This window comes from Cupriavidus sp. 22TCCZM01-5 (assembly GCF_057798915.1).
Map to the genome: position 1 here is coordinate 1 of NZ_JBYOJR010000034.1, position 56,994 is coordinate 56,994.

Consider the following 56,994-nt stretch of genomic DNA (forward strand, 5'->3'; position numbering starts at 1 on the left):
ACCGTACGTTTCTTCTTCATCGGCATATCCATGGTCATTACCTCTCATGATATGCCTCGTACAAAAATTTCCGGATAGGTCCCCCGAAACTGTCCGTGGTCCCTGCTGCGACCGACATCGTGTAATCGCCTTCGGCTGCGCTACGCGCAGAGCCCTGGTCTGGGCACCCAGGCCGCAGGCAAACCGCGCCGCAGCGAAGCGGAGAAACCGAACCGTTGGCACGGGCGACGATGATGCCCCGTGCATACCGACGAGGACGTGCGCGCAGCGCAGCCGAAGGCGTCCCACCGGTGACGCTGTTGGAACGCTGTACCCGAGCCCTGCATGGGGGTCGTACAAGAGCCGGTTATCGCAGGCACTGTTTCGGAATCACTATGCATAGCAGGCTCGAACGGCGATCACGTATCGCGAGACCAAAGCCGCTTGAAAACAAGAAGCGTATCGTTGATGGCCAGCCGCCAGGCGACGCGTTTTTTGGTTACTTCTTGTCGCTCGGACAAGAAGTAGGTCGCCGGCTACGCCGGCGAAACAGCGGCGCCTGCCAAGCACCAACCCTTCCCCATTAATCCCAAAAAAACAATGCCCCCGAAAGGGGGCTCAAGGAGGTGGGAGCTAGTCGCTTTGGCTATCCCAGGCCAGTTGGCATCTCGCCTCGCTATAGATAGCGTGTGTGTCGTCGCGAAATTTATGAACCATCCGTGAACGTATCCCGCTTGTCGATGACTCGGCCACCCTCGGTGAATACATCCCTCTTGTCAGTGATGGCCCTGCCCCCGTCCGTATACGGGTCGCGCGGGCCCATCACGCTGGAGCCATCGGTGTAAACGTCCGGTTTCGCGGTGCCTGCCGCATAAGCCGCACCAGCGGCGAGCGCAGAACTTGTCAAAGCAAGCAATAAAGCGGTTCTTAGCATTCTTCCACCTCCTAGTAGGCGATTAGAACGTCCCTCCTCTCGCGCAAAAACTTGTTTCAATATAGTTTGTGCGTCGCAACTATGGACGGCGCCTTTATACAGTTTTCTTGAGTCAGATATGACGTTGAATAATATCCCCGTGTAATGGGTACGATGCGTGAACTATGGAATGGCAGCCGGGACTTGCACCCCGGCATTCTCATCCACGGTGCATTCGTAGACATTGGGGTTGCCGCTTTCGCCATTCCACCAGTAATGCTCTGCGCATTGGCGACGCAGGCAAGGCGCGCCTGATCGCCGGAATGCGGCGCTGGTGTCATCGTCGACGTCAGGGCCGCTTCAGCGTATCGCCAATGGCGAAGCTCGACAGTTGCTCGATCGCCTTGACCAGCGCTGAATGATCCCAGCCCGCGCCGCCCTGTGCCACGCACACGTTGAACAGTTGTTGGGTCGATGCCGTATTGGGCAGGCCCAGCCCAAGCTGCTTCGCCGTGGACAGCGCCAGGTTCAGGTCCTTCTGGTGCAGTTCGATGCGGAAGCCCGGATCGAACGTGCGCTGGATCATCCGTTCGCCATGGACTTCCAGGATCTTCGAGCTGGCAAAGCCGCCCATCAGTGCCTGGCGCACGCGCGCCGGATCGGCGCCGGCCTTGGCGGCCAGCACCAGTGCCTCGCTGACGGCCTCGATCGTCAGGGCCACGATGACCTGGTTGGCCACCTTGGCCACCTGGCCATCGCCCGCCTTGCCCACCAGCGTGATGTTCTTGCCCATCAGCTGCAGCAAAGGCAGCACCTTGTCGAAGGCGTCCTTGTTGCCGCCGGCCATGATCGAGAGCGTGGCTGCCTTGGCGCCGACTTCTCCGCCTGACACCGGCGCATCGACATAGTCGCACCCCAGCTTCCCGATCTTCGCGGCGAACTCGCGGGTCTCGATCGGCGAGATCGAGCTCATGTCCACCACGATCTTGCCCTGGCTCAGACCCTCCGCGACGCCGTCGTTGTCGAACAGCACGCGCGCCACGTCGGGCGTGTCGGGCAGCATCAGGAAAATGACTTCGGCCTGCCGGGCCACCTCGGCGGCACTGGCACATGGCTGCATGCCCTGGTCGAGCAGCGCCTGCGGCACGCCGCTGCGCGTGTGCGCGTAGACGGTATGGCCGCCCGCCTGCAGATGTTCCGCCATGGGCTTGCCCATGACGCCCAGTCCGATAAATCCGAGCTTGCTCATGTTTTCATCCGGTTGAGTTGGCTTCAGGACGCAAAGCGCGCGCGCAGCGCGCGTGCCGCATCGCGCGACCGGCCGCGAGCGCGGAAAGCGGAGCGGCTGCGCCTTTCAGGCAGAATTGCGGGTGCTGAATCAGAAATGCACGATAAGCTGCGCAGCCTTACGCGTCAAACCGAACTATTGCAGACATTGTCTGCCGGACTCCCCCAGACATTCGCCCGACCGGACCTTGCCATGACTTCCACACCTGCCCAGGCCGCCCGCACCGGCGGCCGCGTTCTTGTCGACCAGCTCCGCATCCACGGCACGGAGCGCATCTTCTGCGTGCCGGGCGAGAGCTTTCTCGACGTCCTGGATGCGCTGCACGACCAGCCCGCCATTGACCTCGTCGTTTGCAAGCACGAGGGCGCTGCCGCGAACATGGCCGAGGCCGATGGCAAGCTCACGGGCCGCCCCGGCATCTGCTTCGTGACACGCGGGCCGGGCGCGACGCATGGCAGCATCGGCGTGCATATCGCCCAGCAGGACTCCACGCCGATGATCCTGTTCGTGGGCCAGATCGCACGCGAGCACAAGGGCAGGGAGGCGTTTCAGGAAGTGGACTATGCCGCCGTGTTCGGCTCGATGGCCAAGTGGGCGGCAGAGATCGACGATCCCGCGCGGATTCCGGAGATGGTGGCGCGTGCGTTCCAGGTCGCCACGTCGGGCCGGCCCGGCCCCGTGGTGCTGGCACTGCCCGAAGACGTGCTCGATGGCCTGGTGGAGTGCGCCGATGCCGCGCCCTACCGGCCGGTTGCTGCCGCACCGCGCGCCGAGGATGTGCAGGCACTTGCCGCGGCCTTGCGCGCCGCGCAGCGTCCGCTGGTCATCGCGGGCGGGGCCAACTGGACCGGGCAGGCCGCGCGCGATTTCGCCGCGTTCGTCAAGGCGTGGGATCTGCCCGTGGCCTGCGCGTTCCGTCGCCAGGACGTGATCGACAACCGCGATCGGCACTACGTGGGCCACCTGAGCCTGGGCGTCAATCCGAAGCTGGCGGAGCGCGTGAAGACGGCGGACCTGATCGTGGCGTTCGGCACGCGGCTCGGCGATATCGCGACCGACGGCTACACGCTGCTGCAGGCCCCGCTGCCCGCGCAGAAGCTGGTGCATATCCATGCGGACAGTGCGGAACTGGGGCGCGTGTATCAGGCCGCGCTGCCGATCCACGCGGGCGTGGCGGCCGGTGCCGCGATGCTCGCGTCGCTGCCCGCGCCGCCCGCCGCGCCGTGGACGGAGTGGACCGCCGGCGCGCGTGCCGACCATGAGGCCTTTGTCATGCCACCGAAGCCCCATGCCGAACTGGCGGGCGTGGACATGGCGGCAGCCATGTCGCACCTGAGCCAGGTCTTGCCCGAGGATGCCGTCGTGACCAACGGCGCCGGCAATTATGCGGTCTGGCTGCACCGCTTCTTTGCCTACAAGCGGCCACGCACGCAACTGGCGCCGACCTGTGGCGCGATGGGCTATGGCCTGCCAGCGGCCATCGCGGCCAAGCTGCGCCATCCCGGACAGACCGTGGTCTGTCTTGCCGGGGATGGCTGCTTCCTGATGTACCCGCAGGAAATCGCCACGGCCGCCGCGCATGGCGTGAACCTGATCGTGATCGTGGTGAACAACGGCATGTACGGCACGATCCGGATGCACCAGGAGCGTCGCTATCCGGGCCGCCAGAGCGGCACGACCCTGCTCAACCCGGATTTCGTAGCGATGGCAAAGTCTTGCGGTGCCTGGGCCGAGCGGGTGGAGCGGACCGGGGACTTTGCCGCGGCGTTCGAGCGTGCGCGGCAGGCGGGCAAGCCGGCCGTGCTGGAATTGCTGACGGACCCGCTGCAGATCACGCCGGCGATGCGGGTCAGCGATTTGCCGAAGTAATCAGGCAGACGGAGTCGGGCGGGCCTTGTATAGGCCTCGACGTACGCATGGATGGAGTTGCGTGGTACACCCGCGGCCGCACAGTCCGACCGCACCTGAGTCTTCTGCAGGCGACAGCGCCACGTCTGTCGCACTGCACTGATTTTGCAAAGAACGCCGGCGAAATTTGTCGGACGGCATCCGATACCGGGCAGAAAGCGGAGCGCAGAGACTGGCAGTATCAACATCAAGGAGACTGCCATGCCGAACATTCATGTTGTCCCCGCATCGGATGGATGGACCGTCGAGCACGCCGGCGGCAGGGACCGCAAGTTCTATCCAACCCAGGAAGAAGCGATCGCTGCCGGCACCCAAAAGGCCAGGCAGGAGAAGGTTGAACTGTTGATCCACGGCCGCGACGGGCAGATCCGCGAGCGGAACTCCTTCGGTCACGACCCGCGCGACGTCAAGGGGTGATGCCGCGCCAGGCGCCCTTGCCTGCGCCGCCACGGCTCGCGTCTATGCTGTCCACATGGCGCGCAACTCTCTTGAACGATACCGCGAGAAACGTGATTTTGGCATCACGGCCGAACCACCGGCGCGCGCGCGCGCCCGTCGCGGCAAGGCGCCGCTGCGCTTTGTCGTACAAAAGCACTGGGCCAGGCGCCTGCACTACGATTTCCGCCTGGAACTCGACGGCGTTCTGCTGAGCTGGGCTGTTCCCAAGGGACCGAGCTTCGACCCGTCCGAGAAGCGCATCGCCATCCACGTCGAAGATCATCCCGTCGATTACGCCGGCTTCGAGGGCGTCATCCCGCCGAAACAGTACGGAGCCGGTTCCGTCATTGTCTGGGACAACGGCACGTGGGAGCCCGTGGGCGATGCGCATGCCGGCATGGCGCAGGGCAAGCTCGAATTCGCTTTGCACGGGCAGAAGCTGGCGGGCCGCTGGGAACTGGTGCGAATCGCGAAGCCCGGAGAGTCCGACGACCAGTGGATGCTTTTCAAGAAGCGCGACCGGTGGGCGAGGCCACATGCTGAATACGATGTCATCACGGCCTTGCCGGACAGCGTCGTCGCCCATCCGCTTGGCCCGCTCGAAGCCCGCGAGGACAGCAGCGGTACGGTGCCCCGTCAGGACGCCGACCTGTCGGCCGCCGTGCCAGGCACGGCGCCGGCGCGCCTGGTTCCGCAACTTGCCACGCCGACGGCGAAGCTGCCGGCCGGCAACGGCTGGATCATCGAGACGAAGTTCGACGGCTACCGGCTGCTGGCCCGGATATCGGATGCCAGGGTTCGCCTGATCACCCGCAACGGCCATGACTGGACGCGCAAGCTGGCCAGCCTCGCCAGGGAAGTCGAGAAGCTCGATATCTCGGAGGGCTGGCTCGACGGCGAGATTGTCGTCCTGCGCGATGGCTTGCCTGACTTCAATGCCCTGCAGAATGCGATCGACGGTGGCCACAACGAGCGGATCCTCTACTTTGTCTTTGATATCCCGTACTGGGAGGGGAGGGATCTCCGGCGCGTGCCGTTGCAGGAACGGCGTGCTCATCTTGCGCGGCTGGTCGACGATCGATCCGAGCGCGTGCGTTTCAGCGAGAGCTTCGACGCGCCCGCGGCGCAGGTCTTCCAGGCTGCTGCCGAACTGGGCCTGGAAGGCCTGATGCTCAAGCGGGCCGACTCCCCTTATACCTCCTCACGGAATACCGACTGGCTCAAGGCCAAATGCAGGTTGCGCCAGGAGTTCGTCATCTGCGGCTTTGCCGACCGGGAAGGCGCGCCCGGCGAGATCGGCAGCCTGCTGCTCGCGGTGAACGAAGACGGGAAGCTGCGTGACGTGGGCAGCGTCGGCACGGGCTGGGACAGCAAGACCGCCGCCGCGCTGCGGACCAGGCTGGCGAAGCTGACGGTCGATGCCGCGCCGTTCCCGGTTTCGCCCACGGGCCGCAGCAGGTGGGGGCCGACGCGGACCAGCGCGCCGCACTGGGTCAAACCGTCTCTCGTGGCCGAAGTCGAGTTCGCCGACTGGACGCCCGCTGGCCAGATACGCCAGGCATCGTTCAAGTCCTTGCGCAGCGAAACGCCCGCGAGCGACGTTCGCCGCGAGGCGGTGCGGGTCGATCCGGGCGCAGTTGGCGTTACCGTGAAGGTCACCAACCCGGAGCGGGTGATCGACGCGACCACCGGCATCACCAAGCTCGACCTCGTGCGCTACTACGAAAGTGTGGCGGACTGGATGCTGCCGCATCTTGCCGCACGGCCGGTGGCGCTGCTGCGCGCACCGGATGGCATCGCGGGCGAGGTCTTTTTCCAGAAGCACGCCGAGACCACGAAGCTGCCCGGGTTGCGCGAGCATCCGGCAGCGCTGTGGCCAGGGCATGGCCGATTGCTGACGGTGGATTCGGCCGAGGCGCTGCTCGCGGCCGCTCAGTTGAACGTGGTCGAGTTCCACACATGGAATTCAACGGTGGCCGATATCGGCCACCCGGATCGCGTGATCTTTGACCTCGACCCCGGCGAGGGCGTGTCGTGGCAGCACGTGCAGGAGGCGGCATTGCTGATGCAGACGCTGCTGGGTGAACTCGGCCTGGCGGCCTGGCTCAAGACGAGCGGCGGGAAAGGACTGCACGTTGTCGTACCGCTCGTGCCGGAGCTCGATTACGACACGGTGAAGGACTTCTCGCGCGCGGCAGTCCTGCACCTGGCCAGGACCATCCCCCAACGCTTCGTGTCCAGGGCGGGCGCGGGCAACCGCAAGGGGAAGGTGTTTGTCGACTACCTGCGCAATGGCGTGGGCCAAACCACCGCGGCCGCTTTCTCCGCGCGGGCACGACCGGGCATGGGCGTATCGATGCCGCTATCATGGGACCAGCTGCCTCAACTCAGGAGCGCGGACCAATGGAGTGTACGAAACGCCCGGGAATACCTGAGTTTCCGGACGCATGACCCGTGGAGTGACTTCTGGTCTACGGCACAAAGCCTCAAGAGCGCCATCGAGCATCTGGGCTGATGGAGCCGGTTCTTCTTACCATCGTGACGTGGAGATAGCATTATGGCTGCGCGATCACTTGCTTCGCTTTCCCTTTCATTCGGCCTCGTGTCGATACCGGTCAAGCTGTACACGGCGACCGATTCGGAGTCCGCGGTGCGGTTCAATCTGCTCAGCAAGGATGGCTCCCGGCTCAAGCAGCAGTACGTGTCCGAGCAGACGCGCGAGGTGGTGCCGCGGGAAGAAATGGTGAAGGGCTACGAATTCGAGAAGGACCAGTTCGTGATCTTCAGCCCGGACGAACTCAAGGCGCTCGAGGAAGGTGCGAGCCACATCGTGGAGATCGTCGCATTCGTGCCCGAGAAGGGGGTTGACCCGATCTACTACGACAAGACCTATTACATCGCCCCGGACAAGCGCGGCGGCAAGCCCTACAGCCTGCTGCGTGCCGCGATGGAAAAGACCGGGCGGTGCGCGATCGCGAAATGGGCCTCCAAGGGCAAGTCCCACATGGTCCAGATCCGTCCGATCGAGGGCGGGCTCGTCTTTCAGCAACTGCTGTTCGCGGACGAGGTTCGATCCATCGCCGACCTGCATGTCGAGGACGCGGCCGTGTCCGACGCCGAGCTGAAGCTTGCCATCCAGCTGATCGAACAGGCATCCGAGGATCATTACGATGCCAGCCAGTATCGCGACGAAGAGAAGCAGCGGGTGCTGGCGGCGATCGATGCGAAGATCGCCGGCAAGCAGATCGTCTCGCCGGAGCCGGTCGAGGTCTCGCCGTCCGGCCAGGTCATCGATCTGGTGGAGGCTTTGAAGAAGAGCCTGTCGGCAGGCAAGCGCACAGGTGCGGCCACGACCAAAGCCGCCGCCGCGAAATCCGCAGCCGCGGAGTCGCCCGCACCACGCAAGAGTGCAAAGCGCACTGCGGCCACTGTGGCGGCGATGCCAAAGCGCGCGGCGAAGAAGGCATGAGCGCGCAGTCGTACACGCTGCAAGCCGTGCTGGCGCTGGTGGGAATCTCGCGTTCCGTGGTGAACGCCATGCTGGCGGCCCGCATCGTGATTCCCGCCCGCGGGGCGGGCAACCGGTACCTCTTTTCCTTCCAGGACCTCCTGCTGTTTCGTACCGCGCATTCCTTGCGCGCCGCGAACGTTCCGACCGCCCACGTGATTCGATCCCTGAAGCGGCTCGAAGCGCTCGGCAAGGGGAGGCCGCTGACCGGCATTCGGGTGACTGCGCTGGGCGGCGCAGTGGCCGTCAAGGACGAGCACGGTCACTGGCACGTCGAGACAGGCCAACGGATCATGGATTTCGACGCGCCGGGGAGTCCGGCGCCCGTGGTAACACTGAACCCTGCTTTCGCATCGGCCACGACGCTTGATGGCCATGCGCTGCTCGAGATCGCCCGGGAGCTTGAGCACGATGATCCCGACGAAGCCGAGCGGGCCTACAGGAAGGCGATCGCCGCCGATCCGGCGCTGGTCGATGCCTATGTCAACCTGGGATGCATGCTGTGTGACCGGTCATGCCTTGCGGACGCGATCGGACTGTATCGGGATGCGTTGGCGAACGGCGTCGACTCTCCGCTGGTCCACTTCAATCTCGCGGTGGCACTGGAAGACAGTGGCGCCATCGAAGCGGCGCTGGCCGAATACCATGCGTGTATCCAGCTGGCTCCCGATTTTGCGGATGCGCATTACAACGCTGCCCGGCTGCACGAGACGATGGGGGACGACCGGCGGGCCATCCGGCACTATCAACAGTATCGAAGGCTTGAGGGCGGCTAGAACGTTGAATCCATCCGCGACGGCAAGGCCGTTCCTCGAAGCCCTTTCTGGGAATGCGTCCTGCGGCGCCCCGCTGGGAGATCAATCCAGCCAAGGATTCGCTAGAAGGATGCCCACACCTTCGAAGTCTTTGCTGTTGCGTGTGGCCAGCGTGGCGGCGTGGTGTCGGCAGATGGCTGCAATTTGTGCGGCGGCCATGCTGATCGGGCGGCCCGCGCGGTCGCGCTGGGAGACGAGCGCGGCATAGTGCACGGCAGAGTCCTCGTCGAACGGCAAGACCCGGTCGGCGAATTCCTCATCGAGCATCTGCGAGGCGGCTTCCTGCAGCCTCGACCTCCGGGAGCAGAAGCGCCAGCGCGCCTGTGGCCGAGAGGATGCTTTTATACGAGACGGTTCTGAGTTTGGAGTGGCATCCCGGCCCTCGTACGTCACCAGAAAAAAAACCTTGCAGATAAGAGCATATGCACCTATCTTCCATATAAGAGCATATGCTCTTATCTCACCGAGGATTACAGCCATGAAAGACACATCCATTCTCATCAGCGGCGCAACCGGCCGTACCGGCGGAGCCGCCATCGATGAACTGTTGCAGATGGGCCAGAGCGTCCGCGCATATGTGCGCTCGGATGACGAACGCGCAGCGGCGCTGCGGGCACGCGGTGTCGACATCGCCATCGGCGATTTCACCGATATCGACCAGATTCGTGCCGCTATGGAAGGCGTCAGCGCCGCATACTTCCTGCACCCTATCGCGCCGGGAATTCTCGGGGCCGCGGCCTATTTCGCGCAGGCCGCGAAGGAGGCCGGCGTTGGTGCAATCGTCAACATGTCGCAGATATCTGCGCGGCGAGAATCGACCAGCCATGCGGCACAGGACCACTGGGTGTCCGAGCGGGTGTTCGACTGGTCCGGTGTGCCGACGACGCATCTGCGCCCGACCTTCTTCGCGGATTGGCTCGTCTACCCGCATTTCGCGAAGGAGATCTGGGCCAAAAAGAAGATCGAGTTTCCTTTCGAGGACGGACGCCACGCCCCGATCAGCACGGACGACCAGGGCAGGGTCATTGCTCACCTGCTGGCAAAGCCCGAAGGCCATGGGGGCAAGATATACACGCTGCACGGCCCAGTGGAAATGAACCACACGGAGATCGCTGCAGCGATGAGCGAGGTGCTCGGCGCCAAGATCGAATATGCTCCGACTTCGATCGAGGCGTTCAAGCAGAAGATGGAGCAGCTATACAAGTTCCCTCCCTTCCTGGTGCAGCACCTCGTCGAAGTCGCCCAGCACTATCGGGAGGGCGTTTTCCAGGGGACTAACGATGTTATCGAGAAGATCACGGGCACACCGGCGCTGTCAGTGCCTGCCTTCATCGAGAAGTACCGAAGCGCATTTGCCTGAAATGCGACGAACTGAGCCAGTTGACAACGTTAAGGAGAAGTGGAGATGCGGGCGGAAAGCCAACCCATCGGTGTGGATCAATGCAACTGCTTCACGGTGAGGAAGGCTGCCCGCCAGATCTCGCGTCTTTATGACGCGTATCTCCAACCTTCCGGCCTTCGCATCACGCAATTCCTGATCCTGGCAACGTTGAACGAGGGCGAATCCGCCTCGGTCAATGCCCTGGCTGAGCGACTCGACATCGAGCGCACCGCCATGGGAAAGATGATTGGATTTTTGGAGCGCGATGGCTACGTAAAGGTACGCCCCTCTCCTGAGGACGGTCGTATTCGCATCGTCGAGCTTACCCCGGACGGAAGGAAGCTATTCGAACGGGCAGCGCCGCTCTGGCAAGAAGCGCAGCGTCAGTTCAGCGTCATGAACGGAGCGACAAATGTGGAGGTGTTGCGTCGCAGTCTTTCGGAGATGAAGGTCAGCGTTGGGCCCTCATCTCCCGTGGAATAGTCACTGTTCTGGTGGGGCACCCTGAGTCGCTGAACATTTTTCGAGGTAAGAAAAAGTCGAACCATTTTGTGATTAAGCCAAGTCCTGGCGGATAAGGGTACACGTGCGTTGAAGCAAACGCTCTTGTCCGATGTTCCAGCGTACATCGCTCCCGAGGGCTCGAGACGAAGAACTCATAAACTGAATTCGACGGGATTGGCGCGATGTGCCGGTCGCCCGGCCCGGGGTCTCCGAAGTTGAGTCCGGTCCGCGCGGCCGGCATTGATGCGGGCACAGGCGCCGCCATTGTCGCTCAGTCAGTTCCGCTTTGACGCGGTCTCCGATTCGAATGCCTTCAGCCCGTGTGATACGCCAGGGCGCCGTGCGACTGCCTCATACCACTGCATAAGTGCCGGGTGATCTGCCCACTGAATATTGCTGCTGAAAGCCTTGGTGATCGTGAATGCAGCGATGTCGGCAAGCGAAAACATATCGCCAGCCATGAACGCTGTCGACTCCAGGAATCGCTCCGCCTCGATGAGGGAGGCTCTTGCCAGATCATTGATGAGCGAGGCCTGTGCATTCGCGCCGAGTTGTTCGAGCCGGAACGCGCCGTGGCTGACCGCGATAACGTCAGTCACAAAATAGAAAAAACGCTCATAGACTCTTGCGCGTGCCACGGATCGGCGGGCATGAGCGTGTTCTTGGAACGCTCCGCCGCAAACAGCATGATGGCGTTTGACTGCGTCAGCACGAAGGTTCCGCCGCTCCGGTACTCGATAAGCACCGGAACCTTGCCGAAGGCATTCAGGACACGATGTTGCTCGCTGTGCTGTTCGCCTGCAGCCAGATTGACCCGCTTGACTGCATACGGAATGCCCGCCTCGTCAAGAGCAATCGCGGCACGGATGCAGTTGCCTGTCAACGCTCCATACAGTTCGATTGAACCTTGCATGCGCTCTGCCTCATTGTTATCCATACAGTCTTACTGCGCTGGCGCACAGGTAGAAAGGGGTGTACAGCATCGGTCCGACATCTTCCTGAGGCGCTAAGTAACCCTCGATCCGCCTCAACTCTCAAAAGGAGCGAAGAGGAGCAGGTCGCAGACGTTCGGAATTTCCAAGTCCGGAACGAGGCGCCGCCCAATGTCGGCCAGCCCCGTGCCAATTGCCGTGTGCGGCTTCTTCCTCGCCACTTCAGCCAGCGCTTGGGTGAAAGCTTGCTTGAACCCGACGCGCGGGTACAGGGCAAGCGTATCCTCAATGAGTTGGGGAGAAATTTCCTCGATCCTGAGGCCCATCACGTCGACGTGCGCACCGAAATGAACGAGGGCAACCTCGGGCTCTCTGCGATCGGCGATATCGGCCGCGGAGTGAAGCGCAATGGCATCCCAGGCGATGCCGGTCTTCGCGGGCGGGTAGTCGTTCGCCAGTAGGAACCGACTCGCCGCATCGGCCCCGTCTACTTCGAAGCGCTTGTCAGCCGCGTGCTCGTGCGAAAGGCCAAGGTCGTGAAGCAGGGATGCCACGTACACGAGTTCCCGGTCAAACTTCATCTCGCGCTTCCTGGCGAGAAACTCGGCAAACCAGTAAGTTCGATGAACGTGATTCAGGATAGCCGGTGCGTGGGCTTGCGCGGCGAGCGCCGCAGCCTTGCGCGACAGCTCCGAATCGGGCGCGGTAATTCCGCCGATAGTGACAGGTTTGCTCATATGTCCTCGCCAGTCTCTGGGCCACGCAAACACTTGCCTGGCAGGTTTGGTGCGATCAGGCAGTGGCCAGCCAAAGCTTTTCCGTCCCGATCTTCTCCGCATATTGGATGGCCGCTTTGGGAGTAAGCCATGTCGGTCTTCCTTGATGTTGAGCCGGCCCAGCTGGGCCGCTTCGCAGTCCAAGGTACGGCAGGTCGAAGTTGGCAGCAATGCCGTTGACACCTCGTTTTCTGCCATCATGAACGGAGACGCGTTGGTCTGTGGCCATGGTCGCGGATGGGGCTCGCGCGGAAGGCAAATGCCCGCTCAGGGATGGTCGATCGCCGCGAAGCACGGCGGACGTAGCAAAGTGTGTCGCTCGATCCGGTAACTTCATCTACCTTGAGTCTCCGGGGTTTCGGTCTGTCTGCAGATCGCCGCTTCGCTGTTACCCACCGAGAACAGTTAACCGCACCGTAACAATCGTACGACGCCGGTTGATTGATGCATGTGGGCGCGACTCCTAGAGTTGTCTGCAAATGGCCGGCCCGCCTTGAGGTACGGCGCCTAAAGCACCACATGGAGACAACATGATCATCTACGGAACCGCGCTACTGGCCATCTGCCATCTGGTGGGCCTGTACCTTGGCGACCTGCTGGGCGCCGCCATCGGCGTCAAATCCAACGTCGGCGGGGTGGGCATCGCCATGCTGCTGCTGATCTTCCTGCGGCTCTACCTGCATGACCGGGGCCTGATGCCGAAGGAGACCGAGGCCGGTGTGGGCTTCTGGGGCGCGATGTATATCCCCGTGGTGGTGGCGATGGCGGCCCAGCAGAATGTGGTGGCAGCGCTGCGCGGCGGTCCGGTGGCATTGCTGGCGGCCGTCCTGGCGGTGGCGGCCAGCGCCTGCCTGATTGCGCTGCTCAGCCGTACCGGCGACCACGAGCCCCTGCCGCCGCTGCAGGCCAATGCCGTGTCGGAATAAGACGGAGACCGCCATGACTATCGCTGCTCCGGCCACGATGTTCGACAATGTCCTGCTCCACAACGGCCTGGTGACGGCGTTCGCTGCCGTCGGCATTGTGATGTGGGTGTCCTCCCAGATCTCGAAACGGCTCACGAAGGGGCGCCTGCACGCCTCGGCCATCGCCATCATGATCGGCCTGGCGCTGGCGTATTACGGCGGCGTGGTGACCGGCAAGGAAAAAGGGCTCGCCGATTTCGCGCTGTTCTCGGGCATCGGCCTGATGGGCGGTGCCATGCTGCGCGACTTTGCCATTGTGGCCACGGCCTTCGAGGTGCAGGTGCGCGAGGCACGCAAGGCAGGCATGGTGGGTGCCGTGTCGCTGCTCCTGGGCACCCTGGTGCCGTTTATCGTCGGCGCGCTGGTGGCGCGGGCGTTCGGCTACAGCGACGCCATCAGCATGACGACCATCGGTGCCGGCGCGGTGACCTATATCGTTGGCCCCGTAACCGGCGCGGCGCTGGGCGCCAGCTCCGACGTGATTGCGCTGTCGATAGCCACGGGCCTGATCAAGGCCATCATCGTGATGGTCGGCACGCCGTTCGCCGCCGGCTTCCTGGGCCTGAACAACCCGCGCGCCGCGATGGTGTTCGGCGGGCTTGCCGGTACGGTCAGCGGTGTGTCGGCAGGTCTGGCCGCCACCGACCGCCGGCTGGTGCCTTATGGCGCGCTGGTGGCCACGTTCCACACGGGGCTGGGTTGCCTGCTCGGGCCGTCGGTGCTGTACCTGGCCACCAAGGCGCTGGTGGGCGGCTGATCAGCCGGGTGCGCGGCGGCCGGTCAGCGTCCGCATGCATCCATTGCGCGACGAATCATGAGCCTTTCACATACCCAGATCCGCCTGGCGTCCCTGCTGGGCAGCGGTTATCAATTGACGATAAGACGGTCGCCTGTCGACGCGCAGCCAGTGTCCGTTGAGGTGGTTCAACCGGCATCACAGGAGGTGGCAGGGCAGGTACCGTGGCGGTACATCCAGGAGCTGCTTCGCGCGAGAAAGGTTGTATTGGATACGGGCGATGCGATGACAGCGACAGCAGTTGTGGCGCCCTGAGGGGCATATCGCTCGGCGCGATGTGCCCCAGGATCACCGGGCAACATCTGAGGGCATAAACGATGAGGTGACGCGTAAGGCAACACATGGTTTATGCCCTCGCAATCACCCGTTGCTTTTCCCACATACGTACATTTACGTAATGCTGCAACGCGACAAATCCTTTGCTACAATCAGGGAAAACCCCATAAGGGTAATCCCTGTAAGGAAGGACGTCATGAACACCCAATCCGATATCAAGCTGACCGACCAACTGGAACGCGACCTGATCGAGCGCGAACTGGGCTACCGTGGCCTGGGCATTTCGAACGACGTGAAGCGCGCTATTGCCTTCGTGCAATCCGTGCTGACCCGTCTGCAGTCGCAAGCCCGCAAGGCCAAGGTTAGCTACGCCAACGGTTGAGCTGACACGCTCCCTGAACGTGCAGGTCTCCTGAGGGGACCAAAAGAAGCCGGCGAACGCTGCCCTTGCGGGTGCACAAAGCCGGCTTTTCCATTGCTGGGTCTGCCGAGCGCGCGTAGCGCTGCCGTCACTTGTGAGCGCAATTCACAAGTCTTGCCAGACCTTTTCGTTTTGAGCCGGCATGGCGCAGGGCTATCTTTGAAGCCTTTCGCAGTCCTCTGCTTGCCATGCCGCCGCTCGTCCCATTCTGCCTGCTGATCACCTATGTGGTCTGGGGCACGACCTACCTGGCTATCCGCTTCACGCTGGAGAGCTTCCCGCCGTTGCTGATGACGGCCTCGCGCTTCCTGTGCGCGGGCCTGTTGCTGACCGCCTGGCTGGCCTGGCGGCGCACGCCCATGCCCACGCGGCGCCAACTGCGCAACTGTGCCGTGCCGGCGGTGTTCCTGCTGGTGGGCGGCATGGGATTGACCGCCATCGCCGAGCAAACCATCTCTTCCGGCGCGACCACGGTCATGATTGGATCGATGCCGATCTTCGGCCTGTTCTGGAGCGCCTGCTTCGGCACGCGGCCGCGCTGGTATGAGGGGCTGGCGATTGCCATTGGCAGCGTCGGCATCCTGGTCCTGACCGGAGGGGCCGAGTTTCGCGTGAGTACCACGGGCGTGGTCGCACTGCTGCTCGCGGTGGCCAGCTGGTCGTTCGGCTCTCAGCTGACCCGCCGGCTGGAGCTGCCGGACGGCGCCGCCGCATTCGCGGCGGAGATGCTGATCGGCGGGGTAATCCTGATGGGTCTGTCGGCGTTGCGGCAGGAGCCCTGGCCGGCAGCGGCCAGCGCGCAGGCCTGGTGGGCCTGGGGCTACCTGGTGGTGATGGGTTCCCTGGTGGCGTTTTCCGCCTACATGTACCTGGTTGCGAACGTGAGCCAGACGCTGGCGACCAGCTATGTCTACGTCAACCCGCCGGTGGCGCTGGCCGTCGGCGCCTGGCTGGGCGGGGAACGCATCGCCCCGCAGACTCTGGGGGCAATCGTGCTGATCCTTACGGCGCTGACTGTGCTGGGCATTGGCAGCCTGCGCACCGCTCGCGCCGAAGCGGCGGCCTGAGCCGCGCGGTCCCGGTCAGGTCGACGACTGTTCTTCGATCCAGAGCGACAGGCGTACCTTGTAGGCCTGCTGGATATGGCGGCGCGTGATCTGCTCGGCGAGAGTCGGATCGCGTTTTTCCAGGGCTTCGACCAGTGCCAGGTGTTCTTCGTAAGAGATGCGGGCCCGGCCCGGTACCGCAAGCGTGGTACGGCCGAGCAGCGCCATCGACTCATGCAGCGAACGCAGCGTCTTGAGCAGGTAGCGGTTGTGCGCGCAGCGATGGAGGGTTTCGTGGAACAGCCGGTTGTTGGCGGCCAGGCGGTCGGGGTCGTCGGCCATGGCCAGGTCGCGCTCGACGATATCGCGCAGCAGCGAGATCTCGACGTCCGTGGCGTGGCGGGCGGCCAGCGCGGCCGCGGTGCCTTCCAGCACTTCACGCATGACATAGAGCTCGCTGACCATGCTGGCATCGAGCTGCGTGACCATCATGCCGCGGTTGGGCTCGTTGACGACCAGTCCTTCGGATTCCAGCCGCGACAGCGCTTCACGGACCGGCGTGCGCGACAGCCCCAGCGATTCGGCCAGTTCCACTTCCCGCAGGCGCGTACCCGGGGAAAGCTGGCCCGCCTGGATGGCCGCACGCAACTGCTGGTAGGCGCGCTCGGAACGTGGCAGTGACGAAGCCTGCCCGGCATCGGCGCCGCCGGAAAATTCGGTGGAGATCATGTGAAGCTGGCTCGTTGACCCATGTAAGCGGTCATCATACCCGCTCGCAGGCCGCTGACATCACTGCGACGCAATAGTGTGCACCGCGACCGAGGACTTGCCAGTCGCTGCTAGTGGGCCGGCCTTGTGGCGACAGGCCGGTCACGCGCCGTAGCCCGTTGGCGACTGGAACGGGTGGTACTGGTAGAGCCAGGTTTCCGACAGCGGCTTGCCGCCGAGCCGAAGGAACAGCCGCAGGTCGACGGGTTCCTTGCCGTCGGTGGTCAGGTCGAACTGCGCGCGCCAGTGGCCCGGCACGCCATTGGGCACCGCTTCGGTGAAGACATAGGAGAACTTGCCGCGCGATGCGCTCAGCACGGCTTCGGGTTTGACGCCGAATGGCAGCTTTTCCAGCGGGGCGCCCCTGAACTCCACCATGAACTTGCGCACGCCCTGCGGGCGCGGCTGTCCCGGCTGGCCGCCGTTGCCCATGCGCGTGGCCACGCAGCGCGCCAGCGGGCTCGGGAAGGGTTCGTCGGCAAGCCAGTGCAGGCGATAGCGCAGGCGGTACGTGTTGCCGGCGCGCGCCGGTGCCTTGGGCACCCACATGGCCACGATGTTGTCGTGGATCTCGTCGTCGGTGCGCAGCTCGACCAGCTGTACGGCACCCGCGCCCCAGCCGTCGCGCGGCTCGACCCACAGGCTGGGCCGGCGCTCGTAATTGACGCCGTCCTGATAGTGGTCGAACTGGCGGTCGCGCTGCAGCAGGCCGAAGCCGCGCGGGTTGTCGTCGGCGAAGGCCGATGCCAGGGTCCGCGGCGGGTTGTTGAGCGGGCGCCAGATGTGCTCGCCGGCGCCGTTCCAGATGGCCAGGCCGTCGGAATCGTGGACTTCGGGGCGCCAGTCTACCGCGGTGCCCTTCATGGTCTCGGAGAACCAGTACATCGAGGTGATCGGCGCCAGCCCCAGACGCGCCACGTCCTTGCGCAGGAACAGCGCGCATTCCACGTCCATCACCACGGCTTTGCCACGCTGCATGACGAACTTGTAGGCGCCCGTGATGCTGGGGCCGTCCAGCAGCGCATAGACGGTGACTGTGTCGCCCTTGCCCTCGGGCGTCTCGAAGTAGAAGTGGGTGAAATTCGGGAATTCTTCCGCCTTGCCGGCCTCGGCCACGTCGATGGCGATGCCGCGCGCGGACAGGCCGTACTGGTATAGCTCGCCGATTGCGCGGAAGTATGAGGCGCCCAGGAAGGCGACCCAATCGTTCTTTTTCCAGTCACGCACCTTCTGGTCGCCAAGGCGGCTCTCCTGGAAGCGGAAGCCCGCGAAGCCGCTGCCGCGCGGCAGCTTGTGCGCGGGGCTGTCGGCGGGCATGTCGAAGTAGCTTTCTTCGTAGACGATCTCGCGCGCATTGCTCTTGCCATCCCGGCCGCGGTCGATCACATGCATGCGCACCGGCGTGCGGAAGTAGGTGCCCAGGTGGAAGAACGTCACCGGGAACTGTCCCGGACCCTCGGCGAACAACGCGTTGTCGGGGCGGAAGCGGATCTTGCCGTGGGCGTCGTAGTCGATGCGGTCGAGTATCTCGGGCGGGGGCGCCGGCGGCGCTGCAAAGGGTTTGCCGGCCAGGGCGCGGGCCTGGTCGATGAGGGCGTCGAAGCTGAACGGGTGTGCGTCGCCCAGCTTGATCCCGCTGGCGGCCAACGCAGAAGGAGTGATGCCCAGTGCGGCCAGGGCAGCGGAGGCGGTGGCGGAAACCAGCAGGGTGCGGCGGTTCATCATGTGGCGTCAGCGTCCTTTTTCTCGTCTTAGGTCAGTGCAGAACTGTAAGAGACGCCACGGCCGGGCGAAAGTTCGGACACTGACTGTTACAGCAGGCGGCGATCCGGTCACTCGGCGGCGCGGGCACGGCGCTGCGCCCGCCGCTTCCGCGAGATCATGTTCAGCCCCTCCACCGCGGCCGAGAACGCCATCGCCGTATAGATATATCCCTTGGGCACATGGGTGCCGAGGCCTTCGGCGACCAGCGTCATGCCGATCATCATCAGGAAGGCCAGGGCCAGCATCACGATGGTGGGGTTGCGGTTGATGAAGTTGGCCAGCGGCGTGGCGGCGAACAGCATCGCCGTGACGGCGGCGATCACCGCGATGAACATGATCTCGACGTGTTCGGTCATGCCCACGGCGGTGATGATGCTGTCGATCGAGAACACCAGGTCCAGCACCAGGATCTGGCCGATGGCACTCGCGAAGCTCTGGGTCGCGCTGGCCTTGCCGCTGTCCTCTCCCTCGGGCTCGCCCGAGACATGGTGGTGGATCTCGCGTGTGGCCTTCCAGACCAGGAACGCGCCGCCGGCGATCAGGATCAAGCCGCGCCAGGAGATGCCGCGCCCGAGCACGGTAAAGAGCGGTTCGGTCAGCGTGACGATGACGGCAATGGTGGCCAGGAGCGCCAGCCGCAGGATCAGGGCCAGGCCGATGCCTACGCGCCGCGCCTTCTCGCGCATGGCTTCCGGCAGCTTGTTGGTGAGAATGGAAATGAAGATCAGGTTGTCGATGCCAAGCACGATCTCCATGGCGACCAGCGTGGCCAGCGCGGCCCAGGCGACGGGATCCTGCAGCAAAGCGAGGGACGATTCCATGTCAGCTCCGGTCAGGGGGAGGGCCGGTGCCGCTGGCCCGCAAGCGCAGTGTTGCCGACATGGTAGCAAGCGCTTTTGACCGGTGGAAATCACGAACGCAAAGATTAGGGTTGTCGTCGGCCTTGATGGAATATAGTATGTGATATATCAGTAAATACTATCGAGCCATCAAGGAGACAGGCAATGAAAGTGTGCATCTATGGGGCAGGCGCCATCGGCGGCTATGTCGGCGCCCAGCTGGCGCGGGCGGGGGCAGAGGTCAGCTTCGTGGCGCGCGGCCCGCACCTGGCCGCCATGCAGGCCAACGGCGTCCGGCTGCTGATCGACGGCGAGGAGCGCGTCGCCAAGGTCAATTGCACCAGCGACCCGCGCGAACTCGGGCCGCAGGACTATGTGTTTGTCACCCTCAAGGCGCATTCGGTGCCCGGCGTGGTGGACCTGATGCAGCCGCTGCTGGGTCCGCAGACTGCGGTGGTCACGGGCGTCAACGGCATACCGTACTGGTACTTCTATAAGCATGGCGGCAAGCTGGCTGGCTCGACGCTGGAAAGCGTGGACCCGGGCGGCCGGCAGTGGCGCGGTTTCGGGCCGGAGCGCGCGATCGGCTGCGTGGTCTATCCCGCTGCAGAAATCATCGAGCCCGGCGTGATCAAGCACGTGTACGGCAAGAAGTTTCCGCTGGGCGAACCTGACGGCAGCCATTCCGAGCGCGTGACGCGGCTCAGCGAGATGATGATGGCCGCCGACCTCGATGCGCCGGTGCGCGACAACATCCGCGACGAGATCTGGCTCAAGCTGTGGGGCAACCTGTGCTTCAATCCGATCAGCGCGCTGACGCACGCGACGCTGGACGTGATCACCGCCAACCCGGCCACGCGTGCGCTGTCGCGCCAGATGATGCTGGAGGCCCAGAGCATCGCCGAGTCCTTCGGCGTGAAGTTCCGCGTCGACGTCGAACGGCGCATCAATGGCGCGGGCGCGGTGGGGGCCCACAAGACATCGATGCTGCAGGACCTGGAAGCGGGCCGCGCGATGGAAATCGACCCGCTGCTCACCGTGGTGCAGGAAATGGGCCGGCTCGTCGGCCAACCTACGCCAATGTGCGACGCGGTGCTGGGCCTGATCAAGCAGCGCGACGAAATGGCCCGCCTGGCAGCCTGATCCGGAAGGCCTTTACCAGCCGCCCGGTCCCTGGCCCCGCATGGGAGCGGGCGGCGCTTTCCGCTGCAAAGCTGGCGGGGAAAGTCGCGTTTTCGTGGCTTCGCCATCCGGAATGGATAGCCATTGTGATATACCATATACGACAGACCGGGCACCGGGCGGACGCCGCCATCACGCTCCCATCGGGGTTTGATGCAATTCGGGAATGACTCCAGGCGATTTTGCTAAGCTGTGCAGGAATGCGGCGGGCAGCCATCGTGGCCGCTGCGCCACCGGTCTCACACGAGCTTATTCATGTCTGCGCAAAGCCAACCTATCGTCCAGTCTCCTGGACTGACCCTGTCCGTGCAACCGATCAACGCCGGTGCGAGCCTGCGCGACCAGGCCTACGCCATGCTGCGCCAGGCCATTGCCGACGCGGATATCTACCAGTCGCGCGACGAGATCCGGCTCGATGAGCGCGTGCTGAGCGAAGCCATGGGCGTGAGCCGCACGCCGATCCGCGAAGCCATGACGCTGCTGGAGCAGGAGGGCTTCCTGCGTACCGTGCCGCGGCGCGGCATCTACATCATGCGCAAGACCAAGCGCGAGATCGTAGAGATGATCCAGATGTGGGCGGCACTGGAAAGCATGGCGGCGCGCCTCGCCACGCTGCATGCCACCGATGCCGAGATCGCCCAGTTGCGGCGCATGTTCGACAGCTTCCGCGATTCGACACCGGCCGAGCACATCGAGGAATACTCGGACGCCAATATCGTGTTCCACCAGGCGATCGTGCAGCTGTCGAAGTCGCAGATCATCATGGACACGATCCGCAATATCTTTATCCACGTGCGGGCGATCCGGAAGATGACCATCTCCCAGAGCGACCGGGCGGCGCGCTCGATCGTCGACCACCTGCGCATCATCGAGGCGTTGGAAAAGCGCGACACCGAGTTGGCCGAGCGGCTGGTGCGGCAGCACTCGCTGGACCTGGCCGACTACGTCGAGAAGCACTGCGATTTCCTCGACTGAGCTGCCGCAAGAGGGCAGTAGCTAGCAGTGAGAACGGCGGACCTTGTCCGCCGTTCTTGTTTTGGGCTCCGCTCGAGCGCCTCCCATATTGGTATGTGATATATCAACGAGGGGAGTGCAAAATCATCCACATGATTTACTCTTTCGCCACTTTGCTACCGCCTTGCTCCCCGTTGGCTTAAGCCAGACAAGGCTTAGCGCTGGGACGACGTCATCACTGCCGACGTCGGCTTTGCTGCATTGCAACGACGAAAGTTCGCAGCCGAGCAGGAAAATAGCTTGCCGTCTTCTGATATATCACATACCGTATGTCATCAGAGCGGTCGAGATGACCCGCACAGGTTAAACAAAAGCAGAGGAGACATTGCGATGGAAAGAAAAGCGCTGGATGGCATCCGTGTCCTGGACATGACGCACGTTCAGGCAGGCCCTTCCGCCACGCAGCTAATGGCATGGATGGGCGCCGACGTGATCAAGGTGGAAATGCCGGGGCGCGGTGACATCACCCGCAGCCAGCTGCGCGACGTGCCCAACGCCGACAGCCTGTACTTCACCATGCTCAACAGCAACAAGCGCAGCCTGACGCTGAACATGAAGACGCCCGAAGGCAAGGCGCTGCTCGAAGACCTGGTCCAGCGCAGCGACGTGCTGATCGAGAACTTCGGCCCCGGCGTGCTCGCGCGTGCGGGCTTCGACTGGGACCGCCTGCAGGACCTGAACCCCCGCCTGATCTATGCGTCGATCAAGGGCTTCGGCCCGGGTCCGTACCAGGACTGCAAGGCGTATGAAAACGTGGCCCAGTGCATGGGCGGCTCCGCCTCCACCACCGGCGATGCCGCTGGCGTACCGACCGTGACCGGCGCGCAGATCGGCGACTCGGGCACCGGCGTGCACTGCGTGGTCGGCATCCTGGCCGCGCTGCTGCAGCGCGAGCATTCGGGGCGCGGCCAGCGCGTCGAAGTCGCCATGCAGGACGCCGTGCTGAACCTGTGCCGCGTGAAGCTGCGCGACCAGCAGCGGCTCGATGCCGGCCCGCTGCGCGAGTACCCCAACGAGCAGTTCGACGACCACGTGCCGCGCGCGGGCAATGCGTCGGGCGGCGGCCAGCCGGGCGCCGCGCTGCGCTGCTCGCCCGGCGGCCCCAACGACTACGTCTACGTCATCATCCAGCCGCAGGGCTGGGAGCCGCTGATGCGCCTGTGCGGCCGCGAGGACCTGATCACCGATCCGGAGTTCGCCACGCCCGAGGTGCGCCTGAAGAAGCTGGCGCAATGCTTCGGCATCATCGAGCAATGGACTATGGGTCGCACCAAGTTCGAGGTGATGAACGCGCTCAACGAAGTCGATGTGCCGTGCGGTCCGATCCTGTCGATGAAGGACCTGATCGAGGACAAGTCGATGTACGAGCGCGGCTACCTCGTGGAGCTGGACCACCCGACGCGCGGCAAGTACGTGCAGCTGGGTTCGCCGATCGCGCTGTCCGATTCGCCGGTGAAGGTGGAGCGCGCCCCACTGCTGGGCGAGCACACCGAGGAAATCCTGGAGTGGCTGGGCCGCACGCCGGCGCAGATTGCTGCGATGAAGCTGGCCGGCGCCGTCTGAGCGCCGGCAGTCCCTCCCTCTGTCTCTCACACTGAGCGGGCGCGCCTGGCGCGTGCCCGCCGGAGGAGTATTTGCTGTGCAATCCTGGATTCGTTTTCGCCGTGCCGACGGCAGTATCGGTCATGGCCGCACCGAAGGCGACGGTAGCGACCGCGTCATTGAATACGATGGTCCCGGCTATGTCGACCCTCGACCCACTGGCGCCGCTTACAAGCTGGACGAACTGCACCTGCTTGCCCCGTGCGAGCCTGGCAAGGTCGTGGCGCTGTGGAACAACTTCCACGCGCTGGCGCGCAAGCTGGAAAAGCCCGTGCCGACCCACCCGCTGTTCCTGATCAAGCCGGCCACTTCGCTGGCGGGCCCCGGCGATGCCGTGGAGCGGCCGCGCAGCTATGACGGCAAGATCGTCTACGAGGGCGAGCTTGGCATCGTGATCGGCAAGAAGGCGCGCAATGTGTCGGTGGCCGAAGCGGCGTCGCACATCTTCGGCTACACCGTCGTCAATGACGTGACCGCGGCCGAGCTGATCGCCGCCGACCCCAATTTCCCGCAGTGGACTCGCGCGAAGGGCTTCGACACTTTCGGCTGCGTGGGCCCGGCCATCGTCCCCGGCTTCAACTGGCGCGCAGCCAGCGTGAAGACGCGGCTCGACGGCGTGGAGCGGCAGAACTACCCGCTCTCGGACATGATCTTCACGCCCGAAGAACAGGTCAGCCGCATCTCGCAGGACCTGACGCTGATGCCGGGCGATGTGATCGCCGTCGGCACTTCGCTGGGCGTGGGCTCGATGAAGGATGGCGCGGTGGTGGAGGTGAGCATCGAAGGCATCGGCTCGCTGGTGAACCACGTGCGCGGGTAAAGATCCGCCCAACAATCAAAGGGAAAGCCATGCCAATGACAATTGGTGTACCCCGGGAGGTCCATCCCGGGGAGCGGCGCGTTGCCGCGACCCCCGATTCGGTCAGGGAACTGACCAAGCTCGGTTATGAGGTGGCGGTGGAGTCCGGCGCCGGCGAGCAGGCCTCGTTCTCGGACGAAGCGTACCGGGCCGCCGGCGCAGCCATCGTGGATGCCGCCAGCCTGTGGGCGTCGGTCGACGTGGTGATCAAGGTGCGCCCGCCGCAAGTGCATCCGGGCCTGGGCGTGGAAGAAGCGGCGCTGCTCAAGAAGCATGCCGCGCTGATCAGCTTCGTCTGGCCCGCGCAGCATATGGCGCTGCTGGAGCGGCTGTCGCAGCGCGGCGCCACGGTGCTGGCGATGGACTGCGTGCCGCGCATCTCGCGTGCGCAGAAGCTCGATGCGCTCAGTTCGATGGCCAATATGGCTGGCTATCGTGCGGTGATCGAAGCCGCGCATGCATTCGGCCGCCCATTCGCCGGCCAGATCACGGCGGCGGGCAAGATCCCGCCCGCGCACGTACTGGTGATCGGCGCAGGCGTGGCGGGCCTTGCGGCCATCGGCGCGGCGCGCAGCCTGGGCGCTGTGGTGCGCGCCTTCGATACGCGGCCCGTGGTGCGCCAGCAGATCGAAAGCCTCGGTGCCGAATTCCTGACCGTCGAAATCGAGGAAGACGGCAGCGGCAGCGGCGGCTATGCCAAGGAGATGAGCCCGGCGTTCATCGAGGCGGAGATGAAGCTCTTCGCCGAGCAGGCGCGCGAGGTGGACATCATCATCACCACCGCGCTGATTCCCGGCAAGCCTGCGCCACGCCTGCTGGAAGCCGACACGGTGGCGCTGATGCGACCCGGCAGCGTGGTGGTGGATCTGGCCGCGGAGCAGGGCGGCAACTGCGTGCTGACCGTGCCCGGTGAAGCGGTCACGCACCAGGGGGTAACGGTAGTTGGCTACACCGACCTGCCCAGCCGCATGGCGGCGCAGTCGAGCCAGCTCTACGCCACCAATATCCGGCACCTGCTGACGGAGCTGACGCCCGGCAAGGACGGCCAGCTCGTGGTCGACATGGATGACGAAATGATCCGTGGCGCCACGGTGCTGCACCAGGGCGACGTCACCTGGCCGCCGCCGCCGCTGAAGACCTTGCCGCCGCCAGCGCCCGCGGCCGAGGCGCCGGCGCAAGTGGAACCCGCCGCGCCGCCCAGCCGCACGGGCTCGACGCTGGTCGCACTGGCCATCGCCGTGATGGCGTTGCTGGCGCTCGGTGCCGTGGCACCACCAGCCTTCATGGCCCACTTCACGGTATTCGTGCTGGCGATCTTCGTCGGCTACCAGGTCGTGTGGAACGTGACCGCCGCACTGCATACGCCGCTGATGAGCGTGACCAACGCGATCAGCGGGATCATCGTGGTCGGCGCGCTCGTGCAGCTCGGCAAGCCGTCGCTCGTCACCGCCATCGTCGCCGGCGCGGCGGTGCTGATTGCCACCATCAACATCGCGGGCGGCTTCCTGGTGACGCAGCGCATGCTGAAGATGTTCCAGCGCGACTGAGGAGACAGATATGCCTTCGGGAATCAGCAGTATTGCTTACCTGGGCGCCAGCGCGCTCTTCATCCTCAGCCTGAGCGGGCTGAGCCATCCGGCCACGGCGAAGCGCGGCAACCTGCTGGGCATCGCCGGCATGGCGATCGCGGTGCTGACCACGGTGCTGGCCGGGAGCCCTGACGGGGTGCCCATCATCATCGGCGCGATGGTGCTCGGCGCGGCGGCCGGCGCCGTGCTGGCCCGGCGCGTCGAGATGACGCAGATGCCGGAGCTGGTCGCGGTGCTGCACAGCTTCGTCGGCCTGGCCGCCGTACTGGTGGGCTACGCCAACTACCTCGATGCCCATGCGCTCACGGGCGCCGAGAAAGCGATCCATGAGGTCGAGACCTATCTCGGCATCCTGATCGGCGCGGTGACGTTCACGGGCTCGGTGATCGCCTTTCTCAAGCTGCGCGGCACGCTTGGCGGCAAACCGACGCTGCTGCCAGGCCGCCACGTGCTCAATGCGCTGGCGCTGGTGGTGTGCGTGGTGCTGGCCTACCAGTTCCTGAACGCACCTTCAGTGCAGGACGGGCTGGTGCCGCTGGGCGTGATGACGGTGATCGCGCTACTGGTGGGCGCGCACCTGGTCGCGGCCATCGGCGGCGCCGACATGCCGGTGGTGGTGTCGATGCTGAACAGCTACTCCGGCTGGGCCGCCGCGGCGACCGGCTTCATGCTCGGCAACGACCTGCTCATCATCACCGGTGCGCTGGTGGGGTCGAGCGGCGCCATCCTCAGCTACATCATGTGCAAGGCCATGAACCGCAAGTTCCTGTCGGTGATCCTGGGCGGGTTCGGCGCGACTCAGGCCAAGGGCGCGGCAACGGAGCAGGGCGAAGTGCTGCCGGTCTCCAGCGACGAGGTCAGCGCGCTGCTGAAGGACGCGAACGAGGTCATCATCGTTCCCGGCTATGGCATGGCGGTGGCGCAGGCGCAGGGCACCATCAGCGAGATCGCGCGGCGGCTGCGCGCGCAGGGCGTCAATGTGCGCTTCGGCATTCATCCGGTGGCTGGCCGCTTGCCCGGGCACATGAACGTGCTGCTGGCCGAAGCGCGCGTGCCGTATGACATCGTGCTCGAGATGGAGGAGATCAACGACGACTTCGAGCATGCCGACGTCGTCCTGGTGGTCGGCGCCAACGATATCGTTAACCCGGGGGCGCTCGAGGATCCCGCCAGCCCCATCGCCGGCATGCCGGTGCTCGAAGTCTGGAAGGCGCGCACCGTGGTGGTGTCCAAGCGCAGCATGGCGGCCGGCTATGCGGGCGTCGACAACCCCTTGTTTTACAAGGAGAACACGCGGATGTGGTTCGGCGATGCCAAGGGCAGCGTGGACGCGCTGCTGCGCCAGCTCGAGGAGGTTCCTGCCTGATTGCCGCTGCTACGCGCCGCCGTTGATGACGACGCCTTATGTATCAACTCGCAGTCATCTGGTCGGCGCCCCGCGAAATTGATGCGGAATCCGCAATATATAAACGATCGTGAATACATACGATAAAAAAGTTTAAGCCTGACGAAATTAAGCATGGGGTAGCATCAATCCCCGGAGTTACGTGCCGCAATGTCAGGCGCCGATCTAGTTGTGAAGAAGGGTTCCGAATAGAGCAGCCCTAAGCAGTCCCGTCGAGGACGCAAAAAAGCACTAGGAGACACATAGATGGCGCATCAAGAAGGAGCCATGTCCGGCAATGGACATGGCTTGCAGAATCGTTGGTTCCAACTGGCCGTAGGCGTGGTTTGCATGGGCCTGGTGGCGAACCTGCAGTATGGCTGGACTCTCTTTGTGTCACCGATGGACGCCAAGCATCACTGGGGCACGTCCGCGATCCAGGTGGCATTTTCCATATTCATCGTGACCGAAACCTGGCTGGTGCCGCTGGAAGGCTGGCTGGTGGACAAGTTCGGCCCGCGGCCGGTGGTGGCCGGCGGGGCGATCTGCGCGGGCCTGGCGTGGGTGATGAATGCGTATGCGACGACACTGCCGGAGCTGTACGCGGCGGCGGTGATCGCGGGCATCGGCGCGGGCGGCGTGTACGGCACGTGCGTGGGCAATGCGCTGAAGTGGTTCCCGGACAAGCGTGGCCTGGCAGCGGGTCTGACCGCCGCGGGCTTTGGCACCGGCGCGGCGCTGACGGTCATTCCTATTGCAAACATGATCCACAGCGCAGGTTACGAGAAGGCGTTCCTGTTCTTCGGGATCCTGCAAGGCGTGGCGATCTTCGCGCTGGCATTGCTGCTGGTGAAGCCGCGGGCACCGAAGGGGGCAGTGGCGGCGAAGGCGGTGCTGACCAACCCGGTGGAGTTCACGCCGGGGCAGATGGTCAAGACGCCGGTGTTCTGGCTGATCTACGTGAGCTTCGTGGCGGTGGCCGCGGGCGGGATCATGGCGACGGCGCAGCTGGGCCCGATCGCGAAGGACTTCGGCTTCGCCTCGATGCCGGTGACGATGCTGGGCATGACGCTGCCGCTGCTGACGATGACGCTGTCGATCGACAACCTGTGCAACGGCTTTACGCGTCCGCTGTGCGGCTTCCTCTCCGATCGGTTCGGCCGCGAGAACACGATGTTCGTGATCTTCCTCGGTGAGGGCCTGGCCCTGCTCGGGTTGATGCAGTTTGGCCGCGACCCGTATGCGTTCATGTTCTTCGCGGCGCTGACATTCCTGTTCTGGGGCGAGATCTTCTCGATCTTCCCGGCGCTGTGTGCGGACACGTTCGGCAGCAAGTTCGCCGCAGCGAATGCAGGCACCTTGTACACGGCAAAGGGGACGGCGGCGATGCTGGTGCCGCTGGCGTCGATCCTGTCGGCGCGCGGAGGCTGGGATGCGGTCTTCACGGTCGCAGCGGTGGTGACGATTGCAGCGGGCGTGTCGGCAAAGCTGGTGCTGGCGCCGATGCGCAAGCGGTTCATCACAGGCCATTCGAAGTCGTCCATGTCCATGCCGGTGTCGGACGTGGCTTTCCTCGCGAGTGCATCGGCCAGGCGCGGCGATTAAGCGGGCATGACCTTATCTGCATGACGCATTGAGATTTTTGGAGGCCTGGCGCTTGCGCCAGGCCATCAGGCGCAAGCGCCTGGTACCGGACGCGAGACGTTGAGGACCTCGTCAAAGCATTTCAGAGGGCCTCAGAGCGTCTGAAAACATGGTATGTAATATATCTAAAGCCTGAAGTCCACGACATCGTTGACTTATGGAGCGGCTCCTTTCATCTGTGCGCAGCGTGAATCAATGGCACAGATTCAGAATTTGTGCTGATTTAGGCAAAGATCGAGGCGGATTTGCTGCAGTGCAGTGTCGAAAGTTGGCTGCCGAGTAGGAAAATAGCTTGCCGATCTCTGATATATCACATACCGTATGTCATCAAGGCAGTCGAGCAGACTGGCAGAGGTTGAAGCAAGCGGGAAGTCCCCGCGCACCACAAACACAAGTCTGATGAGGAGACCAAGCATGTCCGAAGTTGTAGCGAAGCGGGTCGAGAGCACCACCGCCTGAACTAGAAGAATTCCAACCCCAGTCAATTTGTATAGAAGGAAGCAACCATGGCAGAAGTCGGAAACGAGCTGCAGCGTCACGCTGTGGAAGAACATCAGGCACAAACCGATGGTTTTCATCTGGTCATCGACGCGCTCAAGCTGAACGGCATCGAAAACATCTACGGCCTGCCCGGCATTCCGGTCACCGATCTGGCCCGCCTGGCACAGGCAAACGGCATGCGCGTCATCAGCTTCCGTCACGAGCAGAACGCGGGCAACGCAGCAGCGATTGCGGGCTTTCTCACGCAAAAGCCGGGCGTCTGCCTGACCGTGTCTGCGCCGGGCTTCCTGAACGGGCTGACGGCGCTGGCGAATGCCACCACCAACTGCTTCCCGATGATCCTGATCAGCGGCTCGAGCGAGCGCGAGATCGTCGATCTGCAGCAGGGTGACTACGAAGAGATGGACCAGTTGGCCATCGCCCGTCCGCACGCCAAGGCTGCCTTCCGCGTGCTGCACGCCGAAGACATCGGTGTCGGTATCGCACGCGCTATTCGTGCCGCCGTGTCGGGCCGTCCGGGTGGTGTGTACCTGGACCTGCCGGCCAGCCTGCTGGGCCAGTCGATGGAAGCCGAAGCGGGCCGCAAGTCGCTGATCAAGGTGGTGGATCCGGCGCCGCGCCAGCTGCCTGCACCGGACTCGGTCGATCGTGCTGTGGAGCTGCTGAAGAGCGCCAAGCGTCCGCTGATCCTGCTGGGCAAGGGTGCCGCGTACGCTCGCGCCGACGAGGATATCCGCGCGCTGGTCGAGAAGACCGGCATTCCGTACCTGCCGATGTCGATGGCCAAGGGCCTGTTGCCCGATACGCACCCGCAATCGGCCTCCGCCGCACGCTCGTATGTGCTGGCGGAAGCCGATGTGGTGATGCTGGTCGGCGCCCGCCTGAACTGGCTGCTGTCGCACGGCAAGGGCAAGACCTGGGGCGGGCCGAAGCAATTCATCCAGATCGACATCGCGCCGACCGAGATGGACAGCAACGTCGCCATCGCCGCGCCGGTAGTGGGTGACATTGGTTCGTGCGTGAAGGCGATCCTCGACAAGGTCGGCAACGGCTTTGCCAAGCCGGGCGCCGAGTGGCTGAACGCGGTGGACGAGCGCAAGGACAAGAACCTGTCGAAGATGGCCGAGACCCTCGTCAAGGCCAGGGATGTCGCGCCGATGAACTTCCACGGCGCGCTGAGCGTGCTGAAGGATGTTGTCAAGGCCAACCCGGGCATCTCGTTTGTCAACGAAGGCGCCAACACGCTGGACTACGCCCGTGCCGTGATCGATATGTACCAGCCGCGCAAGCGCCTGGACGTGGGCACCTGGGGCGTGATGGGGGTCGGCATGGGCTACGCGGTCGCCGCGGCGGTCGAGACCAACAAGCCGGTGCTGGCGCTGTGCGGTGACAGTGCGTTCGGTTTCTCGGGCATGGAAGTCGAGACGATCTGCCGCTACAACCTGCCAGTCTGCATCGTCATCTTCAACAACAACGGCGTCTACAAGGGTATCGACAAGAACCCGACCGGCGGCAAGGACCCGGCGGTCACGACGTTCGTGCCGGGCGCGCGCTACGACAAGATGATGGAAGCGTTCGGCGGCGTCGGCGCCAACGTCACCACGCCGGCGGAACTCGAAGCCGCGGTGAACGAAGCCCTGCGCTCGGGCAAGCCCACGCTGGTCAACGCCGTCATCGACCCGTCTGCCGGCACCGAAAGCGGCCGCCTGACCAACCTGAACCCGCAAAGCTCGGCCAAGAAGTAACTCACCCGAACTTCACCCTGATCATCCAATAGGAGACGAAAGTGAACCTCCCGCTCAAAGGCATCAAGATCATCGACTTCACGCACGTCCAGGCCGGCCCCGCCTGCACGCAGCTTCTCGCCTGGTTCGGCGCAGACGTCATCAAGGTGGAACGCCCGGGCTCCGGCGACGTGACCCGCACGCAGCTGCGCGACATTCCCGATGCCGACGCGCTGTACTTCACCATGCTGAACAGCAACAAGCGCTCGCTGACGCTGGACACCAAGAAGCCGGACGGCAAGAAAATCCTGGAGCAGCTGATCCGCGAATCGGACGTGCTGGTCGAGAACTTTGGCCCCGGCGCGCTGGACCGCATGGGCTTTTCGTGGGAGCGCATCAATGAACTGAACCCGGGCATGATCGTGGCATCGGTCAAGGGCTTCAGCGACGGCCACCACTATGAAGACCTGAAGGTCTACGAAAACGTGGCGCAGTGCGCCGGCGGTGCGGCGTCGACCACCGGCTTCTGGGACGGCCCCCCGACCGTGTCGGCTGCAGCGCTGGGCGACTCGAACACCGGCATGCACCTGGCCATCGGCATCCTGACTGCCATCATCGGCCGCCAGCAGACCGGCAAGGGCCAGAAGGTCGCCGTGTCGATGCAGGACGCCGTGCTGAACCTGTGCCGCGTGAAACTGCGCGACCAGCAGCGCCTGGACCGCCTGGGCTACCTGGAAGAGTATCCGCAGTATCCGCATGGCGAGTTCAGCGACGTGGTGCCCCGCGGCGGCAACGCCGGCGGTGGCGGGCAGCCGGGCTGGGTGCTGAAGTGCAAGGGCTGGGAGACCGATCCCAACGCCTACATCTACTTCACCATCCAGGGCCACGCCTGGGAGCCGATCTGCAAGGCGCTGGGCAAGGAAGAGTGGATCAGCGATCCGAACTACAACACGCCCAAGGCTCGCCAGCCGCATATCTTCGATATCTTCAACACCATCGAAGCCTGGCTGGCCGACAAGACCAAGTACGAGGCGGTGGACATCCTGCGCAAGTTTGATATTCCGTGCGCGCCGGTGCTGTCGATGAAGGAAATCGCCGCGGATGAATCGCTGCGCAAGAGCGGCTCGATCGTGGAAGTCCCGCACAAGGAGCGCGGCACCTACCTGACCGTGGGCAGCCCGATCAAGTTCTCGGGCATGAAGCCGGAAATCACCGGTTCGCCGCTGCTCGGCGAGCACAGCGAGGAAGTGCTGGCAGGGCTGGGCTACGCGCCGGAAGACATCAAGCGCCTGCGCGAGAGCCAGGTGATCTGAGCCAGGCCGCGAATGCCTGAACGGGCCTCAACGCCGGGGTGCGCGCAAGCGGTCTCCGGCGTTTTTTGCTGGAACGGGCAGCTGTGCCAAACTGTGTCGCTGCAAGCTGCCGTATTGCCACCATCCAATACACCCTGCCGCAATGTCCGGCACAGAGGGGATCCCCATGCCAGCCAGCATCGATTACGAGCAACTCGCATCTGCCATCGGCGATGCCATCATCATCTCCGACGCCAATGGCGCCATCACGCTCTGGAACCCGGCGGCCGAACGCATGTTCGGCTACACGCAGGCCGAAGCCATGGGCCAATCGCTGGACCTGATCATCCCGGAGCGGCTGCGCGGCCGTCACTGGGAGGGCTACGACAAGACCATGGCCACCGGCATCACGCGCTACGGGCACGACCTGCTGAAGGTGCCGGCGGTCGACAAGAACGGCAAGGCCATGTCGATCGCATTCACCGTGGCGCTTCTGCATGGGCCGGACGGAAAGATATCGGGCATCGTCGCGGTCATTCGTGACGAGACCGTGCGCTTCCAGGAAGAACGCGCCCTGCGCAAGCGGATTGCCGAACTCGAAGCTCAGGTGAGTACTGCGGCGTAGACGGGTGGTTGCCGGGGTGCCTGCCGGCGGCTTCCGTCATGTGGAAGGGCGTCTGAGATGCCCCTTCCACAGTCGGAGGACGTTCAGTCGTCCTCGCGCCAGTGGCGCCATTCGCGGTGACGCTCACGCCATTCGTGCTCGCGCCAACGCTGCTCGCGCCGCCATTCGTGCTCACGCCACTCGCGGTCGCGCCAGCCACCATAGTAGCCGGGCGCAACGACAACAGGCTGTGGCTGGACGACCACGGGCGGGGGCGGCGCGTAGACAGGCGCCGCATAGACAGGTGGGGCGGCGAACACCGGCCCGGGCAGCCCGATGCCGATGCCGACGTCCACGTGGGCTTGCGCGCTGGCCGATGCAAGGGCTGAAAGTCCGGCCAGCAGGCCGATGGTCAGGAGCTTCTTCATGGTCAAATGCCTCGTGAGGTCGGGAGGAGGGGCCGCCAGCCGGTCCCAGTCTGATCCCGCTTGATCCGCTAACGGGGCCGCGGCTTTGTCCGATGACGCGGAATCCTGGGCAATTTGTATCCAAATCTGTTCAGCCCACTGGCCGGTGTGCCGCTCAGCCCCGCCTGAGTCTTCTCCCGTACAACGTTTTCCTTTTCATCAATGCACTGGACCATCCAGCGGTCGCCACGGCGGCCGGCGCATTCTCGTTTGTGGCCGCATCGGAGGAAGCCCACGAACTGCAGGACGACGGTATCCTGCGGCATTTGCAAAGATGGCGCGTCTGGCCCGTCTCGCAAGCAGGGCTCGGTGGGAAATAATTTTCTATAAAAATTAATTATTGTTTCCGCATCGGCTGGATGTGCGCCCAAAGTTCCTTCAGGTGTTTTTCCGGCTCTCATCTCGCTGCAAACCTGCGACTTTACCTGCGGAATACGGGGCAAATCCCCATGTGAAGGCTATACCTGGGTGTGACAGACTATGTGTTTCCGGATGTCAACGAGATGAACATTTATTTCGTTTACAAACGATTACGTGCTACGTAGCAAATGTGCTGCGCAATGCAGCCGTGCAGTGCCTCGAATGAAAGTGAATAAGATAGTGGACGAAAAGTTGTTGGGTAGCGCGGTCACGGGGTCACGCAAGACAACGGCGGCTCTTTTGATCCATGGCCTCGGCGGTACCGAACATGAACTGCGGCTCGTGGAGAAGACACTGAAGGGAGAGGGGTACGAAACGAAGTGCGCTGTACTGCCCGGACATGGCACGCGCCCCGAAGATCTAGTCGGCGTGCGCTTCGAGCATTGGCTTGAAGCGGTATCCGTGCAATACCTTGAAATGCGTGCCGAGTATGAAACCGTTCACATCGTTGGCATGTGCATGGGCGCCTTGCTGGCGCTGGCGCTGAGCCAGCTGATCGGCGACAGGCGTGGCAGGGTTGTCGCGCTGGCGACGCCGGTATTTCTCGATGGCTGGTCGCTGCCCTGGTATCGGGCGCTGCGGCATCTGGCCTATCACATTCCCAAGGTGCGCAACAATTTCCGCGTGAAGGAATCCGAGCCGTTCGGCGTCAAGAACGGCGTATTGCGCGCGGCAATCAAGGCGCGCTTCCTGCGCGGCGATACCTTCCACTATTCGTGGACACCGCTCGCCTGTATTCGCGAACTCGACCGGCTGCGCAGCTATGTCCGAAAGCGCATCCGGTGTGTTACCCGGCCGGCACTTATCATCCATGCCCGTGAAGACGAACTGACGAGCCTGCGTTCAGCCTACTTCCTCAGCAAGCACATCCGTGCCGCAAAGCTGCTGGTCGTTGACGAGAGCTATCACATGCTCAGTATCGACAATGACCGCAGGCTGGTCGCCAACACCGTGGCACAGTTTCTCGCCGAAGATGAATGTTCCGGGCAGAGCAGGGCAGCCCGCCTTTCCGGCGCATTTCCCGAACCGGCAAACGAGCCGTTCGAGCCCGTGGCCGCCGGCGCTTAGTTAGCCATCGACTGGTTTCCCTGGCCGACGATGCGCCCTGACCCGGCCGCCATGGCTGGTCGGGTCAGGGGTTCCGCCGATGGTTAGCGATGAAATGCCCTCGGCGAGAGGCGGGAAAGCGGGATCCCGAATCTTACCGTTCCACGACATTCGCCGACTACAAACAAAAAAAGCGAGGGCGCCCCGTGAGCGCACTCGCTTCAAGTGGAGGTCGGGCGTCTCAGCGTCTCAGTTGAGATGTCCGACCGCTCGCAGGTACTCGTTCTTCTTGTCGAAGATCAGCTGGCTCAGGAAGGCCGCATCGTAAGCCTTGAGCAGATGGGTATGGTGTTCCTCGATATAGCGGGCCACGCGCTCTTTCTCGCATTCGATGCCGCATAGCCATTCGTACATGGCCTCGTCCCAGCGGAAGCGCAGGCCCAGTTCGATGAAGGCCGCGTTGTAGGCGGCAAGCTGGGTGGCGCGCGAAAGCGGTTGGTTGTCGCGGCCGAGCGTGGCGGCCGGCTGGCGTTCGATCTCGATCTGGTTCATGGTGTGCCTCCTGTCTTCTCTCTGGCGGTGCGTTGAGGGAAGCATAGAGGCGCCCATGGATTTACGATAATTAAAGTTTCATCTATAAACCATAAGATATTGTTTATATATCAGCCGTGACGGATAAGGCCCTCCACGCCAGTGATGCGCTGGATCAGCCCCGCGCCTTCCTCCATCAGGAATTGCTTGAACGCCAGTGCCACCGGAGGTAGCCGCTTATTCTTGCGGTGCACCACATACCAGTTGAGCATGACCGGAAAGCCCTCGATGTCGAGCACGGCGAGCTTGCCGGTCTGCAGTTCCAGCCCAACCGTATGGGCCGAGAGGAAGGCAATGCCCATGTTGGCGATGACCGCCTGCTTGATGGTCTCGGTGCTCTTGATCTCCATGGCGATGCGCAGGTTGGAGAGCTTGCCGGCAAAGCCCTCCTGCATGGAGTTCCAGGTGTCGGACCCTTTCTCGCGAGAGACGAAGGCCTCGTCGGTCAGCGTGGACAGGGGGATATTGCGTTGCCCGACCAGCGGGTGGCTCGGCGCGGCCACGATCACGTAGGGGTGCGGCGCGAAGGTCTCGTTGATCGTATCCATGCCTTCGGGCGGGCGCACCATCACGGCGAGGTCCGTGAGGTTGCCAGCCAGCTGGTGCAACAGTTCCTCGCGATTGTGCACTGCAAGATTCAGCGTCACGCCATCGTGGCGCTCCATGAATTCGGCCAGCAGCCGCGGGAAAAAGTAATCGCCCGCGCTGATCACGGCCACGTTCAGCCGGCCGCCCGAAATGCCCTTGAGCTGCGACATGGCGTCTTCGGCTTCGCGAAACTGCTGGATGATGCTGCGGCTGTAGTGCAGCATCTCGTGCCCGGCCGGGGTGAGATAGATCTTCTTGCCCAGCTGCTCGAACAGCGGCAGGCCGACGTGGCTTTCCAACTGCCTGACCTGCGTCGAGACGGCCGGCTGGGTCAGGTGCAGTTCTTCGGCGGCACGCGAAAAACTCATGTGCCTGGCAACCGTTTCAAAGACTTTCAGCTGGCGCAGTGTGGCGTTTCTCATCAGTCGTTCCGTGCAATATATAAACGTTCGTCAATGCATATGATAAAAAACTTTAAGCCGTCTGAATCTTAGATTGAAGTAGCATCAATCCCACAGATTTGCATGCCGCAATGTCAGGCGCCGATCTAGTCGTGTAGGGCCCACCTCACAGAGGCCCGGAAGGGTGTCCCGCCAGGGACGCATCAGACAAGCACTAGGAGACAGTAGATGGCGCAACATCAAGTGGCAGCCGCGACCGGCAATGGACGCGGCCTGCAGAATCGTTGGTTCCAACTGGCCGTAGGCGTGGTTTGCATGGGCCTGGTGGCGAACCTGCAGTATGGCTGGACTCTCTTTGTGTCACCGATGGACGCCAAGCATCACTGGGGCACGTCCGCGATCCAGGTGGCATTTTCCATATTCATCGTGACCGAAACCTGGCTGGTGCCGCTGGAAGGCTGGCTGGTGGACAAGTTCGGCCCGCGGCCGGTGGTGGCCGGCGGGGCGATCTGCGCGGGCCTGGCGTGGGTGATGAATGCGTATGCGACGACACTGCCGGAGCTGTACGCGGCGGCGGTGATCGCGGGCATCGGCGCGGGCGGCGTGTACGGCACGTGCGTGGGCAATGCGCTGAAGTGGTTCCCGGACAAGCGTGGCCTGGCAGCGGGTCTGACCGCCGCGGGCTTTGGCACCGGCGCGGCGCTGACGGTCATTCCTATTGCAAACATGATCCACAGCGCAGGTTACGAGAAGGCGTTCCTGTTCTTCGGGATCCTGCAAGGCGTGGCGATCTTCGCGCTGGCATTGCTGCTGGTGAAGCCGCGGGCACCGAAGGGGGCAGTGGCGGCGAAGGCGGTGCTGACCAACCCGGTGGAGTTCACGCCGGGGCAGATGGTCAAGACGCCGGTGTTCTGGCTGATCTACGTGAGCTTCGTGGCGGTGGCCGCGGGCGGGATCATGGCGACGGCGCAGCTGGGCCCGATCGCGAAGGACTTCGGCTTCGCCTCGATGCCGGTGACGATGCTGGGCATGACGCTGCCGCTGCTGACGATGACGCTGTCGATCGACAACCTGTGCAACGGCTTTACGCGTCCGCTGTGCGGCTTCCTCTCCGACCGGTTCGGCCGCGAGAACACGATGTTCGTGATCTTCATCGGCGAAGGCCTGGCGCTGCTCGGGCTGATGCAGTTCGGCCACAACCCGTATGCGTTCATGTTCTTCGCGGCACTGACGTTCCTGTTCTGGGGCGAGATCTTCTCGATCTTCCCGGCGCTGTGCGCGGACACGTTTGGCAGCAAGTTCGCGGCGGCGAATGCGGGCACGTTGTACACGGCAAAGGGGACGGCGGCGATGCTGGTGCCGCTGGCATCGGTCCTGTCGGCGCGCGGAGGCTGGGATGCAGTGTTCACGGTGGCGGCCGTCGTGACAATCGCAGCGGGCGTGTCGGCGAAGCTGGTGCTGGCACCGATGCGCAAGCGGTTCATCACGGGCCATGCGGATGCGGTGGCCGTGTCGGATGCCGCATTCATGGTGCGTCCCCGAAGGGAAGCGGAATAAGACGGAGCAGGGAGAAATCGGGTGAGCCGGGATCTCGCATCCGGGCCCCTGAATGCCCCCGGCAAACGGTCTGCGCATGGCGCAGGCCTTTTGCCATGTGGGCCACGGACACAACAACAACACAGCACAGGCGGACGGGCCGCCAGGGAGACAGCCGTGAGCAGACTGCAATCATCCACGCTTGCCGCAGGACCGCATCGCAGCCTCGCGCTGCCGTTGCCGTTGCCTCAAGGGAACCGGGGCGGAGGAGGGCGGCCATGAATATCTCGCTTCCCCAACTGAAGGCGTTTGCCGCGGTCGCGCGGCACAAGAGCTTCACGCGCGCGGCCGCGGAACTGGGCCTGACGCAGTCGGCGGTCAGCCGAAGCGTGCGCGAACTCGAAGAGGAGATCGACCAGCGCCTGTTCGACCGCACCACGCGGCAGGTGGAACTGACCGACGCAGGGCAGCACCTGTCGCAACGCATCTGTCACCTGATCGAAGAAGTCGAGCAGACCCTGCGAGACAGCCAGGGCGCGGCGCGGCCGTCGCAAGGCCTGGTGCAGATCGCGACCGATCCCGTACTGAGTTCGATGTCCGTGCCCGCGTGGCTCGCCGGCTGCCGCAAGGCCTGGCCGGCGATCGCGATCCACTTGAAGGACCGTTCGCAAGAGTCGGTGCTGCAAAGCGTGCGCAGCGGAGAAGTGGACTTCGGCATCGCCACCGATCCGCAGCCGGGCGACGATCTCTATTGCGAACCGTTGTGCATCGATCCGTATCACGCGGTGCTGCCGGCAGAGCATCCGCTCGCCTCGCGCGACGCGATTGCGTGGGGCGACCTGTGCAATGCCAACTTGCTCACGCTGGACCAGCAATGCGGCGTACAGCCCGTCGTGGAAAAGGCGCTCAGCAACCATCACGTGCGCGCGGGTTCTTTGCAGTTGCTGGGCCATTTCGCCGCCGTCTTCGGCATGGTGGCGCTTGGCCTCGGCATCGGCGTGGTGCCGTCGCGCGCGCAGGCGGGTGGCCTCCATCCCGCCGCGGTCATGCGGCCGCTGAGACCCCAGGTGACGTCGACGGTCATGTTGGTGCGCCGCAAGAGCCGGTCGCTCAAGCCGAATGCGGCCGCGATCTGGGATGCGCTGCGCGGGCTCGAGTACAAGGACGCGGCCGAACCCGGCTGGCAGCCGCCGATCGCGGTGGAGGCTTAGGAAAACGGGGTCAGGACCAGGCCTCCGCCGAGTGCTGTTGCATAGAAGCAAAACCCTATTGATATATTACATACAGGATATTTACACATACTGCAGCGCAGCATATAATGAAAACTCCTAACCACAACGCAATCGGAGTTTTCAAATGGAAGTCGCTCTTCTCTTCGTTCTCGGCCTTGGCCTGATCGCAGCCGGCGTCGGCATGACGACGCTGCTGGCTACGCGCCTGCCCGTCGATGTGCTCGTGACCGCGCAGGCGCATGGTCGCTTCGCAGGTCTGGGCTCGAACCAGGAAAGCGATGGCATTGGCCGCGCTCGTCCGTCACGCACGGTGGCTGCCGCCGGCGAACTGGCGTACGCCTGAGCCTGTTCGCACCCCGCGTCGTCCCGATTGAACGGCGCATCTGACAAGGGCTGTAGCGGCCGGCAACCCTTGGAGCAATACCCCAATCCCGCAACCTCACAAGCTGGCCTTGGCTATTCGACGCAAGGCCGCGAACGCGAGGCAGGAACCTGGCGGATACCCGGCCGCCATCCCCCTCGTAAATGCGCAACCGTTGAGCAGGCTGCAGGCTCAATCCGGCAGAGCGCCGGTATTTCCTGCATCGGTTTTGTCCATACAAACTAGTAATGTCTTAGTTGTATGGTTCTAGGGACTTTCCCCAGCCCGGTCGTCTTCCCCGATTTCCGGTCCTCCGAATCCCGTCACGGTGACGGCCGTCCTGGCTCGCCCGATTGATGCGGCAAGCGAGGGTAACCTCTTGATTTTCAATAACTCCTCAAGCTGCAAGCAGCGCCGTTGATGCATGCCGCGCACCAGTCGCGAGGCAGTCGCGGGGCACGGTCATTTTTTGCCGGAGAAGCCGTGCTGCAGGGCCGCGAAGAATACGCTTGACTTGGTTGATATATCACATACCGTATAGCACTAGAACGGCTCAGCTGTTCGGGAAAGTGCGATAAGCGAGAGGCGTCAGGCAGGCGCCCATATCTTCCACCACAGGCAGTCTTCGACTGCCTAGAAGGAGACATCAATGGAACTGCAGCAGAGGGAATCCACGTCGCGCTTTGCGTCGCCGTGGGTACAGCTGGTCTTCGGCGTCATCTGTATGGCGATGATTGCCAACATGCAGTACGGGTGGACGCTGTTCGTCAACCCGATCGATGACAAATACCACTGGGGCCGCACCGCGATCCAGGTCGCGTTCACCATCTTCGTCGTGACGGAGACGTGGCTGGTGCCGATCGAAGGCTACCTGGTCGACAAGTACGGTCCGCGTCCCGTGGTCGTGGGTGGTGGTCTGCTGTGCGCGATCGCCTGGGTGCTGAACTCGATGGCCTCGTCGCTGCCTATGCTGTATTTCGCGGCGGCCATCGGCGGTGTCGGTGCGGGCGCGGTCTATGGCACCTGCGTGGGCAATGCGCTGAAGTGGTTCCCGAACCGGCGCGGCCTGGCCGCGGGCATTACTGCGGCGGGCTTCGGCGCGGGTTCCGCGATGACCGTGGTGCCCATCGCCAACATGATCAAGTCGTCGGGCTACGAAGCCACGTTTCTGTGGTTCGGCCTGGGCCAGGGCCTGATCGTGTTCATCCTGGGCATGGCCCTGTATCCGCCGTCGGCCAAGATCCTGAGCGAGGTCAAGTCCACCCTCAAGGCCGCGGCGACCTACAACGCCACGCCGCGCCAGGTGCTGAAGTCGCCGATCTTCTGGATCATGTACGCGATGTTCGTGATGATGGCCGCTGGCGGCCTGATGGCCACCGCGCAGCTCGGCCCGATCGCCAAGGACTTCGGCCTGCATGATTCGCCGGTGTCGATCCTCGGCCTGACGCTGCCCGCGCTGACCTTCGCGCTGACCATCGACCGCGTGCTCAACGGCCTGACCCGTCCGTTCTTCGGCTGGATCTCGGACCACATCGGCCGCGAACGCACCATGTTCTTCGCTTTCGCGGTGGAGGCGGTCGGCATCCTGCTGCTGTCCAAGTACGGCCACAACCCGGTGGCGTTCGTGGTGCTCACCGGCATCGTGTTCTTCGCCTGGGGCGAGATCTACAGCCTGTTCCCGGCGACCTGCGGCGATACCTTCGGCCCGAAGTTCGCCGCCACCAATGCCGGCCTGCTGTACACGGCCAAGGGCACGGCCGCGCTGCTGGTGCCGTTCTCGAGCGTGATCACCGCGGCGACCGGCGACTGGCATGCGGTGTTCGTGCTGGCCTCGGCCATGGCGGGCCTGTCCGCGTTCCTCGCACTGTTCGTCCTCAAGCCGATGCGTGAAGCGCACGCCCGCAAGTATGTGCTTGCCAATACCGCGAGCCCGATGGGATACCGCGCCGTGCCGGAGGACCTGACCTGATGAAGAAAGCCGTACGGCGTGCCGCCGCCTTCACCGAACACAGGCGTCGCACCCGGTAGCACAATACGAGGAAGGAAAAAAGAAAGAGCGACAGGAAGGCTGCCCGCAAGGGCGCCTTCCTGAACGCCTTCATAGCGTCCGCAGGAGACAAAGCTTCATGAACCAGGTTGTCATTCCACTCGACGCCACCGGGCTTGGACGGTTGCGCAAGCGCCGCCAGCCCAAAGGCCGGCAGGTCGACGCCGCCGCGCTGGCGGAAGTGCGGGCCGCGCTTGGCGACATGCCGCGCCGCCGCGACCTGCTGATCGAGCACCTGCACTGCATCCAGGACCGCTACGGCCAGCTGGCCATGCCGCACCTGGTGGCACTGGCCCAGGAACTGGGACTGGCCATGACCGAGGTGTACGAGGTGGCCACCTTCTATCACCACTTTGACGTGGTGCGTGAAGACGCCGATGGGCACATTGCGCCGCCGCCTGCGCTGACGGTGCGCGTCTGCGAGGGCATTGCCTGCGAAATGGCCGGTGCCCGCACACTGATCGACAAGCTCCCCGCGTTGCTCGGTACGGACGTGCGCGTGGTGGCCGCCCCATGCATCGGCCGGTGCGAGAAAGCGCCGGCTGCGCTGGTGGGCCAGAAGCCGCTGGATGGCGCCACGGTGGCAGCCGTCGAGGCCTGCGTAACAGCTGGCACCATCCGCGATGAATCTGTGGCGCAGACCGGCTATGCCGCCTACCGTGCGGGCGGCGGCTACGCGCTGCTCGACGCGCTCGCGCAGGGCCGTCTCGATCCGGCCGGCGTGCTCTGCACGATGGAGGACTCCGGGCTGCGCGGCCTGGGCGGCGCGGGATTCCCGACCGGCCGCAAATGGCGCATCGTCGGCAACGAGCCGGCGCCGCGCCTCATGGCCGTGAATATCGACGAAGGCGAGCCCGGCACGTTCAAGGACCGCGTCTACCTGGAGCGCGACCCGCACCGCTTCCTCGAGGGCATGCTGATTGCCGCGGCCGTGGTGCAGGTGTCGGCCATCTATATCTACCTGCGCGACGAGTACGCGGGTTGCCGCGCCATCCTCACGCAGGCGCTGCAGGAACTGCGCGACGATCCGCCCGTAGCGGGCGCGGCCCTGCCTCAGATCGAACTGCGCCGCGGCGCGGGCGCCTATATCTGCGGCGAGGAATCGGCCATGATCGAGTCGATCGAAGGCAAGCGCGGCATGCCGCGCCTGCGCCCGCCCTATGTGGCGCAAGTGGGTTTGTTCGGCCGGCCGACGCTCGAGCACAACTTCGAAACGCTCTACTGGGTGCGCGACATCCTGGAGAACGGCGCCGAATGGTTCGCCTCGCAGGGCCGGCATGGCCGCAAGGGGCTGCGCTCGTTCTCGGTGTCCGGCCGCGTGCGCCGGCCCGGCGTGCACCTGGCGCCGGCCGGCATCACGGTGCGCGAGCTGATCGACGAATACTGCGGCGGCATGCTCGACGGACACAGCTTCTATGCCTACCTGCCTGGCGGCGCCTCGGGCGGCATCCTGCCTGCATCGATGGGCAACATCCCGCTGGACTTCGATACGCTCCAGCCGCACGGCTGTTTCATCGGCTCGGCGGCCATCGTGGTGCTGTCCGACCATGACAGCGCCGTCGGTGCCGCGCGCAACCTGATGCATTTCTTCCGGCATGAGTCCTGCGGGCAGTGCACGCCGTGCCGCGTCGGCACGGCCAAGGCGTCCGACCTGATCCGCGCGCCGCAATGGGACCTGGCTGCGCTGGAAGACCTGTCCGCCGTGATGCGCGATGCGTCGATCTGCGGCCTCGGGCAGGCCGCACCGAACCCCGTGGATTGCGTGATCCGCTACTTCCCCCATGAACTGCAGGCGGCAGCAGACCGCACGGAGGCACAGGCATGAATGCGCTGACACGCGCCGAGCGCGCGCTGGTCGAATCCACCGAGCCTGCCGTCACGTTCACGCTCAATGGCCGGGAGGTCTGCGCGCAGCCCGGCGAAAGCCTGCTGAAGGTGGCGCAGCGCGAAGGCTTCGACGTTCCCCACCTCTGCTACAAGGACGGACTCGAACCCGCCGGCAATTGCCGCGCCTGCATGGTGGAGATCCAGGGCGAGCGCGTCCTGGCGCCGTCGTGCTGCCGCTATCCGGCGCAGGGCATGACGGTGCAGACCGAATCGGAACGCGCACGGCGCGCCCAGCGCACGGTGCTGGAGCTGCTGCAGTCCGACATGCCGGAAGCCGAATACACGCGGCACAGCGAACTGGACCAGTGGTCGGCGCGGCTGGATGTCGGCAAGCCGCGCTTCGCGCCGCGCGAGCGCGTGGCGGCGGATCTCTCGCATCCCGCCATCGCCGTCAATCTCGACGCCTGCATCCAGTGCACGCGCTGCGTGCGCGCGTGCCGCGACGAGCAGGTCAATGACGTGATCGGCCTGGCATGGCGTGGCGACGCCGCCCGCATCGTCTTCGACATGGACGACCCTATGGGCGCGTCCACGTGCGTGGCCTGCGGCGAATGCGTGCAGGCCTGCCCGACCGGAGCGCTGATGCCCGCGCGCGACGTGGCGCTGGCGGTGCCGGACAAGCAGGTGGAGTCGGTGTGCCCCTACTGCGGCGTGGGCTGCCAGCTGACCTACAACGTCAAGGACAACCGCATCCTCTACGTCGAAGGACGTGATGGCCCGGCCAACCACAGGCGCCTGTGCGTGAAGGGCCGTTATGGCTTCGACTACGTGCAGCACCCGCAGCGCCTGACCGTGCCGCTGATCCGGCGCGAAGGCGTGCCCAAGCGCGGCGACTTCGTCATGGATCCGGACCACGTGATGGACGTCTTCCGCGAAGCGGCCTGGGAAGAAGCGCTGGCGCTTGCCACCGGCAAGCTGGTGCAGATCCGCGACATGCATGGCAAGCGCGCGCTGGCCGGCTTTGGCTCGGCCAAGGGCAGCAACGAAGAGGCTTACCTGTTCCAGAAGCTCGTGCGCACCGGCTTTGGCAGCAACAACGTCGATCACTGCACGCGGCTGTGCCACGCGTCATCGGTCGCGGCGCTGCTCGAAGGCATCGGTTCCGGCGCGGTGTCGAACCCGGTCATGGACGTGGACCGCGCCGAGGTCGTGATCGTGATCGGTGCCAACCCGACCGTGAACCACCCCGTGGCGGCAAGCTGGATCAAGAATGCGGTGAAGAACGGCACGAAGCTTATCGTGGCCGATCCGCGGCGCTCGGACCTGGCGCGCTTTGCCTGGCGCTTCCTGCAGTTCACCCCGGATGCGGACGTCGCATTGCTCAACGCGATGATGCACGTGATCGTCGCCGAGGGACTGGTCGACCAGGACTTCATCGACAGCCGCACCATCGGCTTCGACGAGCTGCAGCGCAACGTGGCCGCATTCAGCCCGGAACTGATGGCGCCGGTATGCGGCATCGATGCGCAGACCATCCGTGAAGTCGCGCGTGCCTATGCCACGTCCAAGGCGTCGATGATCCTGTGGGGCATGGGTATCTCGCAGCACGTGCACGGCACCGACAACGCGCGTTGCCTGATCGCGCTGGCGCTGATGACGGGCCAGATCGGCCGTCCCGGCACGGGCCTGCATCCGCTGCGCGGCCAGAACAATGTGCAGGGTGCGTCCGATGCCGGCCTGATCCCGATGATGTACCCGGACTACCGCCGCGTCGACGATCCTGATGCCATTGCCAGCTTCGAGAAGCTGTGGGGCATGCCGCTGGACCGCCAGCCGGGCCTGACCGTGGTCGAGATCATGGACGCGATCGGGCGCGGCGAGGTGCGCGGCATGTACATCATGGGCGAGAACCCGGCGATGTCGGACCCGGATGCCGAGCACGCGCGCGAGGCGCTGGCCGCGCTGGACCATCTCGTGGTGCAGGACATCTTCCTGACCGAGACCGCCTACCTGGCCGATGTGGTGCTGCCGGCGTCGGCTTTCCCGGAAAAGACCGGCACCTTTACCAACACGGACCGCACCGTACAACTCGGGCGCCAGGCGCTGTTGCCGCCGGGGCAGGCCAGGCAGGACCTGTGGATCATCCAGCAGATGGCGCAGGGCCTGGGCCTGGACTGGCGCTACGGCAGCGTGGCGGACGTCTTCGACGAGATGCGTCACGCCATGCCGAGCATCGGCGGCGTGACGTGGGACCGCTTGCAGGAGACGGGCGCCGTGACGTATCCATGCCGTGCCGAAGGCGACCCGGGCGAGCCGGTGATCTTCACCGACCGGTTCCCGACCGCTACCGGGCGCGGCCGCTTCGTTCCGGCGGACATCATTCCCGCGGACGAACGGCCCGACACGGATTATCCGATGGTGCTGATCACCGGCCGCCAGCTGGAGCACTGGCACACCGGCAGCATGACGCGGCGCGCGGGCGTGCTCGACGCGATCGAGCCGGATCCGGTGGCGCTGGTGCATCCGCTCGACCTGGCCGAGCTGGGCGGCCAGCCCGGTGACGTCGTCACGCTGACCTCGCGGCGCGGAGAGGTGTCACTCTATGCGCGCGCCGACGCCGGCACGCCGCGCGGCGCCGTGTTCGTGCCGTTCTGCTATTACGAGGCGGCCATCAACAAGCTCACCAACGCGGCGCTGGACCCGTTCGGGAAGATTCCCGAGTTCAAGTACTGCGCGATCCGTGTGGTCCTGGGCGGGGTGGCGCCGACGCAGTCGAGCTACGGCGGGGGCAAGGTGCTGGGGGCCTGACGGCCGGCGCGTTGCTACCCGGCCACTACCCGGCCCGCGGCTCAATACTTGATGTCGCGGGCCGTCTGCCGGCCTCCCTGCTTGGTATCCCGCTTGTCCTGGCGGCAATTCGCGTTGCTCTTCTGGTTGGCCGCGCGGCAATCCTGCTTGGTCTGCCGCGAGTCCTGGCGCGTATCCTGCCGGACGTCGCGCGCGTCGCGGCGTTGCTGCGCCTGCTCCGTGCCCCATGACATGCCGGCGCCGGCGGTCAGCGCCATCGCCAGCGCCAGGGCGGTGAATCGGGGATTCCATGCGGCCATGATGTGATCTCCCTTGGCAGTCGTCTGCAAGCCAGTCTCCAATTTAGTGGATACAAGCGGTCCGTGGGCTGGTTCCGCCGCAAATTTCGGCATGGTGCTGATGCGCGCTTGGCGCGAATGCGCCGCCAATGTCATGATGGCGGGGTTTGCGCCGCCTGCTGCGGCACCTGGCCGGCCGGACCGTCACTGACCGTGACTGACCGGTGTGCCGGCGCAGGCAAATACCCGGGGGAGAGATGACTATGCAGAGCAGGGAAACGCGGGGCATGTCCCGCGAGCGGCTTGCCCGCGTTGAACGTTTCATCGACGAATCCTATATCGCGACCGGCAAGCTGCCCGGCGCGCTGATCCAGGTCTGGCGGCGCGGCGAACTGGCGCTGAACTCGGTGCTCGGCCTGGCCGACCGCGAGCGGCAGGTGCCGCTGGCGCAGGATTCGATCTTCCGCATCTACTCGATGACCAAGCCCGTGACGTCGGTGGCGGTCATGATGCTGGTCGAGGAATGCAAGATCGCGCTGGACGATCCGGTCAGCAAATACATTCCGGCGTGGGAAAACCTCGGTGTCCATGTCGGTGGCTTCATGGAAAGCTTCCAGACGCGCCCGCCGGCACGCCCGATGCTGGTGGTCGACCTGCTGCGGCACACCTCGGGCCTGACCTATGGCTTCCAGCAGAACACCAACGTCGACGCGGCGTACCGCAGGCTGAAGCTTGGCGAGCTTGCCACCGAAGGCACTCTGGACGAGATGATCGAGAAGCTGGCCACGCTGCCGCTTGAATTCTCGCCGGGCGAGGCCTGGAACTACTCGGTCTCCACTGACGTGCTTGGCTACCTGGTCGGCAAGGTCAGCGGCATGCCGTTCGAGGACTTCCTGAAGGCACGCATCTTCGATCCGCTGGGCATGGTCGACACCGCCTTCCACGTGCCGGAAGACAAGGCATCGCGCTTCTGCGCGTGTTATGCCGTGGGCGTCCTCGGTTCGAAAGTCATATCCCAGAAGGGGCCCATGCTGCAGGACGACCCTCGCACCAGCCCCTACTTGAAGCCGCCGAGCTTTATCTCCGGCGGAGGCGGGCTGGTGTCCACGGCGGCGGACTACATGCGTTTCGCGCGCATGCTGCTGCAAGGGGGCGAACTCGACGGCGTGCGCTTGCTCGGGCCGAAGACCCTGAAGCTGATGACCGCGAACCACCTGCCAGGCGGCGTGGACCTGCCGCGCCTGTCGCGCTCGATGTTCAGCGAGGCTACCTATGATGGCGTGGGATTCGGGCTCGGCTTTGCCACGACGGTGACGCCGGAATCGACGCTGATCCCCGGCAGCGCCGGCGATTTCTTCTGGGGTGGGGCGGCCAGCACTTTCTTCTGGGTAGACCCGCAAGAGGAACTCATCGGTCTCTTCCTGACCCAGCTTCTGCCTTCTTCGGCTTATGCCGTGCGACGCCAGCTGCGCACGCTGGTCTACAGCGCTATCACTGAACCGGGGACGGCGGTGCGCTAAGGGGGTTGTGGTGGTGTATTGCGCTGTCGTGCTTGGCAGGCGTAAAGCGCTTTTTGGTTACTTCTTGTCGCTCGGACAAAAAGTGACTCGCCGGCTACGCCGGCGAAACAGCAGCGCCTGCCAAGCACGACAGCGCAATCATCCCCACAGCCCCCCGACTGTGCCAGCGTAAAATATAGCTCTATGGCACTTGCCGTGACGGCCGATACCAGGCCAATGAAAAGGACACACAGGCATGAGGCAGGCAAAGACTCTGATCATCGCGATCACCCTCGCTGCGGCGGCCCCGCTCGCGCAGGCGAGCCTGTCCGGGGATGCCCACGCATTCAAGGACAACATCAAGGCGGCAGGCAAGCAGGGCGGCCATGCCGTGCGCGATGCGACGTTCGCCATCGGCCGCGGCGTGAAGTCGGCCGGGCATGCGGTTGGTGACGCGACCAAACACGGCTATCACGCGACTAAGCGCGCGGTGACGGGGCACGAATAAAGGGGCTTGGTCTTCAGACCCGGCCATGACAAGCGGCACTCACCAGGCCTGAATTCCCATCCGCAAGCCCAGCAGGAGCAGTATGCCGCCTGTCACGCAGCGCTGCGCCAGCAGCCATTGCGGACGCTGAGCCATCATCGCCGCCGCGCGGCCCGATGACACCGCGACGAGCGCATTGACGCCGGCAAAGGCGGCGGTCAGCGCCAGCCCGAGCACGACCGATTGCCCCAGCACATCGCCGGCCTTGTCATCGATGAACTGCGGCAGGACGGACAGGAACACCAGCGCGAGTTTCGGATTGAGCAGGCTGGTCATCGCCCCCATGGCAAACAGGCGGCGTGGCCGCTCGGCCGAAGCCGCTTCGACCTGCAACGGGGAGCGGCCACCCGGCTTCAGCATCTGCCAGGCCATATAGAGCAGGTAGAGCGCGCCACAGACGGCCAGCACGCGCGCGGCTCCCGGGATCGCGAGGAACAGCGCACTGATCCCGAATGCCGCACCGAGCATATAAGACAGGTAGCCAAGCATCACGCCCGCGAGCGAGATCAGGCCCGCCCGGGTGCCCTGCGAGACCGATCGCGCCATCACGTAGACCATGTTCGGCCCCGGCGTGATCGCCAGCAGGCCGCCTACCGCCATGAACTCGTACATCGCTCTCATTCGCCCCTCTCGCAGACGATGGTGGCAGTATCGAAGCGCGGGATCGCTAAGTAAAACGAATTATACTGATCCAATTATTCAGGTTTTCTGACTTATTGCTGCCGCATGAGGAAACTCGATCTCGATGTCCTGGAGATGGTCGTCGCTGTTGCCGACACTGGATCATTCGCGCGCGCGGCCGAATCCCTGCATCGCTCGCCGTCGGCCATCAGCATGCAGGTCAAGGCGATCGAAGAAGCGCTCGGCAAGCCGCTGTTCGAACGGACGACCCGCAACGTCGCGCTGACCGAGGATGGCAGGGTACTGGCCGACTACGGCCGGCAGATGCTGGCCATGCGCGAGGAGGCCTGGGCGGCGGTGGTGCGTCCGGAGATCCGCGGACGGGTCACGATCGGCGTGCCCGATGACTACGCTTCGTCGCTGCTGCCCACGGTGCTGCGCAAGTTCGCGGTCGCGCATCCGCGCGTGGAGATCCGCGTGATCGGCCTGCCGAGCCATGCGCTGATCCCATTGCTGAAGGACAACACGCTTGACCTGGCGTGCATCACGAAGACGCGCGGCGTTACCGGGGAATTCATGCGGCATGAGCCAATGGCCTGGGCCGCGGCCCGTGGCAACCGGCAGGTGTGGAAGGAGCGCCCGTTGCCGATCGCGGTCTTTGCGCATGGCAGCGCGGCGCGCGGGCACGCCATCAGCGCGCTGCAGGGGGCGGGCATCCGCTACCGGATGTCCTATGAGAGCCCGAGCCTGCTGGGCTTGATCAGCATGGTCGAGGCGGGGCTGGCGGTAGCGCCCCTGGCTCGCTGCAGCATCCCGCAGCACCTGGCACTGCTTGGCGAAGCGGAAGGGCTTCCGCCGCTTCCTTCTCTGGAGGTCGTCCTGGCGCGCAGCGCCGGCTCCGCGCGGCCGCCCTGCGACTTCCTTGCCGAACAGATGCTGGCGGACCTGAGAGCCTGATCCGATGTGTCCAACCCGCCGCACCGGGGCAGCGACGCGTCCGACAGGGGGGACTCCACGCGAACGACTGACGGCTATGCCCTGACCACCGTCCTGACAGCCATCTGACAGCCGTCCGGTCATGTTCGGCTGATATCCTCACGCAAGCTACCGACCAAAACCTACCGAGAGATCTTCGAATATGGACCACGCCCTGCGCGCGAGCCTTGCCAACGAACTGCACGCAAGACCTTTCCTGCGGTTGTCGGGCTCCGTCGCCCTCGCTCACCTGGCGATCTATGCGGGGGACGACACCGCCGTGCATGAGCAGTTGCTGAGCGCGTTGTGCGATCTCACCGGCATGCCGGCGCCCGAGCCGGGCAGCACGCACTATGCCGCGCATTGGAGTGGCGAGCGCCAGCTGAAGTGGGAACGCCACACGGAATTCTCCACCTACACCTTCGTGGCCAGCCGGCACGACACGGACTACTTCTCGGGCCTGGCCACCGAGCATGTGCCGCAGGCCTGGTTCGAACAGATCGCGGGCATGCGCTTCGTCGCGATCCGTATGGAGCTGGTATCCGGCGAGCATGCGCCGATGGCGCGCCATAACTACCGGCAGTGGATCGACGGCCCGATCAAGGTCGGCAGCCGCGTGCTGGGCAACGGCGAAGTCTATTGCGACTGGACCATCAAGCCCGATGGCTTCTCGCGCTTCCTTGTCATCGACGAGGGCTTCCGCGAGGCGCAGGGCGGACGTCTGCTGCAGCGGCTGTACGAGATCGAGACCTATCGCATGATGGCCCTGCTGGCGCTGCCCGCCGCGCGCGAGCTGGGCCGCTCGCTCGATGTGCTGCAGCGCGCGCTGGCCGGGCTGATGCACCGCATGGACTCCGCGCCGGACGACAAGGTGGATGCCAATCTGCTGCAGGAGCTCACGCACCTTGCCGTGCGCGGCGAGGCGCTGGCGGAGTCGAGCCACCGCTTCAGCGCCAGCCGCGCGTACGAGCGCCTGGTGATGGCCCGTATCCAGGAGCTGCGCGAGGAACGCATCGAGGGCATCCCGACCATCGCCGAATTCATGGAGCGCCGCTTCACGCCGGCCATGGACACGTGCCGCGCCAGCGCAAATCGCCTGGAGCAATTCACCACGCGCGTCGCACGCGCGGTCGACCTGTTGCGCACGCGCGTCAGCCTGGCGCAGGAAGGCAATACGATGCGGCTGCTGGCGGGCATGGATCGCACCGCCCGCACGCAGCTTCACCTGCAGCACGCGGTGGAAGGGCTTTCCGTGGCGGCGATTTCCTATTACGTGCTGTCGCTGACGGCGGTTGGCCTGCGTTCGCTGCATGCCCTGCACCTGGGCATGGACCCGGAACTGGTCGAGGGGCTGCTGATCGCGCCGGTCGTGCTGCTCGTGTTCATGGTAATCCGGCGCACCAAGCGGTCCAACGGTGCCGGGCACGATGGCGCCAGGAGCGCAGGCTGAATCTGGCGCCGGCGGCGGGCCGTTCAGTCGCCGTGATCTTGCCCAGTTGGATTACCTTCTTCCAGCGCGCGAACTCCGACGCCTGGAACGCGGTGAACTGCTCCGGCGTATTGGCGACGATCTCGAAGCCGACTTCGAGCAGCTTCGCGATCGGCGTGTCGAACTGCGTTGCCAGCGCGGCATGGCCCTCGTGGTCGTAGGCGTCCAGCGGTTCCTCGATCCAGACGAGGTTGAAGGACTCGAACGTGCGGCACATGCGCTGCGCGGTGGGGCGGTCCCATTGCTGGTTGGCGTCGACCATGATTGGCACCGCATCGCCGAGACGCTCGCGCACGGCCGCCGAACGCGGCTGGACCTGAGCGGCAGATTCAGTGCCGTTGCGTCAGGAGCCGGTCGTCCGGCGTTGTCGATAAACGGTCACGCCGTCCTCTTCGCGCGCGGCCAATGCATTGCGCGCGCCGCAGATCGGGCAGCGGAACAGTGGGCCCTGGCCCTCGTTGACGACGACCACTTCGGTGGACTCCCAGCGGGTTCCACAGGACTGGTTCTGGCAGGTGTAGTAGATGGGCTTTTTCATTTGCGCGGATCGTAGCACGAGATGACTGCGCAGTCGTCAGGCTGACTGGTCACGCAAGTACGCCTTCGCCTCGGCCTCGGTCTCATAGACATAGGGAGCCAGCCCGCGCCGGGCGAGGGTATCGCCGAGCTTGGCGCGCATAAAGCCGCTGGTGGTGAAGCGGGTCACGCCGATATAAAAGCGCCGGACCATTTCCGCGATCATTTCGACATAGGCATCTTCCACGCTGCGGTCAAGCACGAAGCCTTCGTAGTTGACCACGGCATAGACCTTGTGGCCCAGTGGCTCGCAGACGCGGCATACCTGTGCGCGGATCGCCGCGATGTCCTCTGCGCGCTTCACCTCGAGCTGCTCGAAATTCAGGAACAGGATGTTCTTTTCGTCGTCATAGTTGACGCGCGCTGCAAGTGGCAGGCGCAACACGTCCGCGCGCAGCCCCATCGGCTCGGGGCTGAAGATGCGAGCATCCATCAGCGCAGGGGAGCGCACGATCGGTACGAAATCCATCTTTGCAAGGATGTCGCGCTCCAGATCGACGCCGGGCGCAATCTCGATGAGTTCCAGGCCTTGTGCGCCCAGTTCGAATACGCAACGCTCGGTGATATAGAGGACTGGCTTTAGCGCCGCAGCCGCGTGGGGTCCGGAAAACGTGCGGTGCTCCACTTCCTGGACGAACTTCCTGGCGCTGCCATCGCGGTGGATCTGGAGCTTGCCGTCGATGACCTCGATTTCGCTGCCGCCCGCCATGAAGGTACCGACGAACACGACCTTCTTTGCGTTCTGGCTGATGTTGATAAAGCCTCCTGCGCCGGCCAGGCGCGGTCCGAACCTGGATACGTTCAGGTTGCCCTGGGCATCGGCCTGCGCCAGCCCGAGGAAGGCGAGGTCAAGTCCGCCGCCGTCATAGAAGTCGAACTGATAGGGCTGGTCGATGATCGCGTCCGGATTGGTGGCAGCTCCGAAGTTCAACCCACCGGCGGGAATGCCGCCGATCACGCCAGGTTCCGCGGTGAGCGTCATGAGGTCGAGGATCCGTTCCTCGTTGGCGATACTGGCGACACCTTCCGGCATGCCGATGCCGAGATTCACCACGCTGTTTGGCTTGAGCTCCATCGCCGCGCGCCGGGCGATGATCTTGCGCTCGCTCATCGGCATCGGCGCCACGCTGCTCACCGGCACGCGGACTTCGCCGGAGAACGCCGGACTGTAAGGCGTGGCGAAGGTCTGCTGGTGGTTTTCGGGTTTCGCCAGGACCACGCAGTCCACCAGCACACCGGGGATCTTCACCTGGCGCGGATTGAGCGTGCCCCGTTCGGCGATGCGTTCCACCTGGACGATCACCAGGCCACCGCAGTTGTGCGCGGCCATGGCGATCGCCAGGGCTTCCAGCGTCAGGGCTTCGCGCTCCATGGTGATATTCCCGTCCGGATCGGCCGTGGTGCCGCGCACGATGGCGACATGGATCGGGAAGGCCTTGTAGAAGAGATAGTCCTGGTCGCCGATGCGCATCAGTTCGACCAGGTCCTCGGTGGTGCGCTCGTTCAGCTTGCCGCCGCCAAAGCGCGGATCGACGAAAGTGCCCAGTCCGACGCGCGACAGGTGGCCCGGCTTTCCGGCCGCGATATCGCGGAACAGATGGGTGATCACGCCTTGCGGCAGGTTGTAGGCTTCGATCTGGTTGCCGACCGCGAGCTGCTGGAGCTTCGGCACCAGGCCCCAATGTCCGCCAATCACCCGCTTCACCAGGCCGGGCAGCGCGAAATGGTTCAGGCCCCGGTCCTTGCCGTCTCCCTGCCCGGCGGCGTAGACCAGGGTCAGGTTGCCGGGCTTTTTCAGGCCGACTGGCGCCTCGTCGTCCTGTGCCAGGCAGAGTTCCTCGATGGCGATGGCGATTTCTTCCGCGAAGCCGATGCCGACGAAGCCGCCGGTCGCCACGGTATCGCCATCGCGGATCAGGCGCACGGCTTCGCGTGCCGAGACCAGTTTGCCGTTTTCGCGCGAATGGACGGCCAGACGAATCGTGCTTGCTTGCGTGCTCATGTTCTCCCCCCTTGCGAAAGTTGGATTCGGGACCGCTTCGCATGGTGCATGCTCCGCGATACTTTATTTTCAGGACACAGGCATGGGCGCCACCGCCCAGACGCCGCGAGGGCTTTCGCGACTACCAGCTTAGACGAACCCAAACTTCCCTGCCCAGGCGCGATCGCCGGGCCGCCGTGACCTGGAACCCCATATTTGCGGCATCTTTGACCGCCGCCCGACACGTCCGCAGGCCGTTCGGGGCCTATTGTGTCCTTGGTTGTATCTCAAGAGATGCAATATGGAAGCGAACGAAACAGGAGACGACTTGCGGCGTTTGCTTCCTGCCCCCGGATTCACCCGATGAGGGGATAATCGCATCCCCCTCATCCCCGCCGGCAGGCGAACCAAACCAGCTGTCATGCAGAGCAAGCGTAAAGCCACCCTGATCGGGTTGATTGCGATCGTATTGTGGAGTTCCATCGTCGGCCTGATCCGCGGCGTCAGCGAAGGCCTTGGCGCGACCGGCGGTGCCGCCATGATGTACTCCGTCGCATCGGTCCTGCTGTGGGTGACGGTCGGCTTCGGCAGGATCGGCGAATTTCCCCGCCGCTATCTGCTCTGGGGCAGCATCCTGTTCGTTTCCTACGAGCTGTGCCTGTCGCTGTCGATCGGCTACGCGCATAGCAACAGGCAGGCGATCGAGGTGGGAATGGTCAACTACCTGTGGCCAACCTTCACCATGCTGTCGGCCATCGCGTTCAACAAGCAGAAGGCCAGCTTCCTGATCCTTCCGGGCTTCCTGGTGGCCATTCTCGGCATCTGCCTGGTCCTGGGCGGCGAGCAGGGGCTCGATTTCACCGGCATGGCGGCAAACGTCAGGGACAATCCGCTCAGCTACGGACTGGCCTTCTTCGGCGCGTTGATCTGGGCGGCCTATTGCACGGTCACGAGCCGGATTGCCGGCGGCAAGAACGGCATTACGCTGTTCTTCATGCTCACCGCACTAGCCCTGTGGGCCAAGTATGTCTTTGGGGAACACGCGCCGATGTCATTCAGTGTCCACGCCGTCATTTACCTGGCCATGGCCGCCTCGGCGATGGGGTTCGGCTATGCGGCCTGGAACGTGGGCATCCTGCACGGCAATGTCACGGTCCTTGCCGGGGCGTCCTACTTCATTCCGGTCTTCTCCGCCTTGCTGGCGGGCCTGCTGCTGCATACCCCGCTGTCGCTGGCGTTCTGGAAGGGCGCGTCCATGGTCTGCGCGGGATCGATCCTGTGCTGGCTGGCCACACGCGGGCGGCCGTCGAAAGCGGCGCCGGTGCCGGATAAGATGCTGTCGCAGGAACGTGCCGGGGAGCCCTAGCCCGGGTTCCGGCTACCCCCGGCCACCGTTGTCCGTGCCCGGTTCACTTCCTAGCCCTTCGCCCCATACCATCGTTGCGAGCGGTTCACGACGCCGACGACGAACAGCATCACGGGCACTTCGATCAGCACGCCGACGACCGTCGCCAGCGCCGCGCCGGAGCGGAAGCCGAACAGGCTGATGGCGGTGGCCACCGCCAGTTCGAAGAAATTGCTCGCGCCGATCAGAGCTGACGGGCCGGCCACGCAGTGGGCGACGCCAAGCCGGCGGTTCAGCAAGTAGGCGAGTCCGGAGTTCAGCAGCACCTGGCGCAGGTAGTCGTTGTGAAACTCCGAGCGCAGCCTGATCGCCGAGGACATCCACGTTCTGGAGGAGACGTTCAGTGCCTTTGGCGAGGCCATTTGCCTGGTGTCGCAGGGCGGGGCGGTAGTTCGGATGTCGCCGCTGTGCGCCATGCTGCTCGATGGCAGGCAAGGCCTGGCCATCCGGCGCGGGCGCCTGTCCCATCCGAACGGGGCGGTCTGCTCGCACGTCCTCGATACCTTGCACCTGGCCATTCGAACCCGGTCGCGCATGAAAACCGCAGTCGCGCTGTCGCCGGGAGAGACGCTGTCGCTGGATATCGCTCCGGCCCCGGCGAAGCTGCAGATGGTCGGGGAACCGCTGACGCTCGTCCGGATTCGCAGGAACACCGCGGGCCGGACCCTCGATATGTCCTGTCTTGTCGCGGAGTTCGGCCTGACACGCACCGAAGCGCGCGTGCTTGCCGCGCTGGTCGGCGGCAGCACGCCGCTGGCGTATGCGGCGGAGAACGCGGTATCCGAACACACTGTCCGCAAGCAGATCGCCAGCCTGAAGGTCAAGCTGCACTGCAGCCGCGTCGTGGACCTGGTGCGGCCTGGCCATCCTGTTCCGCGCCTGACCAACCGGTTGCCGACGCCGGCGCCGGCGGCTGCATGCGCCGCATCTCCGCTAAAATCCTGCCGAGGCGGTTCCTTAAGGTTTGCGGCGTGGCATTTCAACAGGGTTTCATCCTGACCCGACATTGGCGCGATACGCCGGCAGGTGCGGAAGTCGAGGTCTGGCTGGCTACCGACGACGGACCGCGCCTGCTGCGTTTGCCTCCGCAACCGGCCATTGCCTTTATCCCCGAGGCGCAGCGCGAACGCGCCGAGGCGGTGCTGCAAGGCGACGGCAATGCCGAGCTGCGCGCGCTCAGGCTGCAGGATTTCCAGCGCCGGCCCGTTCTCGGCCTTTACTGCCGCCAGTATCGGCAACTGGGGCAGCACAGCCGCGCGCTGCGCAACGCCGGCGTGGATGTCTACGAGGCCGATATCCGGCCGCCCGAGCGCTACCTGATGGAGCGCTTCATCACCGCGCCGGTCTCCTTCACCGGCGATCCCGACAGCAGCGGCGTGCTCCGCCATGCGCAGATGAAGCCAGCGGCGGACTATCGGCCGACGCTGCGCCTGGTCTCGCTGGATATCGAAACCAACGCATTCGGCGAGCTTTATTCGATTGCGCTCGACGGCTGCGGCCAGCGGCAGGTCTATATGCTCGGCACGGCGCCGCCAGTCTCCGCGGAGGTCGCCGAGGTCGATTTTTCGCTCGAATATTGTCCGACG

General features: G+C 64.4%; 50 protein-coding genes and 2 pseudogenes (1 of these 52 only partly in view). 35 read left to right on the top strand and 17 right to left on the bottom strand.

The genetic code is table 11. The features are described 5' to 3' along the window. Positions 1–1,241: 1,241 nt before the first annotated feature. Positions 1,242–2,141, bottom strand: coding sequence for a 2-hydroxy-3-oxopropionate reductase (locus AC3FNH_RS25665; RefSeq protein WP_488722065.1), 900 nt, complete (start codon positions 2,139–2,141; stop codon positions 1,242–1,244). A 231-nt stretch (positions 2,142–2,372) separates the two neighbouring features. Here AC3FNH_RS25665 and AC3FNH_RS25670 point away from each other — a divergent pair, with 231 nt between their 5' ends. The 5 genes from AC3FNH_RS25670 (at position 2,373) to AC3FNH_RS25690 (ending at position 8,810) form a co-directional block, all read left to right on the top strand. Beyond that, positions 2,373–4,049 (top strand): thiamine pyrophosphate-binding protein, encoded by a 1,677-nt coding sequence (locus tag AC3FNH_RS25670; RefSeq protein ID WP_488722066.1) that lies wholly within the window; start codon positions 2,373–2,375, stop codon positions 4,047–4,049. 240 nt (positions 4,050–4,289) lie between these two features. Then, positions 4,290–4,505, top strand: coding sequence for a DUF2188 domain-containing protein (locus AC3FNH_RS25675; protein WP_276101908.1), 216 nt, complete (start codon positions 4,290–4,292; stop codon positions 4,503–4,505). Positions 4,506–4,560: 55 nt separating this feature from the next. Further along, positions 4,561–7,041: a DNA ligase D gene (ligD, locus tag AC3FNH_RS25680; protein WP_488722067.1), complete on the top strand. Its 2,481-nt coding sequence runs from the start codon at positions 4,561–4,563 to the stop codon at positions 7,039–7,041. 42 nt (positions 7,042–7,083) lie between these two features. Next, positions 7,084–7,995, top strand: a complete 912-nt coding sequence (gene ku, locus AC3FNH_RS25685; RefSeq protein ID WP_276101906.1) for a non-homologous end joining protein Ku — start codon at positions 7,084–7,086, stop codon at positions 7,993–7,995. Continuing rightward, on the top strand, positions 7,992–8,810 hold the full coding sequence (locus AC3FNH_RS25690) for a tetratricopeptide repeat protein (protein WP_488722068.1): 819 nt from the start codon (positions 7,992–7,994) through the stop codon (positions 8,808–8,810). The genes ku and AC3FNH_RS25690 overlap by 4 nt, the downstream gene beginning before the upstream one ends. Before the next feature lie 81 nt (positions 8,811–8,891). On the opposite strand, the gene AC3FNH_RS25695 is transcribed toward AC3FNH_RS25690, so the two are convergent. After that, positions 8,892–9,116 carry a PIN domain-containing protein gene (locus AC3FNH_RS25695; RefSeq protein ID WP_488722069.1) on the bottom strand — a complete coding sequence of 75 codons (225 nt, stop codon included), beginning with the start codon at positions 9,114–9,116 and terminating at the stop codon, positions 8,892–8,894. Positions 9,117–9,327: 211 nt separating this feature from the next. On the opposite strand from AC3FNH_RS25695, the gene AC3FNH_RS25700 reads away from it, so the two are divergent. Together AC3FNH_RS25700 and AC3FNH_RS25705 are read left to right on the top strand one after the other, a co-directional pair. Next, positions 9,328–10,209, top strand: a complete 882-nt coding sequence (locus AC3FNH_RS25700; protein ID WP_488722070.1) for an NmrA family NAD(P)-binding protein — start codon at positions 9,328–9,330, stop codon at positions 10,207–10,209. 45 nt (positions 10,210–10,254) lie between these two features. Continuing rightward, a complete protein-coding gene (locus tag AC3FNH_RS25705; RefSeq protein WP_276101901.1) occupies positions 10,255–10,713 on the top strand; it encodes a MarR family winged helix-turn-helix transcriptional regulator in 459 nt (152 codons plus the stop codon). 296 nt (positions 10,714–11,009) lie between these two features. Here AC3FNH_RS25705 and AC3FNH_RS25710 read toward each other — a convergent pair whose 3' ends face one another. The 3 genes from AC3FNH_RS25710 to AC3FNH_RS25720 all read right to left on the bottom strand — a co-directional run bounded on the left by AC3FNH_RS25710 (position 11,010) and on the right by AC3FNH_RS25720 (position 12,403). Beyond that, positions 11,010–11,333, bottom strand: coding sequence for a glutathione binding-like protein (locus AC3FNH_RS25710; protein WP_488722071.1), 324 nt, complete (start codon positions 11,331–11,333; stop codon positions 11,010–11,012). Beyond that, positions 11,330–11,671 (bottom strand): glutathione S-transferase family protein, encoded by a 342-nt coding sequence (locus AC3FNH_RS25715; protein ID WP_488722072.1) that lies wholly within the window; start codon positions 11,669–11,671, stop codon positions 11,330–11,332. The genes AC3FNH_RS25710 and AC3FNH_RS25715 overlap by 4 nt, the downstream gene beginning before the upstream one ends. Before the next feature lie 90 nt (positions 11,672–11,761). After that, positions 11,762–12,403, bottom strand: a complete 642-nt coding sequence (locus AC3FNH_RS25720; RefSeq protein WP_488722073.1) for an HD domain-containing protein — start codon at positions 12,401–12,403, stop codon at positions 11,762–11,764. 569 nt (positions 12,404–12,972) lie between these two features. Here AC3FNH_RS25720 and madL point away from each other — a divergent pair. From madL to yedA, 4 genes are all read left to right on the top strand, one after another. Further along, positions 12,973–13,368, top strand: a complete 396-nt coding sequence (gene madL / locus AC3FNH_RS25725; RefSeq protein ID WP_488722074.1) for a malonate transporter subunit MadL — start codon at positions 12,973–12,975, stop codon at positions 13,366–13,368. A gap of 13 nt (positions 13,369–13,381) precedes the next feature. Then, on the top strand, positions 13,382–14,164 hold the full coding sequence (gene madM, locus AC3FNH_RS25730) for a malonate transporter subunit MadM (RefSeq protein WP_488722075.1): 783 nt from the start codon (positions 13,382–13,384) through the stop codon (positions 14,162–14,164). Positions 14,165–14,675: 511 nt separating this feature from the next. Further along, positions 14,676–14,861 (top strand): hypothetical protein, encoded by a 186-nt coding sequence (locus tag AC3FNH_RS25735; RefSeq protein WP_276101897.1) that lies wholly within the window; start codon positions 14,676–14,678, stop codon positions 14,859–14,861. 227 nt (positions 14,862–15,088) lie between these two features. After that, positions 15,089–15,967, top strand: a complete 879-nt coding sequence (gene yedA / locus AC3FNH_RS25740) for a drug/metabolite exporter YedA (RefSeq protein ID WP_276101896.1) — start codon at positions 15,089–15,091, stop codon at positions 15,965–15,967. A 15-nt stretch (positions 15,968–15,982) separates the two neighbouring features. On the opposite strand, the gene AC3FNH_RS25745 is transcribed toward yedA, so the two are convergent. The 3 genes from AC3FNH_RS25745 to AC3FNH_RS25755 form a co-directional block, all read right to left on the bottom strand. After that, positions 15,983–16,675 carry a GntR family transcriptional regulator gene (locus AC3FNH_RS25745; RefSeq protein ID WP_276101895.1) on the bottom strand — a complete coding sequence of 231 codons (693 nt, stop codon included), beginning with the start codon at positions 16,673–16,675 and terminating at the stop codon, positions 15,983–15,985. 141 nt (positions 16,676–16,816) lie between these two features. Next, complete coding sequence (locus tag AC3FNH_RS25750; RefSeq protein WP_488722076.1) at positions 16,817–18,439, bottom strand: OpgD/OpgG family glucan biosynthesis protein; 1,623 nt, start codon at positions 18,437–18,439, stop codon at positions 16,817–16,819. 107 nt (positions 18,440–18,546) lie between these two features. After that, entirely contained in the window at positions 18,547–19,299 is a 753-nt protein-coding gene (locus tag AC3FNH_RS25755; RefSeq protein WP_488722077.1) for a TerC family protein, read from the bottom strand. Between the two features lie 183 nt (positions 19,300–19,482). On the opposite strand from AC3FNH_RS25755, the gene AC3FNH_RS25760 reads away from it, so the two are divergent. The 10 genes from AC3FNH_RS25760 (at position 19,483) to AC3FNH_RS25805 (ending at position 32,733) form a co-directional block, all read left to right on the top strand. Continuing rightward, the gene (locus AC3FNH_RS25760; protein WP_276101892.1) at positions 19,483–20,460 is read left to right on the top strand and encodes a 2-dehydropantoate 2-reductase; all 978 of its coding nucleotides are present in this window, start codon (positions 19,483–19,485) and stop codon (positions 20,458–20,460) included. Positions 20,461–20,754: 294 nt separating this feature from the next. Beyond that, positions 20,755–21,474, top strand: coding sequence for a GntR family transcriptional regulator (locus tag AC3FNH_RS25765; protein ID WP_276101891.1), 720 nt, complete (start codon positions 20,755–20,757; stop codon positions 21,472–21,474). Positions 21,475–21,843: 369 nt separating this feature from the next. Further along, entirely contained in the window at positions 21,844–23,076 is a 1,233-nt protein-coding gene (frc, locus tag AC3FNH_RS25770) for a formyl-CoA transferase (RefSeq protein ID WP_276101890.1), read from the top strand. 76 nt (positions 23,077–23,152) lie between these two features. After that, the gene (locus AC3FNH_RS25775) at positions 23,153–23,935 is read left to right on the top strand and encodes a fumarylacetoacetate hydrolase family protein (RefSeq protein ID WP_276101889.1); all 783 of its coding nucleotides are present in this window, start codon (positions 23,153–23,155) and stop codon (positions 23,933–23,935) included. A gap of 29 nt (positions 23,936–23,964) precedes the next feature. Then, the gene (locus AC3FNH_RS25780) at positions 23,965–25,521 is read left to right on the top strand and encodes a Re/Si-specific NAD(P)(+) transhydrogenase subunit alpha (protein WP_488722078.1); all 1,557 of its coding nucleotides are present in this window, start codon (positions 23,965–23,967) and stop codon (positions 25,519–25,521) included. A gap of 10 nt (positions 25,522–25,531) precedes the next feature. After that, complete coding sequence (gene pntB, locus AC3FNH_RS25785; RefSeq protein WP_276101887.1) at positions 25,532–26,929, top strand: Re/Si-specific NAD(P)(+) transhydrogenase subunit beta; 1,398 nt, start codon at positions 25,532–25,534, stop codon at positions 26,927–26,929. 285 nt (positions 26,930–27,214) lie between these two features. Next, positions 27,215–28,552, top strand: a complete 1,338-nt coding sequence (gene oxlT, locus AC3FNH_RS25790) for an oxalate/formate MFS antiporter (RefSeq protein ID WP_488722079.1) — start codon at positions 27,215–27,217, stop codon at positions 28,550–28,552. Between the two features lie 545 nt (positions 28,553–29,097). Continuing rightward, entirely contained in the window at positions 29,098–30,837 is a 1,740-nt protein-coding gene (gene oxc / locus AC3FNH_RS25795; RefSeq protein WP_488722080.1) for an oxalyl-CoA decarboxylase, read from the top strand. 41 nt (positions 30,838–30,878) lie between these two features. After that, a complete protein-coding gene (gene frc / locus AC3FNH_RS25800; RefSeq protein ID WP_276101884.1) occupies positions 30,879–32,129 on the top strand; it encodes a formyl-CoA transferase in 1,251 nt (416 codons plus the stop codon). Between the two features lie 166 nt (positions 32,130–32,295). After that, positions 32,296–32,733 (top strand): PAS domain-containing protein, encoded by a 438-nt coding sequence (locus tag AC3FNH_RS25805; protein WP_276101883.1) that lies wholly within the window; start codon positions 32,296–32,298, stop codon positions 32,731–32,733. 83 nt (positions 32,734–32,816) lie between these two features. Here AC3FNH_RS25805 and AC3FNH_RS25810 read toward each other — a convergent pair whose 3' ends face one another. Next, the gene (locus tag AC3FNH_RS25810) at positions 32,817–33,140 is read right to left on the bottom strand and encodes a hypothetical protein (protein ID WP_488722081.1); all 324 of its coding nucleotides are present in this window, start codon (positions 33,138–33,140) and stop codon (positions 32,817–32,819) included. 621 nt (positions 33,141–33,761) lie between these two features. Between AC3FNH_RS25810 and AC3FNH_RS25815 the strand changes: the two genes are divergently transcribed. Further along, the gene (locus AC3FNH_RS25815; protein ID WP_488722082.1) at positions 33,762–34,667 is read left to right on the top strand and encodes an alpha/beta hydrolase; all 906 of its coding nucleotides are present in this window, start codon (positions 33,762–33,764) and stop codon (positions 34,665–34,667) included. A gap of 228 nt (positions 34,668–34,895) precedes the next feature. Here AC3FNH_RS25815 and AC3FNH_RS25820 read toward each other — a convergent pair whose 3' ends face one another. After that, the gene (locus tag AC3FNH_RS25820; protein ID WP_276101880.1) at positions 34,896–35,198 is read right to left on the bottom strand and encodes an HAD family hydrolase; all 303 of its coding nucleotides are present in this window, start codon (positions 35,196–35,198) and stop codon (positions 34,896–34,898) included. A gap of 110 nt (positions 35,199–35,308) precedes the next feature. Next, positions 35,309–36,247 carry a LysR family transcriptional regulator gene (locus AC3FNH_RS25825; protein ID WP_488722083.1) on the bottom strand — a complete coding sequence of 313 codons (939 nt, stop codon included), beginning with the start codon at positions 36,245–36,247 and terminating at the stop codon, positions 35,309–35,311. A gap of 207 nt (positions 36,248–36,454) precedes the next feature. On the opposite strand from AC3FNH_RS25825, the gene oxlT (AC3FNH_RS25830) reads away from it, so the two are divergent. From oxlT (AC3FNH_RS25830) to fdhF, 6 genes are all read left to right on the top strand, one after another. Continuing rightward, a complete protein-coding gene (oxlT, locus tag AC3FNH_RS25830; protein ID WP_488722084.1) occupies positions 36,455–37,783 on the top strand; it encodes an oxalate/formate MFS antiporter in 1,329 nt (442 codons plus the stop codon). Positions 37,784–38,040: 257 nt separating this feature from the next. Continuing rightward, complete coding sequence (locus AC3FNH_RS25835; protein WP_276101877.1) at positions 38,041–38,973, top strand: LysR family transcriptional regulator; 933 nt, start codon at positions 38,041–38,043, stop codon at positions 38,971–38,973. Between the two features lie 145 nt (positions 38,974–39,118). Then, a complete protein-coding gene (locus tag AC3FNH_RS25840) occupies positions 39,119–39,337 on the top strand; it encodes a hypothetical protein (protein WP_488722085.1) in 219 nt (72 codons plus the stop codon). Between the two features lie 667 nt (positions 39,338–40,004). After that, a complete protein-coding gene (gene oxlT / locus AC3FNH_RS25845) occupies positions 40,005–41,324 on the top strand; it encodes an oxalate/formate MFS antiporter (RefSeq protein ID WP_488722086.1) in 1,320 nt (439 codons plus the stop codon). A 157-nt stretch (positions 41,325–41,481) separates the two neighbouring features. Next, on the top strand, positions 41,482–43,227 hold the full coding sequence (locus AC3FNH_RS25850; protein ID WP_488722087.1) for an NADH-ubiquinone oxidoreductase-F iron-sulfur binding region domain-containing protein: 1,746 nt from the start codon (positions 41,482–41,484) through the stop codon (positions 43,225–43,227). After that, positions 43,224–46,037, top strand: coding sequence for a formate dehydrogenase subunit alpha (fdhF, locus tag AC3FNH_RS25855; protein WP_488722088.1), 2,814 nt, complete (start codon positions 43,224–43,226; stop codon positions 46,035–46,037). Before AC3FNH_RS25850 ends, fdhF begins: the two co-directional genes overlap by 4 nt. Before the next feature lie 41 nt (positions 46,038–46,078). Here fdhF and AC3FNH_RS25860 read toward each other — a convergent pair whose 3' ends face one another. Further along, positions 46,079–46,294 (bottom strand): hypothetical protein, encoded by a 216-nt coding sequence (locus AC3FNH_RS25860; RefSeq protein WP_488722119.1) that lies wholly within the window; start codon positions 46,292–46,294, stop codon positions 46,079–46,081. A 278-nt stretch (positions 46,295–46,572) separates the two neighbouring features. On the opposite strand from AC3FNH_RS25860, the gene AC3FNH_RS25865 reads away from it, so the two are divergent. Continuing rightward, positions 46,573–47,835, top strand: coding sequence for a serine hydrolase domain-containing protein (locus tag AC3FNH_RS25865; protein WP_488722089.1), 1,263 nt, complete (start codon positions 46,573–46,575; stop codon positions 47,833–47,835). 235 nt (positions 47,836–48,070) lie between these two features. After that, a complete protein-coding gene (locus AC3FNH_RS25870; RefSeq protein WP_488722090.1) occupies positions 48,071–48,322 on the top strand; it encodes a hypothetical protein in 252 nt (83 codons plus the stop codon). Positions 48,323–48,361: 39 nt separating this feature from the next. Here the strand turns inward: AC3FNH_RS25870 and AC3FNH_RS25875 are convergent, their stop codons facing one another. After that, a complete protein-coding gene (locus tag AC3FNH_RS25875; RefSeq protein WP_488722091.1) occupies positions 48,362–48,982 on the bottom strand; it encodes a LysE family translocator in 621 nt (206 codons plus the stop codon). Between the two features lie 105 nt (positions 48,983–49,087). Here AC3FNH_RS25875 and AC3FNH_RS25880 point away from each other — a divergent pair, with 105 nt between their 5' ends. Together AC3FNH_RS25880 and AC3FNH_RS25885 are read left to right on the top strand one after the other, a co-directional pair. Continuing rightward, positions 49,088–49,939 (top strand): LysR family transcriptional regulator, encoded by an 852-nt coding sequence (locus tag AC3FNH_RS25880; protein ID WP_488722092.1) that lies wholly within the window; start codon positions 49,088–49,090, stop codon positions 49,937–49,939. 181 nt (positions 49,940–50,120) lie between these two features. Then, positions 50,121–51,407: a DUF3422 family protein gene (locus AC3FNH_RS25885; protein ID WP_488722093.1), complete on the top strand. Its 1,287-nt coding sequence runs from the start codon at positions 50,121–50,123 to the stop codon at positions 51,405–51,407. On the opposite strand, the pseudogene AC3FNH_RS25890 reads toward AC3FNH_RS25885, so the two are convergent. The 3 genes and pseudogenes from AC3FNH_RS25890 to AC3FNH_RS25900 form a co-directional block, all read right to left on the bottom strand. After that, positions 51,340–51,753, bottom strand: a pseudogene (locus AC3FNH_RS25890) (enolase C-terminal domain-like protein); the annotation flags it as partial. The gene AC3FNH_RS25885 and the pseudogene AC3FNH_RS25890 sit on opposite strands and share 68 nt — an antisense overlap. A 36-nt stretch (positions 51,754–51,789) precedes the next feature. Then, positions 51,790–51,984 (bottom strand): hypothetical protein, encoded by a 195-nt coding sequence (locus AC3FNH_RS25895; protein ID WP_071013074.1) that lies wholly within the window; start codon positions 51,982–51,984, stop codon positions 51,790–51,792. A 36-nt stretch (positions 51,985–52,020) separates the two neighbouring features. Next, positions 52,021–54,024, bottom strand: a complete 2,004-nt coding sequence (locus AC3FNH_RS25900; RefSeq protein ID WP_488722094.1) for an acyl CoA:acetate/3-ketoacid CoA transferase — start codon at positions 54,022–54,024, stop codon at positions 52,021–52,023. Positions 54,025–54,424: 400 nt separating this feature from the next. On the opposite strand from AC3FNH_RS25900, the gene yddG reads away from it, so the two are divergent. Further along, positions 54,425–55,369: an aromatic amino acid DMT transporter YddG gene (yddG, locus tag AC3FNH_RS25905; RefSeq protein ID WP_488722095.1), complete on the top strand. Its 945-nt coding sequence runs from the start codon at positions 54,425–54,427 to the stop codon at positions 55,367–55,369. 50 nt (positions 55,370–55,419) lie between these two features. On the opposite strand, the pseudogene AC3FNH_RS25910 reads toward yddG, so the two are convergent. Continuing rightward, positions 55,420–55,683 (bottom strand): annotated as a pseudogene (locus AC3FNH_RS25910) (arsenic resistance protein); the annotation flags it as partial. Positions 55,684–55,804: 121 nt separating this feature from the next. Here AC3FNH_RS25910 and AC3FNH_RS25915 point away from each other — a divergent pair. Together AC3FNH_RS25915 and AC3FNH_RS25920 are read left to right on the top strand one after the other, a co-directional pair. Beyond that, positions 55,805–56,407 carry a helix-turn-helix transcriptional regulator gene (locus AC3FNH_RS25915; RefSeq protein ID WP_488722096.1) on the top strand — a complete coding sequence of 201 codons (603 nt, stop codon included), beginning with the start codon at positions 55,805–55,807 and terminating at the stop codon, positions 56,405–56,407. Further along, positions 56,380–56,994 carry the beginning of a DNA polymerase II gene (locus tag AC3FNH_RS25920; RefSeq protein ID WP_488722097.1) on the top strand. Its footprint extends 1,761 nt past the window's final position, so the window shows 615 of its 2,376 coding nt (coding positions 1–615); its start codon is at positions 56,380–56,382; its stop codon lies beyond the right edge, outside the window. Before AC3FNH_RS25915 ends, AC3FNH_RS25920 begins: the two co-directional genes overlap by 28 nt.

Coding starts and splice junctions, on each gene's coding strand:
- AC3FNH_RS25665 (WP_488722065.1), bottom strand. CDS start 2,141: ATGAGCAAGCTCGGATTTATCGGACTGGGCGTCATGGGCAAGCCCATG.
- AC3FNH_RS25670 (WP_488722066.1), top strand. CDS start 2,373: ATGACTTCCACACCTGCCCAGGCCGCCCGCACCGGCGGCCGCGTTCTT.
- AC3FNH_RS25675 (WP_276101908.1), top strand. CDS start 4,290: ATGCCGAACATTCATGTTGTCCCCGCATCGGATGGATGGACCGTCGAG.
- ligD (WP_488722067.1), top strand. CDS start 4,561: ATGGCGCGCAACTCTCTTGAACGATACCGCGAGAAACGTGATTTTGGC.
- ku (WP_276101906.1), top strand. CDS start 7,084: ATGGCTGCGCGATCACTTGCTTCGCTTTCCCTTTCATTCGGCCTCGTG.
- AC3FNH_RS25690 (WP_488722068.1), top strand. CDS start 7,992: ATGAGCGCGCAGTCGTACACGCTGCAAGCCGTGCTGGCGCTGGTGGGA.
- AC3FNH_RS25695 (WP_488722069.1), bottom strand. CDS start 9,116: ATGCTCGATGAGGAATTCGCCGACCGGGTCTTGCCGTTCGACGAGGAC.
- AC3FNH_RS25700 (WP_488722070.1), top strand. CDS start 9,328: ATGAAAGACACATCCATTCTCATCAGCGGCGCAACCGGCCGTACCGGC.
- AC3FNH_RS25705 (WP_276101901.1), top strand. CDS start 10,255: ATGCGGGCGGAAAGCCAACCCATCGGTGTGGATCAATGCAACTGCTTC.
- AC3FNH_RS25715 (WP_488722072.1), bottom strand. CDS start 11,671: ATGGATAACAATGAGGCAGAGCGCATGCAAGGTTCAATCGAACTGTAT.
- AC3FNH_RS25720 (WP_488722073.1), bottom strand. CDS start 12,403: ATGAGCAAACCTGTCACTATCGGCGGAATTACCGCGCCCGATTCGGAG.
- madL (WP_488722074.1), top strand. CDS start 12,973: ATGATCATCTACGGAACCGCGCTACTGGCCATCTGCCATCTGGTGGGC.
- madM (WP_488722075.1), top strand. CDS start 13,382: ATGACTATCGCTGCTCCGGCCACGATGTTCGACAATGTCCTGCTCCAC.
- AC3FNH_RS25735 (WP_276101897.1), top strand. CDS start 14,676: ATGAACACCCAATCCGATATCAAGCTGACCGACCAACTGGAACGCGAC.
- yedA (WP_276101896.1), top strand. CDS start 15,089: ATGCCGCCGCTCGTCCCATTCTGCCTGCTGATCACCTATGTGGTCTGG.
- AC3FNH_RS25745 (WP_276101895.1), bottom strand. CDS start 16,675: ATGATCTCCACCGAATTTTCCGGCGGCGCCGATGCCGGGCAGGCTTCG.
- AC3FNH_RS25750 (WP_488722076.1), bottom strand. CDS start 18,439: ATGATGAACCGCCGCACCCTGCTGGTTTCCGCCACCGCCTCCGCTGCC.
- AC3FNH_RS25755 (WP_488722077.1), bottom strand. CDS start 19,299: ATGGAATCGTCCCTCGCTTTGCTGCAGGATCCCGTCGCCTGGGCCGCG.
- AC3FNH_RS25760 (WP_276101892.1), top strand. CDS start 19,483: ATGAAAGTGTGCATCTATGGGGCAGGCGCCATCGGCGGCTATGTCGGC.
- AC3FNH_RS25765 (WP_276101891.1), top strand. CDS start 20,755: ATGTCTGCGCAAAGCCAACCTATCGTCCAGTCTCCTGGACTGACCCTG.
- frc (WP_276101890.1), top strand. CDS start 21,844: ATGGAAAGAAAAGCGCTGGATGGCATCCGTGTCCTGGACATGACGCAC.
- AC3FNH_RS25780 (WP_488722078.1), top strand. CDS start 23,965: ATGCCAATGACAATTGGTGTACCCCGGGAGGTCCATCCCGGGGAGCGG.
- pntB (WP_276101887.1), top strand. CDS start 25,532: ATGCCTTCGGGAATCAGCAGTATTGCTTACCTGGGCGCCAGCGCGCTC.
- oxlT (WP_488722079.1), top strand. CDS start 27,215: ATGGCGCATCAAGAAGGAGCCATGTCCGGCAATGGACATGGCTTGCAG.
- oxc (WP_488722080.1), top strand. CDS start 29,098: ATGGCAGAAGTCGGAAACGAGCTGCAGCGTCACGCTGTGGAAGAACAT.
- AC3FNH_RS25805 (WP_276101883.1), top strand. CDS start 32,296: ATGCCAGCCAGCATCGATTACGAGCAACTCGCATCTGCCATCGGCGAT.
- AC3FNH_RS25810 (WP_488722081.1), bottom strand. CDS start 33,140: ATGAAGAAGCTCCTGACCATCGGCCTGCTGGCCGGACTTTCAGCCCTT.
- AC3FNH_RS25815 (WP_488722082.1), top strand. CDS start 33,762: ATGAAAGTGAATAAGATAGTGGACGAAAAGTTGTTGGGTAGCGCGGTC.
- AC3FNH_RS25820 (WP_276101880.1), bottom strand. CDS start 35,198: ATGAACCAGATCGAGATCGAACGCCAGCCGGCCGCCACGCTCGGCCGC.
- AC3FNH_RS25825 (WP_488722083.1), bottom strand. CDS start 36,247: ATGAGAAACGCCACACTGCGCCAGCTGAAAGTCTTTGAAACGGTTGCC.
- oxlT (WP_488722084.1), top strand. CDS start 36,455: ATGGCGCAACATCAAGTGGCAGCCGCGACCGGCAATGGACGCGGCCTG.
- AC3FNH_RS25835 (WP_276101877.1), top strand. CDS start 38,041: ATGAATATCTCGCTTCCCCAACTGAAGGCGTTTGCCGCGGTCGCGCGG.
- AC3FNH_RS25840 (WP_488722085.1), top strand. CDS start 39,119: ATGGAAGTCGCTCTTCTCTTCGTTCTCGGCCTTGGCCTGATCGCAGCC.
- oxlT (WP_488722086.1), top strand. CDS start 40,005: ATGGAACTGCAGCAGAGGGAATCCACGTCGCGCTTTGCGTCGCCGTGG.
- AC3FNH_RS25850 (WP_488722087.1), top strand. CDS start 41,482: ATGAACCAGGTTGTCATTCCACTCGACGCCACCGGGCTTGGACGGTTG.
- fdhF (WP_488722088.1), top strand. CDS start 43,224: ATGAATGCGCTGACACGCGCCGAGCGCGCGCTGGTCGAATCCACCGAG.
- AC3FNH_RS25860 (WP_488722119.1), bottom strand. CDS start 46,294: ATGGCGCTGACCGCCGGCGCCGGCATGTCATGGGGCACGGAGCAGGCG.
- AC3FNH_RS25865 (WP_488722089.1), top strand. CDS start 46,573: ATGACTATGCAGAGCAGGGAAACGCGGGGCATGTCCCGCGAGCGGCTT.
- AC3FNH_RS25870 (WP_488722090.1), top strand. CDS start 48,071: ATGAGGCAGGCAAAGACTCTGATCATCGCGATCACCCTCGCTGCGGCG.
- AC3FNH_RS25875 (WP_488722091.1), bottom strand. CDS start 48,982: ATGAGAGCGATGTACGAGTTCATGGCGGTAGGCGGCCTGCTGGCGATC.
- AC3FNH_RS25880 (WP_488722092.1), top strand. CDS start 49,088: ATGAGGAAACTCGATCTCGATGTCCTGGAGATGGTCGTCGCTGTTGCC.
- AC3FNH_RS25885 (WP_488722093.1), top strand. CDS start 50,121: ATGGACCACGCCCTGCGCGCGAGCCTTGCCAACGAACTGCACGCAAGA.
- AC3FNH_RS25895 (WP_071013074.1), bottom strand. CDS start 51,984: ATGAAAAAGCCCATCTACTACACCTGCCAGAACCAGTCCTGTGGAACC.
- AC3FNH_RS25900 (WP_488722094.1), bottom strand. CDS start 54,024: ATGAGCACGCAAGCAAGCACGATTCGTCTGGCCGTCCATTCGCGCGAA.
- yddG (WP_488722095.1), top strand. CDS start 54,425: ATGCAGAGCAAGCGTAAAGCCACCCTGATCGGGTTGATTGCGATCGTA.
- AC3FNH_RS25915 (WP_488722096.1), top strand. CDS start 55,805: ATGTCGCCGCTGTGCGCCATGCTGCTCGATGGCAGGCAAGGCCTGGCC.